Source organism: Pseudomonas sp. 21LCFQ010, from assembly GCF_024129905.1.
Taxonomy (GTDB): Bacteria; Pseudomonadota; Gammaproteobacteria; order Pseudomonadales; family Pseudomonadaceae; genus Aquipseudomonas.
In genome coordinates, this window is the sequence record NZ_JAMYDZ010000023.1 from 54,334 (window position 1) to 108,726 (window position 54,393).

The window sequence follows — 54,393 nt, forward strand, 5'->3', positions numbered from 1 at the left end:
CTTCGTCGCGGCCTTCGCGGCTCAGCCGGTGGCCCGGTTTGGCATGAGGTTGTATGCCGGTAACGGGCAGCTGTTGTTCGACTCCGGGACGCCCTGCGCGGTGTTCACCCGGTCGTTTCAGAACTGGGCGTACTCGCACAGCGACCGAAGCGAAACAGGGGCCTACCGTAACTACTACACGATCCCGTTTCACTTCCCCGAGAACGAGTATCTGCTGATCAACTCGTTCGGCATGAATCTGCTCTCGGGTGACAACGTCGGCAGGATCCTCTCCAGTGGGTGGGACTTCCCGGCCCGGCGGATGCTGGCAATCACTGAGTCGTTCAGTAACCCGTACGACTTCCATCTGCCGGCTGTGTTTGCCCGGATGCATCACTGAGTCATAACCCGTCATCAGCCCGCCCTGTGCGGGCTTTTTCATGAGCAGGAAAAACCATGCCTCAACAACTTATCGAGCTGGGCGCGCTGCCTGGCGGCATCGGTGGCGACACCATTCGCAGTGCCAATGTGAAGTGCAACGCGAACTTCACCGAGCTTTACAGGGGGCAGGGCGCTCTGGGGACCGCGTCACTGCGCAATACCGGCACATCGGGCGCGGTCGTCCCGCTTTTAAACGCCTCAAACTCGTTCCAGGGCACCCAACGGTTCACCGTGGGTGCAACCCCCACCAGCCTTTCATGGTCGGCAGAGTTCGTCATGTCTTCGTCGATCATGAACGCGGGACGGGTCGTTTTTCACCAGGGCGCGACCTACGGTCTTTGTGTTTCGGCGACCTCCACCGGTTCGACTTCCGGGTTCTTCAACTTTCAAGTCGTCGACCTGGCCAGCGGCGCGCTGCACAGAGCGCCCTTGACGATGAACGTCGATGGCACGCTGATTATCGGTGGCCACGTCAACCCCATCGGCGACAACACCTACAACATGGGCAGTGCAAGCCGTCGTATCAAGGAGGTATTTGCCGGCTCAGGCATCATCAACACCTCGGATGCCCGTGAGAAGACGATTGTTCGGCCCTTGTCCACGCAGGAACTGGCCGCCGCACGGGATCTGTCGAAAGAGATTGGCGCTTTCAAGTTTTTATCAGCGCTTGCAGAAAAGGGCGAGTCGGCCAGACAACACATCGGCATGACCGTACAACGCGCGATCGAGGTGATGAAGAGCCATAACCTTGACCCGTTCAGCTACTCGTTTATCTGTTACGACGCTTGGGAAGAAACAACCGTAACGCATCCCGCCGAGTACGCCGCTATCAAGATCCCGGCCGAGTGCGATGAAGCGGGGAACGAGATCATCCCGTGCAGCGTCGAGAACGGCGAACTGATAAAGGAAGCCTGCACCGAAGTGCTCATCCGCGCCGGAGACCGCTATGCGTTTCGTATGGATGAGCTTTTGGCCTTCATCGCAGCAGGGTTCGAAGCACGGTTGAGCGCACTTGAAGCTGGCTGATTTCAAGAGCCGGGCGTGGGCTCAATGACAGAGTCCGAAGCGGGCAACGGATAACGCTCTGCTTCGTACTTTTCGATCAGAGTGGCAAGCATTTCCAGCTCATCACCCTCGGGCGTATGGCTGGGCGCGCCCCACAGAGCATCGACACGGGCGAGTGCAGCACTGAGGTCGTCGTCGTTGTGAATCGGGTTGATGTCCATTAAACGGTCTCCGCGTCAGTCGATATCAAGTATGCCCCCGATGCTTGTTGCCTGCGATGTTGAATACCACGCGGCCGCGCTTTCTTTCTACATGAGTGACCACAAGTCCCAGTTGTAACCGGCATCACATGACAGCCGCCTGCGGGCGGTTTTTTTTCGTCTGGAGAATAACCCATGTCCATTACCCAGCAGCGACTGCTGCAGATCCTGCCCAACGCCCGCCCAGTCGCGGGCGTTTTTGTGCCTGTGCTAAATGCGGCCATGGGGCACTACCAGATTGTCACACGCCTGAGGATCGCAGCCTTCATCGCCCAGATCGGCCACGAGTCTGGCCAACTGCTTTTCTTGCGCGAACGGGGCGGTCCCAGCTACCTGGCCAAGTACGACACCGGCCGCCTTGCTGCGCGGCTCGGCAACACCCCAGAGGCCGATGGCGACGGCCAGCGCTATGCCGGCCGGGGCCTGATTCACCTCACCGGGCTGCGCAACTACCGCCTTTGCTCAGAGGCGCTGGGGATCGACTTCGTGAGCCAGCCGCAGCTGCTGGAACAACCGAACCACGCGGCCATGTCGGCCGCCTGGTACTGGGCCGTCAATGGCCTGAATACCCTGGCCGACCACCGCGAGTTCGAAACCATCACCCGACGCATCAACGGCGGCCTGAACGGCCAGACCGAACGACTGGCCTATTACGAACGCGCCCTTGAGGTGCTGCCTTGACCCTGCCAGCCACGGCCTACGCCGTGGCCATCACCCTCATCATCACCGCCTCAGCCACCGCGACCTGGCAGATCCAGGACTGGCGCTATGGCCAGCAACTGCAAACCATCGCTCGCCGCCAGGCCGACACACTGGCCAAGCAGGCGAATACCGCCTTGGATCAGCAGCGCAAAAGCCAGCAGCAACGCCTGCAACTGGAGCGGCAGATCCAAGCCCAGGACGACATCCACTACAAGGAACTGACCGATGCAAACACTCGCCAAGCCCGGCTGCGTGATCGCCTGGCTACTGCTGACCTGCGGCTGTCAGTCCTACTCAATACCACCCCCAACCAACCCACCGGTGTGCCCGCTACCTCCCGCACCCCCGAGCTGGTTCATGCAGCCCCAAGAGCCGAACTTGACCCCGCGCATGCTCAACGAATTATCGGCATCACCGAGGAGGGTGACCGAGGATTGAGGGCGTTGGCGGCTTGTCAGGCTTATGTGAGGGCGGTTGGTGGTGGGGGATAAGAGCGCGGGATGGATCGGTCAGGGGAGGTCACTGGCTCGATGGTGACTCAGATCTTCTGGGTCAGAACCCGTTTCGTCAGGTGGCGACTGAAATCCATTCGGGTGCCGATCAGCATGCGGATATAGACAATCCTGTCATCAAACTCATAAATCACTTTCGTCTGCCTTACCAGCCTGAACTTGATATTGGTCACGCCGAATTGCTTCAGCTCGTCAATGTCCGCGCCGTGTTCAGGGTTGGCCTGAATGTTCCGGAACGCTTCCTTGTACTCCGCATTCACCGTCTCCCAAACGCCCTTGCCAAACTGGTCGTTCACGTACCTTTTCACATCCCTGAAGTCGTCCTTGGCACTGTCAAGGATGACGATTTCTCTCGCCATGTTCAGTCGTCCATCTCATCCAGAAAAGCATGCGCGTCACTGAACTTGCCTTCCTTGATTTCCTTGCTGCCCAACGCAAGCAGCTTCAGCAGAGCCAGCGTCTCTTGCTGGCTCTCGTACTCGTTGATGTCCATGACCACCATCTTGGCTTCGCCATTCTGAGTAATGATGATCGGCTCAGGATTGACGGCGAACTCCTTGACGATCTCGGCGGCACTGGTCTTCAAATAGGTGATGGGTCTGATGTGGCTGGCCAGGGACATGATCGATTCCGCCTGCTGCGAGAGGGTTTAGGACAGAATGCGGTCTGAATTCTGTCCTGTCAAATGGGCCGTGCGTGCCGGGGGCCAAAGCGGGAGTGCGGTGGGGCTGGCTGCTTAGGCCTGGTGCGGCGCCAGACTTTCGCGGTTGAATTTTGACGGGCGTGGGTTCACATTCACCTGATTCCATCAGCGTGTAAGGACGACCATGACTATTCCAGCCCAGAAGAGCAGCCACGCGCGGATCAGCCCGGTGATCGCTGATCTTGACGCCCGTATAAACGCCAAGGAATCGTTTGCATCCAGCATTGGGCTATTTCCGTTTGTAGCGGGTGTGTTGGTCGCCCTTTTGATGTTGGTTGTTGGGCAACTGATACTTGTGTAGCTGTCCGTTGTTAGAGGGTGGATATCTGCCGATTCTGTTGAAAAAGTCGGCCTTGGTTTCTACGGCAGAAAAGTACGCGTCTGAGATTGAAATCTGTGTTCTGCGCAGAAGGTTCAGGGCTCAGATTTGACATAGCAGCGTGCAAAAAAGCGTTTTCACCGCTCAATGTATGGGTACTCAGGCCGGGTCGACTTTTTCAACACAATCGACCCGAAGCGGACATCGATGCGCAGCACGTGTTTGTTCGCTTCGGGTCGAATACGGCCGGCGGCCTGACGGCTGTGACCAGTCATTTGCAGTGATACGTAGGAGACACTCTGCGGCCATTCGAGCCTTGCATCCTAGTTACGATAAAAAATGGCTCCATGCGGAGCCATTTGATTACCAAAGATTGCTGCTGATGAAGCGGAGCTGATTCTTGATTTTGTCGACCGACGGATTCACGTCGGTCTTGATCCGGTTGATCCGCGTCGAGTCGCCGGGATTCATCAAATCAATCGGCTTAGACAACGCCGACGAAACGCGTCCCGATCCAAGGAAGTCATCCGAGAGAACGATGTGTTTGTCCGGATCGTTGGTCGTGAAATGACCAATGTTCCTCGCAACGATATCCCGCACTTCTTCAAGGAACACCTTCGTTTGCTGATTAGGCTCGTTCCGCGCCCCTGCACGAGTGGTCCAACCACAGCCCGTTAGAACGATCATCTGAATCTTGGGGGCGTGCTGATCCGACGGCATATTCCGGCGAAACTCGCTCGACGGATTGCTCAACGTACGCAGTAAAAGCTGTAGAGAGTTTACCGATTGCTTATCGGTGCGAACGGGAATGATGAGCGCGTCGACGGCATGCCATGCGAGGTGCGTACATCCCGAGAAGAAAGGAGATGTATCAATCAGTACCTTGTTGGCGCCCGTCTCGATCACCTCACGCTCGATTTCCGTTTTTAGCGAGTACAGGAGCGAATCCGTTACGGTGACCTTTTGCGGCCCCGACAATTGATTCGCACTAGCGAGCGCATTAGCCATCTGCGAAGGCAACGTGTACAACTCAGCCGAAGACGGCATGAAGTAGTTTTTTTTGGTCGAAAAATGGGGATTTGTCGCACCGATGAATTGCGCGACACGACTGGCCTTGCCAAGCCCCGGGAAGAAGTACGGCAACAAGACGTCATTCACGGTAGTCGAGACGTTCTGGTAGTAGCCGTTGTCGTAAAAGTACGAGAGATTACCCTGCGGGCAGGTGTCGACCGCAAGCAGGTTGTCCGCAAGATATGAAAGATTGAACGCCAAAGACGTCTTGCCAATACCACCGCGAAGATTGCAGATCGCGTAGCGGTCGAATGTCGGCAGAGCTAGCGGGGTGCCAACCCCTCGTGAGATAGCGTCCTGCCGCGAGATGATTGCATCGGATAGAAAACGAGCCATAAGCCCTCCATTACGTTAATCCACCAACGATATCACAAAATAGTGAAAAATAAACATAAATGGAGGAACTAAATTTAAAATTGGTGGAACTAATTTGGCGAGGCGGTAAAATTCGCTACGGTAGTGATGCTTCAAATGTCGAAGCGCTGTGCAAAAATACAGTTGTATGCGGTAACGGGCGCATCAATGTGGCGCGAGCATGTCCGCTTCTGGCCGTTCTCTGTCTGTCGCCCTTGAGAACTATGACTCGAAACCTGCAGGTCCTACTACCAAGTTCGCCGCTCAATACCGGGAAACGACAGGCCAAGCCGAACGCAGACCTGTAGCCCAGCCAATAGCATCACTTGGGCGCTGCCCAGCCTCTAAAAGCCGCCAGCATTCCGCCCCATCACCGCCGCACTGATTTGCATCACCTGCGCATCGCTAGCCCCATCACGATCCCTTATCCATCTCAATAGATGATCCAGATTGAACACCATGCTGTCGCTCGGGACCGGCGTGAGAACCGGTGTGCCGTCTCCACTCAGGTTTAGCAGCCACCGCCGATGCTGAATAACCGCTGAGGCGACCTTGTCGGCAATCTGGTTGGCCATCGAGACATCAAACTCCACCGGCTTGGCTTGCGCTTCGACCAGCGACCGTCTGCAGCGTGAGACGTAGTTCTGAACCAGCTCGCGGCATTCTTCCCGGACGTAGACGGTCAGGCCCGGTTCATTGATCTGGCTGTCCAGGTCGCTCAGCCAGGCGCTTAACGCCGTTGCATTTTTGGCGGGTGCGATCAGGCAGAGCCGCAGGATATCTGCCGAATTGATTGCCTGGTAATCACGCTTGCCGAACCGCAGGGTTAGCCTGGATCGTGTATTGAGCAGGCCCAGCATCGAGCGAGTATTCCTGAAGTCCAGCGCCCGAGCTACGTCGATGGCCACGTACCACTTGGTCGCGCCGATCTGCTTGAATCTGAAGCTGCTACCGGCATAGCTCAGGTGCATGTCGTAACTTGACCGTCTGGTCTCGGCGTATTCGCCCCAGGTACTCCAGAGCCGTGGGATAGCTTCAGTCCTGAGCCTTTTAAAATGAGCGCGTGTGGTTCGGTGTTTGCACGCTGGCTTCAAATGTTCAAGCCATTGCCCAAACTGTGCCAGTGGCAAGCACGGTTCGGCGCTGGTGTCGTCTGTCAGCAGGTTTGAAACGCAAGGGCGCAAGGCAGCGCTGATATAGGCGTCGCACCAGACCAACCCCAACGCACTGGCGACAGCAGGCAATGATAGGTAGGGCGCGTTTTGGTGATCGATCAGCGCCAATCTGGAGAACTGGCAGTCAATGTCCGTTGGAATTATTTTGCACCGTCCTGGCATATTCATGACGTCCTTTCAGATGGGGCGGGCGTTTTTATGTTGGCTTTGTCATCACCTGGACCCGACTCTAATCCGTGCGCTTGAGTCGTTAAAGATGCCGTGACGGCGGGTCAGACTTCGTTTGGATTCTCCAGCCCCAAAAAACCGCAGCAGTGGTCGCGTCTTAATGGCTTGATTCGCCGGGATATTTTCAAACGTCTTATGAACAGGACCGATAAATCCGAATAGGCTGTGAGAAAATTCAACTCGGCATGCATGAATAAACCTGCGCATTTATCAGGCTGCTCTGACGGCTGTTGTAGTCGATGCTGAAGGCTTCGAACGACGCTATAGATGACGTGGAGCGGCAAAATATACCTTGCAATCCGTACCCAAAAGGTACAATATGTCTCTCAAGGGCGGCACAGAAGGTGCAACCCGTAACCCGAAAGGAGGCTGAATGCAGAGCGAGAAGGAGGAGCTGGAGCTTGAGAAACTTCAAGCCGAAGTTCACAAGTTGGCAGCTGAGACGCGAAAGCTGATCGCAGAGGCCAACAAGCTGAAGCGGGAGACATTGTTTTACCCGTTCGTGGCGGCAGGAGGGATAGTTACCGTGATCGTTACCGCCGCCGCCTTCATCCATAAGATCTAAGCACCGGCCCCGAGCAATCGGGGCCACCGCCTGGCGGGGCTTGAGATTTTAGCGGTTTGCAGCGAAAGTATATGCACAGGGTCATGCAGCAGGCACGACCCGCCACCCAGTGAGGAAGACCATGAGCCACGATCAAGTCATCAAGCAGATGCGCGCAGATCTTGAGCAGTTGGGCAATGAAGTCCGCAACGGCACCCAGCATCAGACCCGCAATATGCTGATTTCAGCCGGCTCCGGCGCAGTGTTCGCGCTGGCCGTATTCTGGATCGCGACCCGATTCATCGCCTGACCGCCCAGCCCCGGTTCGTGCCGGGGCTTTCGGATATTCTCATGAAACGTATAAAGCATTACGACCCGCCGTCTGCGGGTGATTTGGCGCGCCTGAAAGACGATCTTGGTTTTACCAGCCCTCAGATGGCTGACCTTTCCGGGCTGGCTCAAGGCGCGCAATGGCGCAAGTACACAGGCGGTGCTGAGCCCCGCGCGCTAGGCATGCACATGCACTTCTACATGGCGGCGCTGCTGACCCTGGATGAAGCCAGCCTGGCGCGCGTGGTTGAGTGCATGCGTGAGCAGGGTGCCGAGGTTGATTTGGGGCCGCTGCCCGCTGGCCCGCAGTAGTGGCTTGGCCTGCCAGTCACAAACCCGCAAGGCTCCTGTTGCCCATCCATACCGTTGCCTTCCCTTTAAATACAAGCCTATAGCAGCTAGAGACTCGGTAAATGGCTCTTACTCCCTTCATTTCTCAAGATTCAGCTCCAGGCGATCTGCAGGACGCAGTGATCGAGCTCTTGCGTCTTGACTCTGCGCTGAACGTCAATATTCCTCAGCCGCTGCGGCTGCCAATGATTCATCTGTTGCGCCAGGTGAACTCGTTCTACAGCAACAGAATTGAAGGGAACCCAACGCTGCCTGCAGACGTTTTGCGTGCTCAGGAAATCCCGGCGGGGGAGACGCCTGCTGAGGATCTCCTGGAGATTAAACGTCACATTGAAGCCCAGCTTCGACTGGCCAGTGATCCAATTGATGTGGTTGCAATCTGTACCCGTGAGTCGATCACTCGGATGCACAGCGAGTTTTACGTGGGTATGCCCGATGAGCACATGAATATTAAGCTCAACGACCAAGGTGAGACCGTTCGCCTTGTGCCGGGCGAGTTTCGCACCCGTGGCGTGAGGGTGGGAGAGCACGTCCCGCCGTCCGCTGAGGACATGGGGGGGTATCTGAGTTGGTTCGAGCGTGCATACCGGCTCGATTGGCTGCATGGATTGAATCGGGTTTTGGCTGCTGCAGGTGCTCATCACCGGTTGATGTGGATCCATCCATTTATGGACGGCAACGGCCGCACCGGCCGCCTGTTCACCGATCAATACCTGCGTGCCGCTGGTTTGGGTGGTTATGGCCTCTGGACGATCAGCCGTGGTTTTGGCCGGGACGTCGAGTCTTACTATGCCGCGCTTAAAGCCGCTGACCACATCCGCAAAGGTGATCTTGACGGCCGTGGTGAACTTTCTGACGGTGGTTTGCTTACGTTCACCAGGTACTTCGTTAATACGGCGCTGGAGCAGGTGCGTTATTTCAGCTCGCTCCTGGAACCCCGGATGCTCAGCAAGCGAATAGACTACTACTTCGAAATGCGTATGCGCGGTGCGTTTCCGACAGCCAATGGTGAAGACTTACCCATTCTGCGCATTGAGGCTCGGGACGTTTATCGCGACCTGCTGTACAACGGCCCGATGCACCGTTCGGATATCCAGGCCAAGTTAGGCATGAGCGAGCGAACCACACGTAATTTGCTTAGCCAGATGGCGTCTGAGGGGTTGATCAGCCTGGACGGGCGTAAGCCAGTAGCACTGAAACTCTCCAGGCACTCCATCGAGTTCCTGTTCCCGGCGCTGTTCTGACATACATAAACTTTCAGCAGCCTCATCATTCAAATGGCAGCTCGAAGGCAGCCATTTCAGCTCAAAAAAGCGTTCCAGAACCGCGAATCAGCCCCCCGTATCCATTGGGTTTCGAGGTTGCCGTGCCTACCCCGGTTCGGGAACCCAAGCACGCTGGGAAGCCCGGAAATCAAGGGTTCACATCGAGGATTGCAAATCCGTTAACGCCGGTTCGATTCCGACCTCGGCCTCCACATTCGAAAGCCCCGTAGATTAACGTCTACGGGGCTTTTTTGTTCGTCTACCGGATTTTTAAAATCGTGCATTTGGGGCAAATTTGGGACGCCGCAAAAAATTGCATGTCCCAGTGCCCACGGCAAAATCCGGTGCATGGCTACTTTCGAACAGCGCCCTAATGGCGTTCGCGCCCTGAGCGCTGGCGACGGGCTCGACTACCGCAAACTCACCACCGAACTGATCACCCAGGCCCGCCTCGACGCCGGGCTGGCGCTGCTGGCCGACGACGATGACGATGATTCACCGCTGCCCGTCGGCTTCTCGGCCGCCGCACTCCACGCCTTCGTCCTGATCCGCATCCTACCTACACAATGCACCGAGATGATCGCTTATCGACGTTGCGCCTTATTGTCTTCAACAGTTGAAGTCATCCGTCGTAATGCCCGTACCCGCGGGCCTTTTTCCGTCCGGGCATGCCCACACGCGAGCTCAGCAGGGTGTTACTTGAAGACTTGAAGCTGCTTGCTCAAAACGGCGGTGACTCAGAGTAAGTCTGTTTTGTGAATGCCTCATCGAAGTGATTTTGGGTGGCTTGTTCAATTTCAAAATCCATGGGGTTATTGAGGGTTGAGTCGATGGTTGAGTTGTGACTGGCAAACCACTTGTATGCGATGGGTATGGCTGACCAATTTGTCGTAGAGAAAAATTTTTTCCGGGCATCAATGGCTTGATCTTTGAGCGCTCTGTTGATGTCCCGAGTAAATTCTGCCACTTCACGCTCGAGCTCTACGAGCAAGGTGGGTTGAAGGATGGATATACCTTTTTTGTAGTTTTCGGCAGCCTCGGCCAAAGTGTTATGAACTGTTTTTTTCTTTAAGGCAAATGTGTCAAGCATACTTTTCGCAGTATCACAGTAAAGCGTTATGTTCGCTGAGGTTATGCATGGAGTATTTGATGTGTTTGAAAACGTATGGTGGTGCATGTTTCGATGCACTTGGTCAATGACTTTATCAGGGCCAAGGTTGATGGGCTGTGGTAGCCAACGAGTGTCCCGACAAAAACTAACGCATCTTGAGTACAGCTCATTCATGATTGGGTCGTATGTGCCGAGTCTCTCGCACGTACTGGTGAAACCCTTGGCGAGACCTAAATTGTTCATGTGGGCGGCATCCATGCTGTCCCACCCTGTCGCGCTTAAATCGTCTGGCTGAACCGAGTCTTTCTCAAATGGGTTGCCAGTCTTCAGCCGGGCACCCGTATCAACCTGATGGGTGGCGTGATCTACGATGGCTGAATTAGGATCGATGAATTCGCCGTGAACCTCTGCCAGATAATCACAGGCAATTTTGATATGAAAGCAGAACATAAAATAATAACGCATGCGGTCTGCAGAGTGTCTTAGCAGAAGCATGTTCAGCGCGCCGCTTTCCATAGGAGCCGTAGGTGAACGATCTGACATCTGTCGCATATTTTTCTTCCGCTGAATGAGCATGGATATGAGCGCGTGCCTTCAGCAAGGCTATGTCAGCCGCTATTGGAGCGTCAATTTTTCTCCAAGGGTTCGTTGTGCTGGCGCTTTACAGCTCTGGCAGCGCTGGCTCAAGTCGGCATCGCCGGGTCTGGCGACACAAAATTGCTCCGTAACCACACTCAGTATCAGAAGCGTACACTGAGGAATTTAGTCAAACGTTTGTCCAGCTCATTTATCAAAGGTCGTTGTGCCTATGCCATAACAGCTTTACGATTTTCTAACCTGTCCCGCGTTTATTTTATCTGCTCTCAACTTGTCGAGAGGCAGCCAATAACCGCAGAAACGCGTTCCCATCAAAAGTTTTCGGATATCTAGCATCCTGCGGACGGAAGATCGGCTATCGAACAAACTTTTCTTGCGCAGGGTAAAGACGTACGGCGATGTGCAGTACGCCAGCGGGCTTTGGAAAAGCATAAGAAAGGCAGGCAATGTTCAGGGAGAATTTCAGTTTTTGGTCACGCCGGACGAATCGATATTTGAAGGCTCTTTTATCGGTTCGTCCTACGTACATGTGATGCTGCACACCTCTAATCCGCCGCTTCAATCTTTCCCTGATGCCTCATCAGGCCAAAGAGGTCCTAGGACTACTGCCTCTGAGACTAGGCTTGAGGCTTTCCAGTCGAGGATCGCACGGGCACGACAAGGGGGCTGGCAGAGTTGGCGACCAATCCCTCTTGGGATTTGCCATGGGCATACGACAAAATAACTAGCCGGGGGCAAGCGAAGTGCCGCTTCGGCAGGACCCCGGAAATGGGCTGCGTATCGATTCCGACCTCGGCCTCCACATTCGAAAGCCCCGTAGACTAACGTTTACGGGGCTGTCTGGTTATCCAGTCGAACAGGCGTCGGGGCTGTTGGTGAAATACCCCGTGTATTGCTTAAAAATCTCCAGCCGTTGTGCAGATTCTTCTTCCTCTAGAACGCCATGGCGCAAGATCGCATCGACACGCTTAACGCAAGACCCTGTCAATTTGCCGCATCAACCCGCTGCAACTTTTTCTCATCCAGTGATAAAGTCGCCGCCATGAAAATGACCCGCACAGACCGAACCCTGATTGCATGGATGCTTTACGCCAGCGTTCTGTTCAGTCTGTTCGCCTGCAGCATCCACCACGGCCAGATGGCCGGGTTGGCGCTGAGTGGTTTGAGCGGTGGTTACTGCGCTATGGACGCCAGCGGCGGCATGGGGCAGGGCAGTGACGATGCAGGCCAGATGCAGAATGCTGCGGCGCAGTTTTCCTGCCCGCTGTGTTCTACCTCCGGCATGGCCCTGGCGATCAGTTCCATGGGCTGGCAAGTTCCGGTCATGGCGCAAGGAGCGCTGTCGCCGGTCGTACTGCGCAGTTGGGCCCAGCCACCGCCGCGCTATCTATGGCCCTCACTCAACCCCCGCGCTTCCCCCTCTTTTTTCCCCGCAGTGAATCCAACCGTCTGATTCCGTCAGGCTGCGCGCTTTTGCAGTCGGAATCGGCTTCACTTGTTCGCGTGGAAACCGTTGCACATGAAAATTCGAAACACCTCACTGGTGCTGCTGTTGGGCACCTGCAATTTGTCTTGGGCGCAGGATGCGGCGCTGCAAATCGACCCCCTGACGATCCAGGCCGATCAGGAGCCGCCATCCGGTCTGAGCCTCGACCAGCCGATCAAGACCGCAAGCCAGCTTGGCCTGAGCGCGCGCGAAACGCCCGCCTCGGTGAGCGTGGCCGACCGGCAGGTCATAGAGGCTCGTGGTGCCAGGGACACTCAGGACATCATCAACGGCATGACCGGTGTAAACGCCTCGGCTAACCCCGGCTATGGCGGCTTTGTGGCTTATCGGGGCTTTACCCAGAATCAGGTCACGCAGCTCTACAACGGCATCAATCTGGGTTACAGCAGCGCGACACGCCCGGTGGATGCCTGGTTGGTCGACCGGGTGGAACTGATCGGCGGCCCTTCGAGTTTCCTGTCGGGGGCCGGCGCCGTTGGCGGATCGATCAACACCATCAGCAAACTGGCCAGCCGCGATGCGCAGTTGTTTGAAGGCCGGTTGCGTTACGGCAGCTTCGATGAGTCGGAAGTCGCGCTGGGCTTCAATCAGGCATTGGGGCGGCCGGGCGCTGATGCCGGGCACTATCTGCGCATGGACTTCAGCCGCGGTGGCAGTAATGGCTATATCGATCGCAATAAACGCGAAACCAATAGTTTTGCGCTGTCCCTGCTCAGTGATCTGAGCCCCGACCTCAGCCATACCCTGGCGCTTGAGTACCTCCAAGACCAGGAAGACAGTCCTTACTGGGGCTCACCGATTCTCAACCCGGTTGGCAGCACCATGAAGATCGACAAGCGCCGCCGTTTCGAGAATTACAACTCGGCCGATGGCCGTTATGAGCAACGGGTGCGTTGGCTGCGCTCGATCCTCGACTACCGGCTGACAGCAGACACCAGCCTGCAGAACACGCTGTATCACTACGACGCGCAACGCGACTACCGCAACCTGGAGAACTACCGCTACAACGCCAGCAATACCCAGGTCATTCGGTCGGCTCCCTACCTGCAGCGCCATGAGCAACAGGTCTTGGGTAACCGCCTGCAATTGCGCCACGACCAGGCGTTGCTCGGCCTGCCGAGCCAGTGGGCAATGGGCCTGGATTATTCGGTGATGCGTCAGGATGTCTACCCTACCAGCGGCTCAGCCTCCGATAGCGTCGATCCGGATCAGTTCGATGCCGGCAGTTTCTACGCGATTGCAGGCATGGGCGCAGGGCTCAAGAAGCAGCGCAAACACGAAATCAGTACGCGATCGCTGTTTGTCGAAAACCGCCTCGAACTGACCGAAAAACTGGCGCTGCTCACTGGCCTGCGCTACGACCATCTGGACATGGAGGTCACCAACTATGGCGCCGTCTCGGCCACCAGCCCGGCCTGGTTCGAGCGTCGCTGGGAACCGCTCAGCGGCCGGGTAGGGCTGTTATATGCCTTCAGTCCCAGCGCCAATGTGTACCTGCAATACAGCACCAGCGCTGACTTGCCGGCCGGATCACTGGCCGCCGCCACCTATTCCAATGTCGGCTTGTTCGACCTGTCAAAGGGCGAGCAATGGGAGTTGGGCAGCAAGTTTGATTTCCTCGACGGGCGAGGCTCGGCAACGGCGGCGTTGTATCAGATCGTGCGCCGGGATTTTGCCGTGCGCGACTCGGTCAACCCCAACCTGACCGTACAGGCCGGACAGCAAACCTCACGCGGTATCGAACTGGCAGGCAAGCTGCAAATCACGCCGCAGTTGCTGGCAGAAGCCAATTACACCTACGTGGATGCCAAATACGATGAATTCAACGAAGCGGCAGGTGGCGTTTCGGTTTCCCGCAAGGGCAATAACCCGATCAATGTCCCGGACAGCGTTGCCAACCTGTGGCTGACCTGGAGCCTTGATGAAGACTGGCAGGTCGGTGCCGACAGTCGCTATGTAGCCTCGGTGTATGCCGATAACGCCAATACCCTCAAGGCTCCGGCCTACACGCTGTTCGGCGCGTTTGTGCGTTATCGGCTGGACCGGCAGACCAGCGTCACCGCACGGCTGCGCAACCTGACTGACGAGGTCTACGCCAAGCAGGCTTATTCAAGCCAGTACTACATGGGCGCGCCACGAACCTTCGATGTGACCCTGGACGTACGTTTCTGATCGCCTGCCGCCCGGCAGGTGTCGGGTTGGCTACAGCTGCATTTCTCAAGGACTTTACAATGCCTGTCTACGCTTCTGAATACACGCTCAACACCCGCTTGCGTCTGTTTGATGTGCGCAGTCGCCCGCTGCTGATATCCGCTCTGTTCGCCCTGTCACCCTTGAATCAGGCGCTGGCTGATGCCTCGACTGCCGGCGCGTCACTGGTCACCCTCGGCGCCGTGACGGTGACCGGTGATCAGGCCGGCCCGCTGGCCAGTCGCAGCATCCTCAGCTCGGTGGATGTGGTCGGTGCCGACCTTCTGGAAAAGCAACCCGTGCAATACAGCTGGGAGCTGTTCAACAAGGTGCCGGGGGTGATGCTCACTCAATTCAACCAGGGCACGACATCAGGCAAATTGTCGTTCCGTGGTTTCAATGGTGAGGGCGAGGTCAACGCGGTCAAGCTGTTGATCGACGGCATCCCGAGCAACACCAACGACGGCAATATGCCGTTTATCGACATGATTTTTCCGCTGGAAATCGACAGTATCGAAGTGGTGCGCGGCACCAACGACCCGCGCTACGGCCTGCACAACATTGCCGGCAACGCCACGATCAACACCCGCCAGGGCGGCAACGACGGCAAGTTGCGTGTGCGCTACGGCAGTTTCGACACCCGTGAGCTGCAACTGGTAAAGGGCATCGAGTCCGGTAATTGGAGCCAGAACTACGCCATCAGCTATCAGGGCAGTAATGGCTATCGCAGCCATGCCGATGCCGAACGCATGAGCTTTGCCGGCAAGTGGTTTTACACCGCTGATGACGGTGCCTGGCGTGCGGGCCTGATTGCCCGGCATTACAAGGTCGATGCCGACGAGGCCGGTTACCTGAGCAGGGCCGACAGCCGCGACCGGCCGCGCCAGTCCTATGCCAATAACGCCACCGACACCGGCAAGCGGGAAATGAACCAGCTCAGCCTGCACCTGGATGCCAGCCTCACAGAAGACCTGAGCTGGGCAACCAAGGCCTATGTAAACACCTTCGAAGACCGCCGCTGGACGCAGTACTGGCGCACCAGTGCGCAGCAAGAGCGTTATAGCGATGAAACCCAGTACGGCGCCTTGAGCAGCCTGACCTGGCGGCCCCAGGTCGATGTGCTGCACGGCTTTGCCCTGGAAGGCGGGGCCGAGGTGCAGCGCCAGGAAAACCAAAGCCTGCGCTACCGCACCTTGCTGCGCAGCCGCACAGCGCAGACCCGTGATCAGCAGTTCGATCTCAACATTTATGCCGCTTATGTACAGGCGGTGATCGAGCCGATCGAATCACTGAAGATCATTCCGGCCTATCGGGTCGACAAACTCTACGGTGGCTACGTCAACGGCCTGAGCGGCGAGCATGCTGATGTCAACGACTATGGCTTGATTCGTCAGCCCAAGATCAGCGTGGTCTGGTCGCCGTGGGAGCAGGCCAGCCTGTACGCCAACTGGGGGCGCAGCTATCAGGTGGGCGTCGGTTCTGCGGCTTATCGTCTGGCGACTCAGGCCGATGACCTCAAGCCCTCGATCAACGACGGCTGGGAAACCGGCATCAAATTCCGCCCGGCGGCCTGGATCGACGGGCGTATTGCTTACTGGGAGCAGAAGGCCTCTGACGAAGTGCAGCGCAAACTCAACGACGCAGTAGGCGATGCCGAGAACGTCGGCCAGACCCTGCGTAAAGGCTGGGATGTGCAGGTCAATCTGTATCCCACCGAGACCACCAGCCTGTGGCTGGCGTACTCGCGGCAGTTCTCCGAGATCCTCAAGCCCAACCCGAACCTGCCGGCCAGCAAGGGGCAGGAAATGGACCATGTGCCGCATCATCTGTACTCCGCCGGCTCGACCTGGCAGGTCACCCCGCAACTGCAACTGTCGGCCTGGGCCAACGGCCAGAGTGATTACTACCTGGAGCGTACCAACAGCACCGGCACGTTCGGCGCCTACACCTTGTTCAACCTGGGCGCGAGCTACCAGATCACGCCAACTCTGAGTGTTGACCTGCAAGCCAAGAACATCACTGATCGCTACTACGAATACGCTTGGTACGACGACAGTGCTGGCGTTCGGCAGTCGCTGCACGCCCCGGGTGATGGTCGTTCGCTCTATGCCGGCCTGACGCTGGATTTCTGAACCTGTATGTCCACCGCGCGCTGCGCGGTGGACGACCATGATTCAGATGGCCGTAAACTTCATCTGTCAGACATCGGCACTCGCCATCACTGGGCCGCAAGGTAATCGTCCACAGATTTGACCCTGGCGTAACCGAACTCAAAGGCCGCCATCATTGCCGCGTGGGTTTGTGCTGCTGGCACGGTTACACCGCCAAAGGTCAGGTCCAGCGTGGCGCAGGCATCATGCAGCACGGTCACCGGATACCCCATGTCGGCGGCTGCGCGCACCACAGCATCGATGCACATGTGACTCATCGCACCGATGACCAGCACTTCCTGCACGTTGGCGGCGTCCAGTTGCTGTTTGAGATCCGTCTCTCTGAAGGCGTTGATGTGGTGTTTGACAATGACCGGTTCATCGCCTTCAGGGGCGACCGCCGACTGGATCTGCACGCCATTGGAGCCCTTGGCGAAGATGGGAGAGGCCTCATCCTTGGACTCGTGCCTTACGTGAAAAATCGCAATGCCGATATCACGTGCATGGCTGATGACCCGCCCGGCATTGGCGACAGCGGCTTCTATACCGGTCAAAGGCAACTTGCCGGTGGGCAGGTATTCGTTTTGCAGATCAACGACTATAAGGCCTTTTTTCATGAGCTGGCTCCGGCAGGATGGTCAGGGCGACGCTGTTGTCAGTGGCATCATTGTTGATCAGCCCCTTGGCGGTGCCCAGTGGCCTGAATGACATTAATCGATATAATCGGGCCAATCTGTCACCCGGCACGCCTGTGTAGAAGCGGCTTTAGCCGCAATACATTCACTTAGGTGCTTTATGCCTCGGTGGGAGCGCGCTTGCTCGCGAAGAGGCCGGTAAGGTCACAGCATCTGCTGCCAAGCATCGATGAGAGGAAAACATGCAATCGATCCGTGTTGCCGTTCTGGCATTTGATGGCGTGAGCCTGTTCCATCTCTCAGTGCCGGGAATCGTGCTGGGCACCGCTCAAAGTGCCGTGGGTGAAGCTGGCTACGAGGTCCGTTACTGCGCAGAGAAGCCAGGCATGGTGAATACCGATCAAGGCGTTGGCCTGGCGGTCGCTCATGGTCTGGAGCTGATGGAGACTTCTGAGGTCATTGTGATTCCGGCATGGAGCGATCAAGCGGTCGCAGCCTCGGCGGCGCTTGTCAGCGCGCTGCAACGTGCCGATACCGAAGGCAAGCTCATCATCGGACTCTGTCTTGGCGCCTTCCTGCTCGCAGAAGCCGGCCTGCTCGATGGCAAAGAAGCAACCACTCACTGGGCGTGGCGCGACGAGTTTGCGCGGCGTTTTCCTGAGGTTCGGTTCAGGCCCGAAGTGCTATATGTCAGTGCCGACAACATCCTGACCTCCGCAGGAACCGTGGCTGCAATTGACTGCTGCCTGCATTTGATCCGCCAGCGTCTGGGGGCCGATGTGGCTAACCGCACCGCGAAAATGCTGGTCACGCCGCCACACAGGCAGGGCGGCCAGGCGCAGTACGTTGAGCATCCTGTGCCGCAACTGCCCAGCGAGACTCATTTGTCTGACGTATTGGCCTGGGCGCGAACGAACCTGAGCAGTGATCTGTCACTCGATGCGTTGGCCGGGCGGGCGAGAATGAGCCGGCGCACCTTTACTCGCAAGTTCAGGGAGGCGACTGGCAGGACCGTTTCTAAATGGCTGAACGCCGAGCGGGTTGCCAGAGCGCAAGAGCTGCTGGAAACCACTGACTTGTCTATTGAGTGCGTGGCCGGTGACTCTGGCTTTGGAACGCCGTTATCACTGCGGCAGCAATTCGCTATTCATCTCGGTACGTCGCCTTCTGAGTATCGGCGTGCGTTTTTTCGCGAAATGCATCCGGGACGTGAGGTTAACGCCGGTTAGTCAGTAAACGGTTAGCGGGCGCTGGCCTTGACGAACGAGGCACGAATTTCAGGCAAAGAAAAGCCCGCGATGGGGGAGCGGGCTTAAAAGAACACACTTGGATTCGCAGTTACTGTAACCGGGGGGTTGTGAAAAACCTGTGAACGCGATGAGGCACTGAGCGATTATTTGGAGCAACGAGCTGGAAGATAGAGATTGGCAGAACGCCAGAGGGAGGGGGGTACTTCAGGAATTGCGGACCACTGCTGTTTTTGCGGACCAGAATCGGGAGGCTTGAAAAGCATCTAACCGGCCTGAAACCCTTGTGTTATCTATGGTGCCCCGAGCCGGGGTCGAACCGGCACGTCCAAAGAACGAGGGATTTTAAGTCCCTTGCGTCTACCAATTTCGCCATCGGGGCATAACGACAAGAGCAGGGAATATATACATCAAGGCCCTGCGAAGCAAGCCTGTCGGGTGCCGAGATGGCACAAGATGTTGCATTTCAGGCAAATTAAAAAATCTCGACAAATCATGGGCCTACAAAACAACGCTGAAATACGGCTTTAGCGTTCGGACGGTCTCACAGGCGTCTGAACGTGATCACCCACACCAGCGGGTTATCGCTCCAGGATTGCTCTCGGTGTGAAACCTGCCACCAACTGGCAAAGGCGATCACCGGCGTGGGACTGAGACCGGTGTGCGGGGCGGGCAAATGATTGGCGAAGTACACCTGAGTGCTGTCATTAACAGGGTAAAAACCTTCAGCCTGGGCCTGCTCATCGGTGATGTCGTGCAGTTGCTCGGTGCTGATACTGATGACTTCTACCAGGCCGCGTGAAGCTTGGCGGGGCATCGAGTGGCTGGGGCGGTGCCACCAGGCGGGATGGTCGGCGGGCGCTGCTGCGCTATTGAACGCCTCGGGAGGTGTGTGCTGATAGCTCTGCCCGGATTGCAGGGTCATGTCCACGAAGTGTTTGAGTTGACGATGCCTTGTCAGGCTGTATCTCGATTCCCAGAGGCCATAGGCGTAACAATCCTCTTTGAGCCACAAGCGTGTGCCGGGCGGCCCGTAGGGGCAGGCCGGTGGGGAGCGGGCGGTGATCGTGCGACGGGTGACCGTCTTTCTGTCTGCCAGAATGGCATCGACCATTGTTGTGCTGAATAAAATAGAGCGTTCCATGACAGTTAGCCTCACTGAATCGAATGTTCACCTCATTACAACACAGCCCAAGGCCAAGGCGAGGCCTGTCAATGAGCTTCAAGTACCTAACCGATGAAGCGTCGTCAGGAACGGCTCCGGCATTCAGTAAAGACAGCCGCAGCCCCGAATTATCGAGGCTGCGGCAATCATTTAGAACGAGTAGTTGGCCGACAGAATGGCGGCGCGCGAATCACCGTATTCGATGGCTGACGAACGCGCAGCAGTACCGTTCTGCTGACGCACGCGCTCTACATAATCTTCGTCGAACAGGTTGTTGACGTTGAGTTGCAGGTCGAAGTTCTTGTTGACCTGATAGGCCAGCATTGCGTTATGCACCCAGTAATCGTCCAGTTTGGCTGTAGTGCTGGAGCTGACGTTACGCTCGCTGACGTAGCGGGCACCGTAGCCGACAGTGAAGCCTGCTGGCAGTTTGTAGGTGGTCCACAGGTTGAGCGAGCGTGGCGGGGTGTTGCCCAGCGCCTGGCCTTCACGGGCGATACCGGCAGCGGTGTCGGCGGCCTTGAGGGTTTCGCTGCTGAGGATGGTGTAGTTGGCGAACACATCCCACTCTTTGCTGATGTGGCCAGTCACGCCGAACTCGATACCGTCTACACGCTGCTCGCCAGCCAGTTGCGTCGAGCCATCAGCCATGGTTTCCCGGGCGTTGCTCTTCTCGACGCGGAAAATGGCGGCATCGAGTTGCAGGCGCTTGTCGAGCAGTTCCCACTTGGTGCCCAGTTCCCAGGTTTCGTTCTTTTCCGGGTCCAGATTCTCGGTGGTGGCGCTCAGGCCGCCGCCGCTGGAGGCCAGGCTTTCAGCCGACGGGTTGAAAGAGTTTCCCCAGGCCAGGTAAATGCGACCGTTTTCGACGGGTTTGTAGACCAGGCCTGCACGGCTGCTGACTTTGTCGTCGCTCGATTTGAAGCGGCTGGTGCGGACCTTGGCGGGCGAGAAACCGTCGGCTTCGCCTTCAAAGTGATCGTAGCGCACGCCCAGGTTCAGGTCCCACTGCTCGTGCAGCGCGATGGTGTCGAAGGCATACAGCGCGTGGTTGGTCAGCTCGGTTTCGGTGTAGGCCGTAGTGGCCTTGGCGGTTGGGCCGGCCCAGTAGCCCGGCGGGTTGCTCAGCGAGTAACCGGCGGCCGGGTAGTTGCCAATGCCGTAGTTGTAGGTCTTCAGATCCAGCGTCTCGCGAGAGATCTCGGCACCGGTCACCAGGTCGTGGCGCATGCCCAGCAGGTTGAAGTTGCTGATCAGGTTGGTCTGGTTGATCCACATTTCGGTGCTGGCGTGGCGGCCATAGGCTTGCGGGCCGGCTGGCAGGTAGCGACCGGCAGGCAGCCCGGCAGTGTTGACGTGGGACGCCGAGACGGTGGTGTCACGGGTGATGTGACTGAACCGGGTCAGGTTCTGCAGGCGCAGATTGTCGTTGAAGTCGTGCTCGAAATTGGCGGTGAAGGCGTTCTGCTCGATCTTCTCTTTATCGAGGTTTCTCCAGCCGAAATAATCTTCACGGCTGACCCCGGCCAGCTTCTTGCCATCAAGCGCCGGCACGCCGTAGTCCGGGGTGTTGTCGTCGGTCTGGTGGAACGCGCTGAGGGTCAGGCGCGTGGAGTCGCTCAGGCCCAGGCGTAGCGACGGCGCGATGCCCCAGCGTTCACGCTCGATCACGTCGCGGCCGGCCACGTCATTCTTGTGGCCCATCAGGTTCAGGCGAAACGCGCTGTCGGTGCCCACCCCTTCCAGCGGCTGGTTGGTGTCGACAGTGGCGCGGTAGTAGCTGTCGGTGCCAAGACTGCCGCCCAGACGGGTGAAGGCACGATCCATTGGCTGCTTGCTGATGATGTTGATGCTGCCACCGGTGGTGCCGGCGCCGCCGAATACTGAGTTCGGGCCTTTGATGACCTCGACCTGATCGATGTTGAACGTATCGGTACGGCTGGTCTGGGCGCTGTCACGCAGGCCGTCGATCTGGATGTTGCTGTTGGCCGAGAAGCCGCGAATGTTGATGCTGTCGCCGGAACCGCCGCCGCCTTCACCGGCGTTGAAGGTGATGCCGGACACGTTGGACAGCACCTGGCGCAGGCTGAGGGCTTGCTGCTCCTGGATCACCTGGGCGGGAACCACGGTGATGGTCTGTGGGGTGTCGACCAGTTGCGTGGTGATCTTGCTGGACGCCGAACGTTCGGTCTTGTAAGCGCCTTCGCCGGCAGCATCGACATTGATGTTGTCCAGTTGGACAGCCTTGTCGCGGGGTTGCTCGGCCAGCGCGTGTCCGGCGCAGGAAGCAACAGCCAGGCCAAGGGCGGAGAGCATCAGCGGGTTGGCTGAGCGGGTAGGGGTAAGCTTGCTAGTCATGAACAACGCTACCTTTGAGAATCCAAGTCGTGTTTTTTTGATAGTTATTTGCATTTCTGCGGCCGCGAATATTGCTGATAATCATTGTTATTTACAATAGTTTGTAATGAAATGTTTTCTGTGTAAGCTTTTCATTACAAATGAGCGGTTTTCCCGGCGCCGATCTGGCAAAGCAGAACGGACAGTTTCGGCAATCCCGCGGAGGGAGGCAGTCAAGCCCAGGCTCCGCGATGGCCAGAGCCTGACGACAAAATGTGCAGGAAAAGGCCGTCAGGCCAGTACGGCGACGCTCTTGATCTGCGCCCACAGCGGCTGACCGGGCTGCAGTTGCAGCAGGTCGCGGGAGTAGCGGGTGATCCGCGCCAGCAGCAAGGTGCCACCGGCATCAAGCTGGACCATGACATGCGCCGGGTGGTCCGCCGTGACCTCTTTGATCACCACCACCGGCAGGCGGTTGAGGATGCTGCTGTGTTCGTCGGGTTGCCGGGTCAGGCTCACGTCGCGGGCCTGCACCTTGAACCGCAGGCGGCTGCCGATCGCCTGCGGGGCATGGGCGATGCGCATTGTCTGGTTGCTGCCGGGCAGGTTCAGGGTCAGCAACTGGTAGTCAGAGTCATAACCGCTAGTTACGCCCTCAATCACTACCCCGGCATCCGCTTGCATGGCGATGGGCAAGTCAAGACGCGCCAGCGTTTGCTGCAACGGCCCGCTGGCGATGGCCTGGCCTTCGCTCATCAGTACCAGGTGGTCAGCCAGCCGCGCGACTTCGTCTTGAGAGTGGCTGACGTACAGCATCGGGATGCGCAGTTCGCTGTGCAGGCGCTCCAGATACGGCAGGATCTCCGCCTTGCGCTTGCCATCGAGCGCCGCCAGTGGCTCATCGAGCAGTAACAAGCGCGGGCTGGTCAACAGGGCGCGGGTAATCCCCACCCTTTGTCGTTCACCCCCAGACAGTTTGTCCGGTTGCCGATCCAGTAAGTGACCGATGCCCATCAGTTCGACTGCCTGGTCCATCTGCACGACGCGCTGCGTGGTCGCCACGCGTTTCTGGCCAAACTCCAGATTGCCGCGCACGCTCAAATGAGCGAACAGGCTGGCCTCCTGAAACACATAACCCAGCGCGCGTTTGTAGGTGGGCACGAAAGTGCGCCGTGCCGTGTCGTGCCAGACCTCGCCATTGACCTGGATGAACGCGCTGGCGGCCTGTTCCAGGCCGGCCACGCAACGCAGGCAGGTGGTCTTGCCCGAGCCTGAATGCCCGAACAGTGCGGTAACGCCCTGGCCAGGCAGGTCGAGGTCTACATCCAGGGCGAAGTTGCTAAACGCCAGCTTCAGGCGAATCTGCAAGCCGTCGCTCATCAATCAACTCCAGACGCTTTTGTTCTTGCCGCTGGAGTAAAGCGCCAACAGAACCAGGAAAGAAAACACCAGCATGATACCCGCCAGCCAGTGGGCCTGTTCATAAGCCATCGACTCGACATGATCGAAAATCTGTACCGACACGACACGGGTCTTGTCCGGAATATTACCGCCGATCATTAATACCACCCCGAACTCTCCGACCGTATGCGCGAATCCTAAAATTGCGCCCGTCAGGTAACCAGGTTTGGCCAGTGGCAGGATAACGTGAAAGAACGTGTCCCACGGCCCGGCGCGCAGCGTCGCGGCCACTTCCAGAGGGCGTTTGCCCATGGCTGAAAACGCATTCTGTAGCGGTTGCACGACAAAGGGCAGCGAATACACCACCGAGCCGGCCAGCAGACCGGCGAAACTGAAGGTCAGGGTGCCAAGCCCCAGGCTTTGGGTCAGTTGCCCGACATAGCCGTGCGGGCCCATCAGCAACAGCAGATAAAAGCCGATCACCGTGGGTGGCAGCACCAGAGGCAGGGCCACCACAGCACCGATCGGCCCCTTGAGCCACGAGCGGGTATGCGTCAGCCACAGTGCGATGGGCGTGCCGACCACCAGAAGAATCAGGGTGGTCAGCGAGGCCAGCTTGAAGGTCAGCCAGATCGCGCCCAGATCGCTGCTGTCTAATGGCATTTACAGCTCATATCCGAACGATTTGATCACCGCAGCGGCTTTCGGGCCTTTGAGGTACTCGACCAGTGCCTTGGCGGCGGCGTTGTCCCGGCCTTTGGTGAGGATCACCGCATCCTGTTTGATCGGCTCATGCAGGTTGGCCGGTACGATCCATGCCGAGCCGCTGCTCAGCTTGCCATCCTTGTAGATCTGCGACAGCGCGACGAAACCGATCTCGGCATTGCCGGTGGAAACGAACTGATAAGCCTGGGTGATGTTCTGGCCTTCGACCAGTTTGGCTTTGGTCGATTCGCTCAGGTCCAGCTTGGCCAGGACCTGGGTGGCCGCCAGGCCATAAGGAGCCGTTTTCGGGTTGGCGATGGACAGGTGTTGCCAGCTATTGGCCTTGAGAATATCGCCCTTGGCATCGACGTAACCTTCCTTGGCCGACCACAGTGCCAGGGTGCCGATTGCATAGGTGAAGCGCGAGCCTGTGACGATGTCGCCTTCTCGCTCAAGTTTTGCCGGGGTGCTGTCGTCGGCGGCCAGGAACACCTCGAACGGCGCGCCGTTTTTGATTTGGGTGTAGAACTGGCCGGTGGAACCGAAGGCCGCAACCAGCTTGTGCCCGGTGTCTTTTTCGAAATCCTTGGCGATCGCCTGGATCGGAGCGGTGAAGTTGGCGGCGATCGCTACCTGGACTTCATCGGCGTAGGCCGGCATCGCGCCCCAGACTACAGCGGCCACAGCAAAGGACTTGAACGCGACGCGCAACGCAAATGCACTCATCAAACAGCTCCGGCAAAAAGTAGTGTGGGTGTGGCTCGAATCAGTTCAGGGTTTTCGCTATAAGCAGAAATATATAGCGATAACTCATAGGCAGGGAAGTGCTGATTTCAAAGTGACAGCTCAGCAAATGCTCTCGAAACAACCTGATTGACTTTTAAAACGCTCAGTCTAATATCTATTCTCATGAATGAACCCATCATCAAGCCCCGGCGTCCGGGGCGTCCGCCCAAGCTCGATCGCGATAATCTCGAAACCCGCGAGGTCTTGATCCGTCGCGGTCTTGAGGTGCTCACCGAGCAGGGCTTTACCGCCACGGGGCTGGACTTTCTGCTCAAGCAGGTCGCCATTCCCAAGGGCTCTTTCTATAACTACTTCCCCAGCAAGGAAGCGTTTGTCCTCGTGGTGCTTGAACACTACGCCGACTATTTCGCCCACCTGCTCGATCAGCACTTGCTCAACGATGCCTTGTCACCCCTGGAGCGGCTGGTCAGTTTTGTCCAGGCCGCCAAGGCCGGCATGGCGCGTCACGATTACCGGCGAGGCTGCATGGTCGGTAACCTCGGTCAGGAAATCAGCGTGCTGCCCGAGAGCTTCCGGCCGCTGCTGGAACAGATTCAACTGGATTGGCAGGCTCGCCTTGCGACGTGCCTGCGCAGTGCACAAACGGCCGGTGAGTTGCCGCGCAGTGCCAATTGCGACGAGCTGGCGGCGTTTTTCTGGATCGGCTGGGAAGGTGCGGTGCTGCGCGCCCGGCTGGTAAAAGGCGACGCACCCTTGAACACCTTCATTGCCGGGTTCCTGCGCGGCTTGCCGCAGTGACCCTTCGACGTATTTAAAACGTTCGGTCTAATTCGGAGGCGACATGGCAGATGAATCATTCAAAGGCATCCTGATCGACAAGGATGACACCGGCTACCACGTCAGCCTCCGCGAGCTGCATGAGCAGGCGTTGCCTGAGGGGGATGTGACGCTGCAGGTCTCCCATAGCACCCTGAACTATAAAGACGCCCTGGCCCTGACCGGCAGCAGTCCGATCATCAAGCGTTTCCCGATGGTGCCGGGTGTAGACCTTGCCGGTAGCGTGATTGCCAGCGACAGCCCGGACTTCAAGCCGGGCGACAAGGTGCTGCTCAATGGCTGGGGCGTCGGTGAAAGCCATTGGGGCGGTCTGGCTCAGCGTGCGCGGCTCAAGGGTGACTGGCTGATTGCATTGCCTGAGGCCTTCACCTGCGCTCAGGCGATGGCGATCGGTACCGCCGGCTATACCGCGATGCTCAGTGTGATTGCCCTGGAGAAACACGGCGTTAAACCCGCCGATGGTGAAGTGCTGGTCACCGGCGCCAACGGTGGCGTGGGCAGTTTCGCGGTGGCGCTGCTGGCCCGGCTGGGCTATCAGGTGGTGGCCTCCACAGGGCGGCCGCAAGAAAGCGACTATCTCCAGCAACTGGGCGCCGCCGCGATCATCGACCGCAACGAACTCAATCAGCCCGGGCTGCCGCTGCTCAAAGAGCGCTGGGCGGCGGTGATTGACTCGTTGGGCAGCCATACCCTGGTCAACGCCTGCGCCGCGACCCGTTATCGCGGCATCGTCGCGGCATGTGGTTTGGCCCAAGGCATGGATTTTCCCGGCAGCGTCGCACCGTTCATCTTGCGCGGCGTCACCCTGGCCGGTATCGACAGCGTCAATCGCCCCAAACAAGACCGGATCGAAGCCTGGTCACGGCTGGCCCGCGACCTGGACCCGGCGCTGCTGCCGCTGATCAGTCATGAAGTGGGCCTGAGCGAAGTCATCGACCTGGCGCCGCGGCTGATCGCCGGTGAAGTGCGTGGTCGGGTGGTGGTCGATGTGAATCGTTGAAAGTGCTAAACCCTTTTCCAGTGGGCGATCGCCCGCCGCCTCGGCGCCGCGCTGTCGCGCAGCAAACACGGAACCCCGTAGGACCGGCTTCAGCCGGGAAGCCTTCGCGGCTGAAGCCGCTCCTACGGTGTACTCCTTGCAAATCAAAAGGTTGTGGTCTTGTTTGACGAGCGTTGGCTTGCCAACGAATGCAGGCAAAGCAGCTTCCGTGACCTTGCAGGTGAGCGACATCCACCAGAAAACCATTGTGAAATAAAAGAAGACTTCAGCCGTGACCGACCAGCCTGCTACCTCCCTTGCGCTGCCTGACATCAGCAATCCGCTGCGTCTGTACATGGCACGCCTGGCTCCGTCGAGCCGGCAAACCATGCGCTACGTGCTGCAGGACGCTGCTGACCGGCTGGGGCTGACCGACGCCGACATCTTCGAAGTGCCCTGGCACACCTTGCAGCCAGGGCACATCACCGCCCTGGTAGCGACCCTGCGTGACGATGACTACGCGCCCAATACCACCTCGCTATACGTCAATGCCATTCGCGGGGTGATGAACGAAGCCTGGCGCCAGGACTTGATCAGCCATGATCAGTTGCTGAAAATCCGCTCGGTCAAACCCATGGCCGGCAGCCGCCTGAGCCGCGGCAGCAACATCCGCCGTAATCTGATTCGCGAGTTGATGGACGTCTGCGCCGCCGACCCGCGCCCGCAAGGTCGGCGCGATGCGGCGATTATCGCCATTTTGTACGGTTCCGGGATGCGCAAGTCAGAGTCGGTGAACATCGATCTTAACCAAGTGGACTTTGAGCAGCGTTGCCTGCGCGTGCAAGGCAAAGGCAACAAGCAACTGATCAAGTACGCCCCGGCCTGGGCCTTCGAGGCGCTGCAAGGCTGGCTGGCACTGCGCCGCGAGCAACTGCCGGCCGGCCAGGCAGACGACGCCTTTCTGTTCAACCGCATCCGCCGTGGCAGCCACATCACCCGCGAGCGCATCACCAAGCACGCCATTTACTTCATCGCCCGCCAGCGCGGTCGGCAGGTGGGCGTGAACATCATGCCCCACGACTTCCGGCGCTCGTTCATCACCCGGGTCATCGAAGAGTTCGACCTGTCCATCGCCCAGAAACTCGCCCACCACACCCACATCGCGACCACCGCCAGCTACGACATGCGCAGCGATAACGAGCGGCGGCGGGTGGTGGATCATCTGGAGCTGTAGTCTGGTTTTTTGCAGGCAAAAAAAAGACCACCGCACTCAAGGTGAGGTGGCCGAACAGATCTAACCAAAGGATGATGAATGGAGCACGCGCCCGCCGCCGGAGCTGGCGACGGGCCGTAAATCATCGGGACGCACGGTAGCATCCTCACGCGCGAAAGCATCATCGCTATTATCAATAGTGACTATCGTTACGCATTGTTTGGCACCACAGGTGTCTGTCGACGCGACGTTCAGCGCGGCAGTTGCTGGCAGTGGTCCCGAATCGCATCGGCAAGCCTGATCAGTGCGGGTGCATAACGCTCGACAATTTCTTCAGGGCTGGACGTGGTCGCCAGACTGATATTCAACACATGTCCCCGGTAAGCAGGCAGGTTCAGAGGTGTGGCGATGGCGACCACCTCGGGTTGCCAGGAGGCGACGCAATAGCCGTGAGTCTGCACACTGCGAACGGCCTCGTCGATCTGCAGTTGCAACTGTGCCGCGCGTGATTCACAGCGGCGGGATTTGAACAGCTCAACCAGCCGCTTGCGCTGATCCTCTTCGAGTGTTGACAGGTACGCCCTGCCCAGTGAGGTGATATCCATGGGCAGGCGCTGGCCGTTCATGACGTTGCGTGGGGATTTGCGGGTGCCGAACCGGATCGACTCCAGATAGATCATCTCGTCCCCATCGGCCGCTGCGAGACTGACGTTGACCTGTTCGCTGCGCGCCACCTCTGTCATCAGCGGGTTAGCCATCTGTAGCAACGAGCTGCCGTGGTACATCGAGTGCGCCAGTCCGAGCAGTGATACCGAGAGTCGGTAGGCGCCATTACTCACGTCGTAGTCTAGAAATCCTGTACGCACCAGCGTCTTGGTCAGCCGGCTGACGGTGGATTTCGACAGCCCGGTGGCCTCGCTCAGATCTCCGTTGGTCAAGTGTTCGGTACCCGGCCGAAAGGCGCGAAGCAAGCCCAGCCCGCGTTCCAGCGAACGGTTGGGAGTGGCCTTGCCATGCCCCGGCACAGCAGCGCGTGCGGAGTTCTCGTGTTCCATCTGATGGAATAGGTGCGTTGTCATGCTGCGGGCTCTCCATAAGACTGAAGTCCAGCCGGCCAGTCCCGGATGGATGTTCAACGAATAATAAAGAGAGTAACCGCATGACGATTTCTCAGGAAATTTCCGCTTCCATTGATCTGGCCGTCGTCGACGGCATCGCCACCCTGACCCTCAATCGCCCTGAGGCGCGTAACGCCATCAGCGATGATATGCGCACCTTGTTGATCGAGCATCTGGAACAGGTCGCGGCAGACCCGGCGCTCAAGGCGCTAGTGGTCACGGGCGCTGGCAAGGGCTTTTGTGCAGGTGGTGACATCAAAGGCATGCAGGCGCGCATGAGCGCCCCGGCCGGCTCCGTCGCCTTCAATGGCTGGAAGCGCCAGCAGCGTGTCCATCATGCGGTTTCGTTGTTGCACAATATGCCTAAACCCACCATCGCAGCGGTCAATGGCGCAGCCACCGGACTGGGCTGCGATATGGCGCTGAGCTGCGATTTCATCGTCGCCTCGGAGCAGGCGTCCTTCGCCATGAGTTATATCGCCCGTGGCTTGATTCCTGACGGTGGCGGCCTGTACTTCCTGCCTCGCCGGGTTGGCCTGCCGAAGGCCAAAGAGCTGATTTTCAGCGGCCGAATGGTAGCCCCGCCGGAAGCCCATCAGATCGGCATGATCGACCGGGTGGTTGCGCACGACGAACTGCTGACGGCGGCTCATGAGTGGGCGCTGGAGCTCTCTGCCGGCTCGGCCACAGCGCTTGCACTGAGCAAATCTATTCTCAACAACAGTTTCGAGCTGACCCAGAGCCAGATTTGCGCAATGGGCAGTCAGGCGCAGGGCATCTGCTACACCTCCAGCGAACATCAGCAATCGGTTGCCGCCTTTCTGGCGCGCAAGGCGCAAAGGAACTGAGTCATGAACCAGATCACTCGCCTTCTCAGCCCATCCAGCGTCGCCGTGATCGGTGCCTCCGGTGATGCCCGCAAGACCTCGGGGCGACCTATTGCTTTCCTGCGCAAGCACGGTTTTCAGGGGCGCCTGTATCCCGTCAATCCGCGTTACGAAGAAATCGATGGCATGCGCTGTTATGCCTCGGTGGCCGAGCTTCCCGAGGTGCCGGATGTCGCGCTGATCCTTCTTGCCCCGGAACGGGCCAACCAGGCTGTGGCCGAGTTGGCTGCGCGCGGCTGTGCGGCCGCTATCGTGCTGGCCGGCGGTTATGGTGAAACCGGAGAAGCCGGTCTGCAGCGTCAGCAGGAGCTGGATGCTGCGCGCGGCTCAATGCGTATACTCGGCCCCAATACCATTGGCCTGGTCAACCTGACCGAGCGCATCACCCTGTCGGCCAGCGGTGCGCTGGACATGGACGAATTGCTCGCGGGGCGAATCGCCGTGGTCTCGCAGAGCGGCGGTATTCTGGGCGCGCTACTTTCGCGCGGCGTTTCGGCCGGGATTGGATTCTCCAAGCTGATCTCCACCAGTAACGAGGTGGATCTTGATGTCGCTGATTTTGTTGATTGCCTCGCCGAGGATCCGGCAACTTCGGTGATCGCGCTGTATCTGGAAGGGCTTCGCGACAGCGAAAAGTTCACCCATGCGGCGCTTAAGGCGCGCGCCGCTGGCAAGCCGATAGTGGTCTATAAGGTCGGCCGCTCGGAGGCGGGCGCCCACGCGGCCAATTCGCACACCGGCGCGTTGGCCGGTGCCGACAACCTCTATTCGGCGTACTTCCGGCAACTGGGTGTGATCCGTGCCGAAACCTTTGCAGACTTGCTCGATATTCCTTTTGCCCTTGCCAGTGGGCGCGTCATGCGCGGTCAGCGGGTGGCCATTCTTACGTCCACGGGCGGAGCTGGTACGCTGATCGCCGACAATCTGGGTGTCGCAGGGTTTGAAACGCCTACACCGGGCGCCGAGACAGCAGAAAAATTGCGCGCACTCGATATTGGTGATCAGGCTGTATTGGATCGTAACCCCATCGACCTGACCTTGGCCGGTCTGCAACCGGAGCTGATGCGCAAGGCCATCAGCATTCTGCTCGACAGCCCGGATTTCGATGCAGTGATCAGCGTGGTCGGCTCCTCGGGGGTGGCGCAGCCGCACCTGATGGCCGATGCGATTCGCGACAGCCTGGCAGGCTCCGACAAACCGGTACTGGCCTATATCAGCCCCCACGCACCGTCTGCCGCACAGCGCATAAACGGCTCTGGCGGCGTGGCGTTCAGTGCCCCGGAAAGCTGTGCCAGTGCCTTGAGCGCTCTGGCAGCCTGCGCTGCGCTGCAGGCCGAGCCGTTTTCGCCAACGGCAAAGTCACCCTCCAGCGCGGTGTTCAGCGAGCCACTGCCTGCCGGTCAACTCGATGAGGAGCGCAGCAAGCGCCTGTACGCCAGCTTCGGTATTCCGGTAACCCGTGAACGGGTCGTGCGCGATGCCGAGCAGGCTGCACTGGCCGCACGAGAGCTGGGTGGCAAAGTCGTCCTGAAGGTGCTCTCCGAGCGCATTGCCCACAAGAGTGAGGTCGGCGGCGTTGCTTTGGCGGTGGAAGCCGAAGTGATCGGTGAGCGTCTTGAGCGAATGCGTGACGAAGTGGGTGGCCATGTGGGGTTTACCCCCGAGAGCTTCCTGGTTCAGGAAATGGTCGTGGGCGGGCAGGAACTGATCCTCGGCTTTCACCGCGACCCCCAGCTTGGCCCAGCGTTGTTGCTGGGCATGGGAGGGGTGACAGCCGAACTGTTCCAGGACACCACGCTGCGTTTGCTACCGGTCAATCGCGAGCAGTCCCGGCAGATGTTGTGCGAACTGCGCACTTTCCCGCTGCTGGACGGTTTCCGTGGCAGGCCCAAGGCCGACCTCGACGCGGCCATCGAGTGCATCGTGGCGTTCTCGGACATGGCCATGCAGCTGGGTGACCGCCTGGTGGAAGCGGAAATCAATCCGCTGCTGGTGCGCCCGGCAGGGCGTGGGGTCGTGGCGCTGGATGGGCTGACCGTCATTGCCTGAGTGAAAGACGCCTTTCCATTAGGTGGAACAGCGCCGTTGCCCCCAGAACTCAGGCTCGCATAATCAAATACAGCTTCATTTCAGACTCATAAAAACAAGTAGGTCGCTATGAACCATTACGCCCACACCATGCCGTGGTGGCAGTCCGCTTCGACCCGTCCTGCTGCTGAGCGCGTGAATCACGCACTTGGTAGCCAAACCTCGAATTTGGAGTAATTGCCATGACTGCCGTGCTAAAAAATCCCGCCAACCTCGAGGCGGTTGGTGCCAAAGCCACCGCACCCACCGTTATTTCCTTTCGCGACGTATCCAAGTCCTTCACGGTGAAGGGCGTTACCAAACAGGCCTCACACAGCATTAACATCGATATCCAGCAAGGCCAGGTGGTGACCATCATCGGCCCGTCCGGGTGCGGTAAGTCCACGCTGCTGAACATGGTCGCCGGGCTTTTTTCGCCGACCACTGGTGAGGTGGTTTATCGCGGTGAAAAGGTCAGCGGCATCAATGGCCGCACCGGCTACATGACCCAGAGCGATCACCTGCTGCCATGGCGTGATGTGGCTAGCAACATCGCCACGCCGCTGGAAATTCAGGGCGTACCCAAAGCGCAGCGTCAGGAGCGCATTCTGGAGTTGATGGCGCTGGTCGGGCTGACCGGCAACGAGAAGGCCTACCCGAGCCAGTTGTCTGGCGGCATGCGCAAGCGCGCCGCGCTGGCCCGACTGCTTGCCTATGACCCCGAAACCCTGCTGATGGACGAGCCGTTCGCAGCGCTCGACGCGCAGCTGCGCCTGCGCATGCAGACCGAGCTGTTCAAGCTCAGCCGGCAGTTGAAAAAGACAGTGCTGTTCGTCACCCATGACCTGGATGAGGCCGTCGCCCTGGGCGACCGTTGCCTGATCTTCTCCGGTCGCCCCGGCACCATCGTGCGTGATGTGCCGATTCCGCTGGGTGATGATCGCAACATCCTCCAACTGCGCAAGGACCCGCGCTACCACGAACTGTGCGGCGAGCTCTGGGAATTCATCTCCCCTGATCACGACGCCTGACGCTCACTCTGGAGGAATTGACATGAATATTTTTCTTGGTCGTATCGCCATTCTGGCGACGATTCTGATTGGCTGGCAGCTTGCTTCAGGGCCGCTGATCGACCCGTTTTTCATCAGTTCACCTGCCGAGATCGGCAAACGCTTCGCTGATCTGGTCAGCAGTGGCCGGTTGTTCTCCCATGGCTGGATCACCGTGGTGGAAACCCTGGTGGGCTTCTTCTTCGGCGCATGCGCCGGGATCACCGTGGGCCTGGTCCTGGGCCGCAACGAGTTGCTGGCCAAACTGCTCGATCCTCTGCTGATTGCCATCTACAGCTTGCCGAAGATTGCCTTGGCGCCGCTGTTCATCATGTGGTTCGGGATCGGCATCGAGATGAAGATCATCCTCACCGCCACGATCGTGTTCTTTCTGGTGTTCCTCAATACCTACAGCGGTGTGCGTGCCGTGGAGCGCGAGCAGTTGGAAATTCTTCGCCTGATGGGCGCCAGGGAGCATCACCTGATCACCAAAGTGGTGCTGCCGTCGGCCATCCAGTGGGTGTTCACTGGCCTGAAGCTGTCAGTGCCGTACGCACTGATCGGTGCCATCGTCGGCGAGATCATGGCGGCCAATCGCGGCCTGGGTTATTTGCTGCAGGACGCCGCCGGGCAACTGGACACTGCCGGGGTGTTCGCTGCGCTGATCGCCATCATTGCGCTGGCGCTACTGCTCCAGGCTGCGGTGCGCAAGCTGGAACAGGTGCTGATGCCCTGGAAACGCGATCAGCAAGAGCGTGAGCTGTCGGTTTGAAATCACCCCATTGAAAAAAACAAGAAACACGAGGTTCAATTCATGTCGATCAAACGTCTGGTAACTGCGCTGGGCCTCGCCGCCCTGTTGGGTATGGCATCGCTTCAGGCCATGGCTGCCAAGGAGATTAAAGTCGCGCTGGGCACTGATGGTTTTGTGCACATGCCACTGTTCGTTGCGCTGGATGGCGGCTTTTTCAAGAAGCACGGCCTGGATGTCGAACTGGTCAAGTTCAAGGGCGGCGGCGCAGCGGCTTCCGGGTTGGCCAGCCGTTCGGTGGAGTTCTGCTCCTGCGCCATACAAAACGCGATCAATGCCAAGGTGAAAGGCGCAGATATCACGCTGCTGGGCCGTATGGTCGGTCAGTACGCCAGTAACGTGGTGATCCGTCAGGAAGTCGCGGACAAACTGGGCATCACCGATGCCACGCCGATCCAGCAACGCCTGGCCGCGTTCAAGGGGCTGCGTCTGGCGGTTAGTGGTTCTGGTGGTAGCGCCGATTTCCTGGTGCGCTTCCTCGGGTTGGAAGGCGGACTGCAGTCGGAGAAGGACTTCACACTGCTGTACCTCAACAACGGTGGTGCGATGTTGGCGGCGTTCGCCCAAGGTAATATCGATGGCTTTGCGCTGTCTTCGCCAACGTCGGAAAGCGCGGTCATCGACCAGAAGGGCTTCACGCTTCTGGACATGTCCAAAGGCGAAGTCGAGGCGCTCAATGGTTATCCGTCCATCGCGCTTAGCGCCCGCCGCCAGTGGGCCGAGGAGAACCAGGAGACAGTCAAGGCGTTCCTCGCGGCGCTCAGCGATGCCACAGCGCAGATCAACAACCAGCCGCAAGAGGCCATGAAGCAGGTGCGCAAGCGCTTCGACGGGGTCAATGATCGGATCTATGCCGCCGCCTGGGAAAACAACCGCGAGTCGTTCCCGAAAACGCCTTACCTCGAAGAGGTCGATGTGGAGCGGGCAATCAAGTTCCTGAGCCGAGTCCAGAACGTGACAATTCCCGGCAAGGCTGCGGACTACCTCACTCAGATCCGCTGATCGGCCTCGCTCTACAGGTTTGACCGGCGCCTGCCCCACGCAGCAGGTGCCGGTTCTTTTCTTCGGTACCAGACCATGAACATGACCAAACACATGCCGTTTTTTGCGGTAGGGGTAAGCCTTGCCAGTTACCTCCCTTGCGCCAGCGCCGAGGGCTTTTTCGCAGACAGCAAGGCGTCAATGGAACTGCGCAACTTCTACATGAACAGGGACTTTCGCGAGGGCACCGCGCAATCCAGGCGAGAGGAGTGGGCGCAGGGCTTCATCCTGCGCTACGAGTCTGGCTACACGCCCGGTGCAGTCGGCGTAGGTGTCGATGCCATCGGCATGCTCGGTGTCAAACTGGACTCGGGGCGCGGGCGCAGTGGCACGGGCCTGCTGCCCGTTCAGGATGACGGTGGCGTCGATGACGAATTTTCCAAGGCCGGTGCCACGCTCAAACTCAAGGTGTCGAACAGCGTGCTGCGCGTCGGCACTCTGTTGCCCAAATGGCCAACACTGGCGGCGAATAACGGGCGCTTGTTGCCGCAGACGTTTGAAGGCGCGCAGTTGCAGATTGGTGAGTTCAAACCGCTCCAACTGGTCGGCGCGCATATCAGCGATACCGTGTATCGCGACCAGTCCGGGTCCGAAGGACTGAGGCTCAACAACAAAAATCGCCGTTTCAGCGGGACGCTTGATGGCGGCAACTTCGACATGCTGGGTGCCACGTATCGCCTCGGTGAAGCGAGCGACCTTACCGCGCAGTACGCCGTACTCGGGGATCTCTATAGGCAGCAGTTCTACGGTTTCACCGACCGGCGCGAGGGCAACTGGGGCGCGTTTCTCAGCGATGCACGGCTGTTCGTGACTGACGACGAAGGCGCAGCGCGGGGTGGCGCCATCGACAACCGTGCGTTCAGTGCGATGGCCACCTACAAGGCCGCCGGGCATTCGTTTGGCCTAGGTTATCAGCGTATGTCTGGCGACTCGGCGTTTCCCTACGTCAATGGCACCGATCCGTTCCTGGTCAACTTCGTTCAGGTCGGTGACTTCGCCGAAAAAGACCAACGCTCCTGGCAGGTTCGCTACGACTACGACCTGGCCAGGCTCGGCATCCCCGGGCTGACCTTCATGACCCGCTACGTCAAGGGCAGTGGCGCCGATGTGCCCGGTGCCGCTGCAGGGGGGGAGCGCGAGTTCGATGTGGAACTGCAATACGTGGTGCAAAACGGTTCGCTACGCGGGTTGGCAGCGCGGCTGCGTAGCGCCACCTACCGTTCGGATTTCTCTCGTGATGCCGACGATGTGCGGGTGATCGTCAGCTATCCGCTTTCACTTCTGTAGCCTGCTGGAGGCATTTATGAATTCGACCGTGGTTTTACAGCGCGACGGCGAGATTGCGCTGCTACTCATCGACAACCCGCCCGTCAATGCGTTGTCTCGTCAAGTGCGCGAGCAACTGCTTGAATGCCTGCACCAAGCGCTGGGCGACAAGACTGTGACAGCGCTGGTGATCGCCAGCGAAGGCAATACCTTCGTCGCCGGGGCGGATATCAAGGAGTTCGACCTGCCGTTGCAGGCGCCGCATTTGCCGGATTTGCTGGCGATGATCGAAAACGCCACCAAGCCGGTGATTGCCGCCCTGCATGGCTCGGTTTTTGGCGGTGGCCTTGAACTGGCATTGGCCTGTCACTATCGCCTGGCTGAGGGCAATGCCCGGTTTGCCTTGCCGGAAGTCAGCCTGGGATTGATACCGGGCGCCGGTGGCACCCAGCGCCTGCCAAGGCTATGCGGCGCACTGGCGGCACTGGAGATGGTGGTGGGCGGTGAGCGAATCGACACCGCCCGCGCGCTGCAGATCGGGCTGATCGACAAGGTAGTGGCAACTGAACTGCGCTCCAGCGCCATCAGTTGGGCATATGAAGTTGCTCAACGGCCGCCGCGCCGTGTGCGTGAGCAACCGATACCGGCATACGACGCCGCCGTTTTTAACGAGCGCGCCGCGCAACTGCTGAGCAAACTGTCTGGCCAGGAGGCGCCGCCTCTGGCACTTGAGGCGCTGCAACAGGCGTCCCGGTTGCCGTTCGAGGCCGGTATGGCGCATGAGCGCGAGATATTCATTGCTCGCCGTCAGAGCCCCCAGGCCCATGCGCTGCGTCATGTGTTCTTCGCCGAGCGCGAGCTTGCCGCGCGCGTTCGAGCGCATGCCCGGAGTGCGCCAACCCGGTCGATTGAAACCGTCGCGGTGATCGGCGCCGGTCTGATGGGCAGCGGTATCGCCTTGTGCCTGGCCAATACAGGCATCCCGACGCTGCTCGTTGATACGCAGGAGCAAGCACTGGAGCGGGGCCGCTTGGTGGTCGAACGTTACTACCAAGGCTCGCTGGAGAAAGGCAAGCTCAACGCCGATGAAGCATCGCGTCGTACCTCGCTGATTCGCTACGCGACCACGCTGAGCAGCGTCGCCGATGCCGACCTGATCATTGAGGCGGTGTTCGAGGATTTGGCGATCAAGCAAGAGGTTTTCCGCCAGCTGGACCAGTTCGCCAAGCCAGGGGCCATTCTCGCCACCAATACCTCGTACCTCGACGTCACCGCGATCGCCAGTGCCACCTCCCGGCCAGGTGATGTGATCGGCATGCACTTCTTCAGCCCGGCCCAGGTCATGAGACTACTGGAGGTGGTGCGAACCCCGCAGGTGCTGCCCGAGGTACTGGCCAGTGTGCTGCAGCTCGGCGCGCGGCTGGGCAAGACGGCCATCGCGGTCGGCAACTGCTACGGGTTCGCAGGCAATCGGCTGTTGGCGGTGCGCGAGCGCGAGGCTGGTTTTCTCCTCGAAGAGGGTGCCAGCCCGCAGGATGTGGATCGGGTGATTCGCGGCTTTGGCTTCCCCATGGGGCCTTTCGAACTGCGCGACCTGTCGGGGGTGGACATCGCCTGGCGCAATCGCCAAGGCCGTGCCGGGCACCTGTCCGAGGCCGAGCGACGCTGCGACCTGATTGAGCAACTGCATGCCGCAGGGCGTCTGGGGCAGAAGTCCGGTGCGGGTTATTACCGTTACGAACAAGGTCAGCGTCGTGGTGTGGCGGATGAGTTCGTCAGCCAAATGCTGGTCGAGCACCGTCGCCGTCGCGGTATCACTCCACGACCAATTGGCGATGATGAAATTCTCGCTCGCTGCCTGTTCGTGATGATCAACGAGGCCGCGCACTTGCTTGAACAAGGCATCGTCGACAGCGTCAATGACATTGATCTGGTGTGGCTGCATGGCTACGGCTTCCCGCGCTACAAGGGCGGCCTGCTGTATTACGCCGATCAAGTGGGGCTCGCCACTGTCGCCACGGCGCTTAGCAACTGGGCACGAGCCTTTGCTGAGCGTGGGATTGAGGTTTCCGGGATGTTGCAGCGTATGGCTGAAGAAGGTCGCAGCTTTACACATGGCTAGCGGCGGGACCTGAATTGAGTCGACCGATCTTGAACGCCGCCCGATCGGAAGCGGTATAGGCGGCAGGTAACGGCCAACAGTTTGGAGAGAAGTTGATGATTCACGATGTGTTTATCTGCGATGCGGTACGTACCCCGATTGGGCGCTTGAACGGCGCGCTTTCAGCCGTACGTGCGGACGACCTGGCGGCAATTGCGCTCAAGGCGCTGGTTGAACGCAACCCGCAAGTCGATTGGTCGGCCGTTGATGAAGTGTTCATGGGCTGCGCCAACCAGTCCGGTGAGGACAACCGCAACGTTGCGCGCATGGCGTTGCTGCTGGCGGGGTTGCCGCAAAGCGTGCCGGGCGTGACCCTGAACCGTCTCTGTGCTTCGGGCCTGGAAGCGGTGGGGGCTGCCTTTCGTGCTATCGCTTCAGGCGAAATGCAGCTGGCTATTGCGGCCGGTGTCGAGTCGATGACCCGAGCGCCTTATGTAATGGGTAAGGCCGACAGCGCTTTCGGGCGTGGCCAGGTGCTGGAAGACACCACCTTGGGCTGGGGCTTCGTTAACCCACTGATGAAAGCGCAGTACGGCGTCGACCCGATGCCCGTCACGGGCGATTACGTTGCCGAGGACTACGGCATCAGTCGCGCTGACCAGGATGCCTTCAGCCTGCGCAGCCAGCAACGTGCCGCAGCGGCCCAGCAAGCCGGTTACTACGCCGAGGAAATCGTCCCGGTGCAGATCAAGACCCGAAAGGGCGAAACCGTCGTCGACCGTGACGAGCATCCACGTGCCGACACCAGCGCTGAAGGCCTAGCCACGCTCAAACCGGTCAACGGGCCGGACAAAACCGTCACCGCTGGTAACGCCTCGGGTCTGAACGACGGCGCTTCGGCAATGATTCTGGCCTCAGCAGAGGCTGTTGCGAAGTACGGCCTCAAGGCTCGCGCCAAAGTTTTGGGTATGGCCAGTGGCGGCGTCGCGCCACGCATCATGGGCGTTGGTCCGTTGCCTGCGGTGCGCAAACTGCTGAACCGGCTGCAACTGGATATCGACGCTTTCGACGTGATCGAACTGAACGAGGCGTTTGCGGCTCAGGGGTTGGCGGTTATGCGTGAGCTCGGTCTGCCGGACGACAGTACCAAGGTCAACCCGAACGGCGGTGCCATTGCCCTCGGCCATCCACTGGGCATGAGCGGCAACCGCCTGGTGCTGACGGCAGTTCATCACCTGGAAAAGACCGGCGGCAAACTCGGTCTGGTGACCATGTGCGTGGGCGTAGGGCAGGGCCTGGCGCTGGCTTTGGAGTGCGTTGAGGTGTGATCAAACCGATAGAGGGTGGAAAGCGAAATTCGCCCTCTAAGCGCACAGATACGGGCTGGCGGGTGCTGCAGCCTCTATTGGGCTCATGATGCTTGACCCTGAAGTAGCTACAGCCTTTACTCTGATCGCTATTGGGCTCTATCAGGAAGTGATCATGGACAATCGAATTCCCCCACCGCTGGTTGCTACCCTGTTCGGCCTGCTGGCGTGGTTAGCTTCGCGATACTTGCCGGGCACTCTGAGTCTGGCTGTCGAGTGGCGTATTGGCGTTGCGCTGGTGGTGGCGCTGGTAGGCGTGGCGATTTGTCTGGCGGGTGTGTTTTCCTTCCGCTGCGCACGCACCACGGTTAATCCACTAAAGCCGGAAACAGCTTCAGCGCTGGTCAGTTCGGGCGTCTACCGATACACACGCAACCCCATGTACCTAGGTTTTGCCACAGTCCTGCTGGCCTGGTCGATCTTTCTTGCCTGGCCGCCAGCCTTGCTGGGTGTGCCGGGTTTCGTGATCTACATGACCCTCTTCCAGATCGGGCCGGAGGAGCGAGCCTTGAGCCGCCTTTTCGGGACAGAGTTCACGCAATATTGCAACCGGGTCAGGCGGTGGTTGTAGCAAATCGACTGCCAGTAAACCGACGAGTTCGGTGCAAGCTTCAGTACAAGGCGGCAAGCCGTACTTGAACCGCCTTCACGGATCGGCAAACGCGCACGGCCTCAACCATGCGACGAGCAGGTCTCACTCAAGCGTTTGTAGTGCAACTCATGCTCCACACCCTGGCTGTCCATGTAAACCATGCTCGCCACCACTGGCTCACACAGGTCGGACTCGGGTGCCTCAATGCTCACGACTTTCTTGATATCCAGATTCTGGCCATAGCCATATTGCTGAACAACCGGCTGCTCGACAGCAGCAGTCTGGTCATTGGCTGAGGCCATCAGGCTGGCCAGCGACAGGGCGGCAAACAGAACGTATTTCATGACAATCTCCACACTCATCAGGTTGCAAAGTCGCGAATGCGCTTTGCCTATGGCCATCATTTTAAGGAGGCCCCCTGATTCCCGGAAATGGTGGCTGTCGATACACAGAATCAACGAAACCGATGGCGTTCAGTGCCGGCGACCGAAGGTTATCGATCAAATTCATTGATGCGTCGCCCCTGAGCTATCCGGCGATCCGATAGCGGCCTTGCGCCAGCAATTTCATGCTTGACCCACTTCAAACAGGCGGGTCAGCGCATGGAAACCTTCGACATTTACCGGAAAACCCGATTTGACGCCCTCGTGCACGAATACGGCCTGGACGGCAGCCGGTTGCTGCCCTGGGCAGGCTATCCGATGCCGTTTGGCGGCGGCTGGTGCGTGGTGCGCCCCGGCACCACTACGCAAACCCACACGCAAATCGATCAGGAGCTGTTCATCGCCATCGAGGGCAGCGCCCGGCTGGTGATCGGTGACCAGCAGATGCCGTTCAGCAAGGGCGACATCGCGGCCATCCCGAAACACACCCACCACTACGTAATCAACGACTCGGCCGAGGACTTTCATTTCTACGTGATCTGGTGGGACCTGAATCACGTAAACAACTTCCTTGCCCAGCACAACGACACCACCGGGTGCCTGGCATGAGCCGCTTCATCGTCACCATCACCCCGCCAACGCCCAATGGCGACCTGCACATCGGCCATATCGCCGGCCCATTTCTGGGCGCCGACGTGTTCACTCGGGTCCAGCGCCAGCGCGGTCATGATTGTGTGCTGCTGTCTTATTCCGACGACTACCAGTCCTACATGCTGCGCAAGGGCCTGGAGCAGGGCGTCGACCCCGTGGAACTGGCGCGGCGCAACAGCGACCGTATCGAGGCGTCGCTGGCGGCAGTGAATATCCAGCCGGATAGCTGGATGCGTCCGTATGACAATCGGTTTTTCAGGCAGGCGGTCAGCGAGGTATTTGCCAAGCTGCAACAGGCCGGCGCCATCGAATTTCGTGATAGCCAGGAGGCGTACTGCCCCGACTGCGACAAATGGGGCTATGAAGCCTTCGCCCGTGGCCTGTGCAATTACTGCGGCCATGACTCGGACCCCAGTCAGTGCGAGCAGTGTGCCCAGGCGCCGGATGCCGCACTGATGAGCGGGCTGTACTGCAAGCTGTGCCACAAGGCGCCGCAGTTCAGGAGCACCCACCGGGCGTTTCTCAAACTGGCCGAATTCAAGGCGCCGCTGCGTGACAGCCTGCTGGGCCGACAGTGGCGTGCGCCGCTCAACGCCTGGCTGCGCGACACCCTTGAACACTTGCACGACTGGGGCGTGACCCGGCCCCACGACGCCGGGCTGGACCTGGCCGCCGACGGCTCATGCCGGGTGCACACCTGGTTCATGGGCCTGGCCGGCTACATCGCGGCGTTTCGCGAGTATGCCGAGCGCATTGGCCAGCCGGAGCTGTTCAACCAGTACTGGCGTTCGGGGCAGGGCACGCTGGTGAATTTTCTAGGCTTCGACTGTGTCTTCAGCCATTGCATCGTTTACCCGGTGCAACTGGCGGTGCATGACGAGTTGCGGGTCCGTCAGCATTTCATGCCCAACCAGTTTCTCAAGCTCGACGGGCTCAACCTGTCCACCAGCCGCAACCACGCGATCTGGGTCGGCGATCTGGCGCGCCAGGCCTGTGCCGACAGTGTGCGCTTGTACCTCGCCAGCGTCGCGCCGGAGCAGAGCGAAGGCGACTTTCGCCTGCAGCACTTTCAGCGCTGGCGCCAGGATGTGTTCCTGGACTTTGTCCCGGCGCTGCTGCAAGCCGGTCCCGATCAGCGTGAGCACGGCTGGAACGGCTTTAACGGCGCCGATGCCGGGCTGCTCGAAGCGCTGCGCCTGCAATGGTGCAAGGCCACCGAGCTCAAGCAGTTTTCGATCCGTGGCATGGCTCAGGTGCTACTCGACACCATCGCGATTACCCGTACGCGGCTGGAGGCGGGCCGCCCGGTCAGTCACTTCGCCGCGCTGATCGCGGTGTTCGGCAAGGCACTGATCCCGCAAACCGCCGCCGACATCGTAAATGCCTACGCACTGCCCGAAGCACGGCTGAACGCTGTCGTGTTCGGCGGTCCGGCCCCTGACTATTCGATCTGAGCGGCCAGCGCATGAGCATGGATTATCAAGTCGCGGTGATCGGTGCCGGCATTGTCGGCGCGAGTATCGCCGCCCGCTTGCTGCACCTGGGCCTGAGCGTGGTGCTGCTGGAGCAGGGCAGCGTCGCCAGCCGCGGTGCCAGCGCCTGTTCCGGTGGGTTGCTGCGTTTGTACGACGCCGACCCGCTATTGATGCAACTGACTGCGCATTCGCTACGGGTCATGGCTGAGGCGCCGTTTGCCGACACCTACACCCGAGCGCTGCGGCGCTGCGGCGTGCTGTATCGCGCCGATACCGCGCATGAGAGTGCACTGGAGGCGGCGATAGAGCGCTACGCCAGCGCGGAGTATCCGCTGCGCAGAGTCCAGGGTTTCGGTCCCTGGTCGGCGCGTGCGGATCGCGCTGACCTCTACGAACCGCATGCCTGCGTCGGCGATGTGCGTGCGGCCACTGCGCGGCTGTGCCAGCGCGTGCGCCGCGACGGGCTGCTGCTTGAGCATTGCCGGGTCGAGGCCATCGACTGGCAGGCCAGTGGTTCGGCCCACATTCAACTGGGAGAGGCGCGCCTGGATTGCCAGACCGTGGTGCTGGCCAGCGGCGCGTGGACGCATCGGTTGTTACCGGAGCTGGCGCTGCAAAGCCGCGCGATTCCGTTGGCCAGGGTCCAGACCGAGGCCGCCTGGCCGCTGCCGTTGATCGACGCGGTTAGCGGCAGTTATGCCATCCCGCTGGGGCCACATCTCGTGCAGAGCGGTTGCGGGCTGCGTGACCGGGCGCTGCTGCCGGAGCAACTGGCGCGGCCGGATGCCCGGCATATCGAGGATGCCCGGCAACGGGTCGGCCAACTGGCCGGCGGCGGGCGGGTCAGGGTGCTGGATGTGGTGCCGGGCTTTGACAGCTACAGCGCCGATGGCCGGCCACTGCTGGGCTTTGTGGATGAGCCGCGCGGTTTGTACGTGGCTTGTGGGCTGTCCGGGGTGGGCTTCAAATTCGCGCCGGGTATTGCCGACCTTGCCGCCCGGCAGATTCAAGGCTACTTGCATGACGGGCAGCGGTCGGTTGACCCGCATTGGGCCGGGCTGGACGCGCGACGGGGTATGCCGTCATGACGCCAACCGCCATGAAAGTCGGGATCAGCGCGGTGTTCGACCCGGCTGTCACTCCCCATGCACGGACCTTTCTGCGCGCGTTGGCAGCAGGCCGCAACCTGATACCGGGGCTGGCTGGCGTGCAGTGGCACTGGCTCGACGACGGGGCCGACCCCCGGCAGGCCGCCATGGTGGCGCAACAGATGGTCGAGTGGGGCGCCGATCTGGTGCTGGGCCATTTTTCGTCCGACGCCGCGCTGGCCGCCGCGCCCCTGTATGCCCGCCACCAGATTGCGCTGCTGACACCGGCGGCTACGCTGCAAGACTTGACCCGATTCCCCAACGTGCTGCGCGGTTGCCCGTCGGATCGGCAACTGGCCGGCGAGCTGTTGGCCTGGGCCATCAGCCGCTTGTGGCAACGCCTGTATGTGCAGGCTGATGACAGCGCACACGGCCAGGCACTGGCGGCGGCGATCCGGCACAGTGCGCTGGCCCATGGTCTGCAACCGGTAACCGACCGCGAGCAAGCCGACGCCGAGGTGTTTGCCGGGCGCCTGAAATCCAGCTGCGCCTACCTGCAGGCTCGACGCCGGGCCGGTTGCAGCCGACCGCTGATATTTACCGATGACGCCGTTTCGCCGTTTTTCGGCACTGGCCAGCCGGTTGGCGACCAACCGCAAGCCACTTGGGTCATCGGCTTTCACCCAGGCCCCGAGGATTGCCCGGCGGCCCGCCAGCACCGGCAGTGGTTCGCCAGCCCGGCGCAGACCTATTACCGAGAGAGCCTGCGCCTGCTGCATGGCATTGGCGTGCTGGCACGGCGCAATCTGCCCGATCGCCGCGCCTTGCTCGACGCCTTGTGCAACGAGGTGTTGGCCACCCCGCTGGGGCCGCTGGCTTTCTTGCAGAACGAAATACGCGATGCCTCCACCCAGCTCTGGCACCTCGGGCCGCAAGGCCTGCAACCGGTCACCCCGACCTTTTAACCCCCTATTCAATCAAGGACAGATTCCTGATGAGTCTTGCAACCACCACCGTCGATGCGCTGTGCATCGGTTTCGGCCCTGCCGGGATTGCCCTGGCCTGCGCTTTCGAAGATGCCCGCGAACAGGGTCTGCCATTGGGCCGCGTAGACATGCGCTTTGTCGAGGCAGCCGCCGACAGTCAATGGCACCCTGAGCTGTTGCTGGCCGGCACCGACATCAATCACCACGTGTTCCGTGATCTGGTGACGCCGCGCAACCCGCGCAGCCGTTTCTCGTTCGCCATGTACCTCAAGGACAAGGGGCGGTTGTTTGATTTCGGCTTGCTCGGGCGTCCGGCCAGCCGTCATGAGTGGTCCGATTACCTGGGCTGGGTCTCACGCCAGGTCGATGCACGCACCTGCTTCGATACGCGTATTGACGAGGTGCTACCGGTGATTCGTCATGGCCGGTTGTGTGAGCTGCGGGTCGAGACGGCGCACGGCGCGTTCGAAACCCGCAACCTGGTGCTGTCCAGCGGTAGCGCCGCGTACATACCGGAACTGTTCCAGCCTCTGCTGGGGCCGAAGGTGTTTCATACCTCAGGCTTTGTCAGCCATATGCAAGCCTTCGCCAGTGAGCGGCCCAAGCGCTGGCTGGTGCTCGGCTCCGGGCAAAGCGCCAGTGAGTCGGTGCTGGAACTGATCGGCCGCGATCGGCAGGTCGAGATTCACTCGGTGCACCGCACCGCCGGCTTCAAACTCACTCAATTGGGGCAATTCCCCAACCGGGTCTTCGGCCCCGAGCATGTCGATTACTTCCACAGCCTGGACGCTGGCGCCCGCCAGCAGTTTCTCGCCTACAGCCGCGCCACCAACTATGCCGGCATCGACCCGGATGAAAGCCAGAAGCTGTTCTCGCTGATCTACGAAGACACCGTTGCCGGTCGTCAGCAGCTGCACACCCATCACTACCAGCACGTCACTGGCGTGCAGCTGTGTGGTGATGCGTATCAGGTCACCCTGACCGACCGTTTCAGCCAGCAGACCCGGCAACTGGAGGTGGACGGCATCGTCCTGGCCACCGGCTATCAGCAGTACCGCGTGCCGCCGCTGCTCGCCGGCCTGCAGCCATGGCTGGCCGCCGATGAGCAAGGCGCGCTGGTGGTCGATCGCGATTACCGCATCCACACCCAGGGCGCCTGCGACGTGCAGCTATGGAGCAACGGCTTGTCCGAACGCAGCCATGGCATCAGCGACAGCCAGTCGTTCTCGATGCTGGCCCTGCGCGCCGGGCGGATAGCCAGCGCCTTGCACCAGGCATCGACCCGCCCGGTCACAGCTGCCGGCTGCAAAACTACCCTGGCCTTGAGCGAGTGACCGGTATGTATGACAGCATCGGCGACATCGTCCATGACCAGACCTTCCTCAAAATCAGCGGCCTGGGCGCGGACTTTCATCTGAAAATGGAGTCGTTCAACCCGGCCGGTTCGATCAAGCTCAAGACCGCCAGCGGGCTGGTCGACGACCTGCAGGCGCGGGGGCTGATCCAGCCCGACTCGATCCTCATCGAGTCGTCATCCGGCAATCTTGGCGTAGCCTTGGCCATGCTCTGCGCCGCCCGCGGCCTGCGCTTTACCTGCGTGGTCGACCCCAACACTGCCAGCCATAACCTGCGCCTGATGCGCAGCTATGGCGCTGAGGTCATTCAGGTCGAAAAAACCGACGCCAATGGCGGCTTTCTCGGCACCCGAATCGAGTTGATCCGACAGTTGCAGGCCAGCGACCCGCGTTACCTGTGGCTTAACCAGTACGCCAATGCCGCCAACCCCAAGGCCCACGCGCGGACCACGGCCCGCGCCATCGCCGGGCACTTTGCCCAGGTCGATTATCTGTTCGTCGGGGCCGGGACCACTGGCACCCTGATGGGCTGCGTTGAGTATTTTCGCCAGCACAGCCCGCACACCAGAATCATCGCCGTCGACAGCGTGGGGTCGGTGACCTTCGGCACACCCGCCAGCCGGCGTTTCATTCCAGGTCTGGGCACCAGCCAGCGTCCGCCGATCTTCGACGCCGCCGGCATTCATGCGCTGGAAATGGTCCCTGAGGCCCACACGGTGGTCATGGCTCGGCTGCTGGCGCGCAGCCGCGGGCTGCTGGTGGGCGGCTCGACGGCCACGGTGATCAGCGCCGTGCATGCCTGGCGCGAGCGTATCGAACCTGGAGCGGTGGTGGTGGCGGTGTCGCCGGACTGGGGCGAGCGTTACCTCGACACCCTGTATGACGATACGTGGGTTGAGCAGCGCTTTGGTCGCGAGGTGCTGGCGATGAACTTGGCAGACCTGGGGCGCGAGCCTGCACGCACCACCTGGCTGCCCACACCACAGGCGGATTTTCATGTGCTCGACGGGCAATGTGTGGCGCAGATTCTGGCGGCTGATCCGCTGGCCTGTATCGATGACGTGCGCCAGGCCTATCTGGATCACGAAGCCGGGCGCAGCATCAACCCGGACAGCTATTTCCTGCGTTTTCCCCGGCAGCCGGCTAACCGCATCATTGCCTTGCCGGCCAGCCTGGAGGGCGAGCAGCCGGTCACCGGGATCAAGTGGATTTCCAGTTTTCCGGCCAATATCGACAACGGCCTGCAACGGGCTTCGGCGGTATTGCTGCTCAACCGGCCCGACACAGGCTATGCCTATGCCTGCCTGGAAGCCTCTCGGATCAGCGCCATGCGCACCGCGGCCTCGGCGGTGCTGGGCGCCTGGTGGAGCAATGGCCAGCGCCGCGCCGCCGACCATCTGGCACTGGTGGGGGCGGGGTTTATTGCCCGCAGCATCGTTGATCTGTTGATTGCCGATGGCTGGCGGTTCCAGCGCATCACGGTGCATGACCCGCATGCGCCGTCGGCCGCCGCCTTGATCGGCCATCTGGCCGAACAGCACGCGCTGCAAGCCGAGCAGGTTGAGCTGGCGGCCAGTCTGAGCGCCGACCTATTGGTGTTCGCCACCACCGCGCCGACGCCTTACGTGCATGAGCCGCTGCTGCGTGCCGGTCAGGTGGTGCTGAATATCTCGCTGCGCGATCTGGGGCCAGCAGTGATCGCCCAGGCCAACAACCTGTTCGATGACGTCGAGCACTGCCTGAAGGCCGGCACCTCGCCGCAACTGGCGGTCGAGCACTATCAGCAGCGCGCGTTCATCAGCGGCAGCCTGGCGCAATTGATGCTCGGCCAGATCAGCCTTGATCCGGCCAAACCGACCATCTTCTCGCCATTTGGCCTCGGCGTGCTGGACCTGGCGGTAGGGCAGCGCGTGTATCGCCGGGCGCTGGAGCAGGGCCGGGCCTTGCCGGTGCCGAATTTTTTCTTTGAATCCAGCCGCTGGTGACGACCATGTACACAATCGCCATTGTCGGTATGGGCTCGCGCGGGCTGAGCCTGCTGGAGCAGTTCATTGCCCTGAGCCGCGCCAACCCGCATCTGCCGCTGCAACTGGACCTGTTCGATCCCGCTACTCCGGGCAGTGGCCTGCACCTGAGTGACCAGCCCGATTACCTGATGCTAAACACCATGGCCGGGCAGATCTCTGCGTTCTGCACCGCCCACCCGGCCACCCAACCGCCGGGGCCGAGCTTCCTGCAGTGGTGCCAAGCGCGAGATCTGCGCCTCGACGCCCGCGGCCATGTCGACCCCAGCGGGCAGGGCCGGCCGCTGGCCTTCGCTGACTTCGTGCCGCGTCGTTTGCTGGGGCTGTACTTGCAAGACAGCTACCGCTGGCTGCTGGGGCATTGCCCGGCACAGTTGCAGGTGCGTCACTACCCGCAGCGGGTGAGCCGTGCCCTGCCTGCGGCCGGTGGTTCGGGCTGGCAACTGACCACCCAAGAGGGCACTTGTCATCACTACCACGGATTGTTCATCACCAGCGGCCATGCGCCGGCCACGCCGCTGCCGGCCGAACCCGGCGCACGGGTGGCGATCGAGGGCCTGGGCCTGAGCGCCATGGATTGCATCGCCGAACTGACCCAAGGCCGTGGCGGCCGCTACGTGGCTGATAACGGCCTGGCCGGTTGGCGCTACCTGCCCAGCGGCCGCGAGCCGCAAATCTACCTGTATTCACGCAGTGGCTTGCCGTTTCATGCCCGGCCAAGCGGTTTTGACGCGCCGTGCCAGCCCTGGCCACGGCTGTTCTTCACCGCCGAGGCCATCGAACGGCTGCGCGCAGAGTCTGGTTGCGCGCGGCTGGACTTCGCCCGCGATCTGCTGCCGTTGATCACCGATGAAATGCGCGCGGTGTTCTATCAGGCCAGCGTCAGCCTGGCCGAGCCGCAAGGGTTGCCCGCAGTCCAGCAGGCCTTGCGCGAGACGGCGCAGCGCGATGAGTTGTTTGCGCAACTGGCCCGACAGTGGGGGGCTTTCGAGCCGCTGCACTGGATGCCGATGCAGCCGTGGACGGGCGACGATTACCCGCAGTGGCTGCGCCGCTGGCTTGAGCAAGACCTGATTCGCAGCCGCCTGGGCCGCCGCGCCAGCCCACTGACCCAGGCCCTGGAAGTCTGGCGTGACTACCGCGACCTGCTGCGCCTGGCGGTTGACCACGACGGCCTGCTGGCGCACTCACGGGTGGATTTTTACCGCCGTTTTGCCGGGCTCTCCAACCGTCTGGTCGGCGGCCCGCAGCAAGAGCGCTACGAAGACCTGCTGGCGTTGCTCGACGCCGGCGTGGTGCACCTGCTGGCCCCAGGTCAGGTGCCTGCGCAACTGGACTGCATCGTTCGGGCACGCAATGCCCACAGCGGCCTGAGCCTCAATGCCAGCGGTTTGCTCGGCGACCTGCAACGTCAGGGCCTGATCCGAGCCGCTCAGGCGTTTCCCGCTGACGGCGTGTTGGTCAACGACCAACACCGTGCGATCCGCGCTGATGGCTGCGCACATTCGCGGCTATGGCTGCTGGGGCCAGTGGTGGAAGGCAGCACCTTTTACAACCACTACGTACCGACCCCCGACCCGCATTGCCTGGCGCCGCTCCAGGCGCGCCGGGCGGTGCAGGACTGCCTGGGCGCATTGGCCTCGCCGTGCGCCGTGGCCTGTTGACCCCGTTTTCTCACTGACAAGGACCGACCCCATGTACTCGATACCCTACGAACTGACCCTGCTCACCGCGCTGGCCGGCGCCTTTATCGTGCTGATCATCAGCCCGGGACCGAATTTTCTGGTCATCACCCAATTGTCCTGCAGCCAGTCGCGCCAGCAAGGCATCTGTGCCGGTCTTGGCGTGGCCTCGGGCAGTATCATCTGGGCGCTGCTGGCCGTCACCGGCTTGGGCCTGATGTTCCAGCAGTTGCCCTGGCTGCAGCCGGCCCTGCAACTGCTTGGCGGCGTTTACCTGAGCTGGCTGGGAATCAAAAGCCTGCGCAGCGCCGGCAACCCGCCGGCCCCTCGCGATATCAACGCACTGGGCATTGCCAGCCTGAGCCGCGCCTACCGCTTCGGCCTGCTCACCAACCTGACCAACCCCAAGGCGTTGGCGTTCTATACCAGCGTGTTCACCACCGTCGCTGCACCGGGCCTGCCCATCTGGGTGCGCAGCGCCGGGGTATCGATCATCGCGGTGTTGGCCATCTCTTGGTTCGTACTGCTCGCCACCCTGTTCTCGATCCCGGCCATCCAGGCCCGCTACCAGCGCATGAAAAAAGCCATCGACATCATCACCGGGCTGTTCATGGTCGGTTTTGGCCTGCGTTTGCTGGTGGGACTGATCTGATTCACCACCGGTAAGAAAGATTAATGACTGAATTGGCTCATCGCTTGCCGTTGCCGTTGCCGTTGCCGTCGCAGTTGCCGTTGATTTTGATCTTCGAGCCGAGATCGTACAGACGACGCGAATCGCGACTTGGGTGCAGGCCGAGGGTAGGCATCGATTTGGGGGAGAAACCGACAGGGAAGTCGGTTTCAGGTGCGCTGGGCAGGGACGCCCATCGCGCCGGCCCCCGAATCGATGCCGTACGGAGGGAAGTTCGCCCGCAGGGCGGACCCAAGCCAGGAGCAATGCCTTTGCCTACTTTGGGCAAAACCAAAGTAGGTCGCCCGTCGGGGCGAAACCCGCAGCCCAGACGACCGCGCCAATGATCTTTGCCCCGCATTAAGCCGTTCACACACCAGCCGCGCCTATGCAAAACACCCACCCACTTGCAGAGACCGTTCAATGCACACCAACAACTGGCATTACCCCACCTCCATCCGCGTTGGCGCCGGGCGCGTCCGCGAGCTTGCCGATGCCTGCCGCAGCGCCGGCATCCAGCGTCCGCTGTTGATCACCGACCGCGACCTGGGCAGCCAGCCGATGATCCAGCAAGCCCTGGACGACTGCCGCCGCGAACTCGGCCAGTGCGCACTGTTCGATCAGGTCAAGGGCAACCCCACCGGCAGCAACGTCGCCGCAGGCCTTGAGCGCTACAAAGCCGGCCAGCACGACGGGGTGATCGCCTTTGGTGGCGGCTCGGCACTGGACGCCGCCAAGGCCGTGGCTCTGATGTCCGGCCAGCACCGCCCGCTGTGGGATTTTGAAGACATCGGCACCAACCACCTGCGTGCCGACCCCGACGGCATTGCGCCGCTTATCGCTGTGCCGACCACCGCCGGCACCGGTTCGGAAGTCGGTCGCGCCGCGGTCATCACCGACGAAGCGGCACGGGTCAAACGCACCATCCTGCACCTGCGGATGATGCCCAAAGTGGCGATTCTCGATGCCAGGCTGACCCTCAGCCTGCCACCGGCACTGACCGCCGCCACCGGCATGGACGCGCTGACCCACTGCATCGAAGCCTGGTGCTCGCCGGTCTGGCACCCGATGGCCGAAGCCGTGGCGGTCAAGGGCCTGCAGATGATCCGCCAGCACCTGCCACGGGTGGTGCGCGACGGCCAGGACCTTGAGGCCCGCGAGCAAATGCTGGTCGCCTCCAGCCTCGGCGCAGCGGCGTTTCAGCGCGGGCTGGGTGGCGTACATGCCATTGCCCAGTCGCTGGGCGCGCTCTACGACCATCACCACGGGCTGCTCAACGCGATCGTGTTGCCCTATGTGCTGCTGGCCAACGAGGCGGCGCTGCATCAACCCATGAACGAGCTGGCCCATGACCTGCGTTTGCCCAAACCGGGCTTCAATGGGGTCATGGACTGGTTACTGCAATTGCGCCACGACTGCGGCATCCCGCACACACTGACGGCATTGGCTATTGATGAGCGTGATGCCGAATTGATCGGCCAGATGGCCTTCAAGGATGGCTGCTCGCACACCAACCCGGTGCGTCACGGTGCCGAGGGCTATCAACGGATTTTCAGCCATGCCGTGCAGGGGATGTGACGGTGCAGCAGCTCAATGACTTCTGGCTGCGGCAGGTCGACAGCGGGCGGATTGTCGGTGGGGTGTTGTTGCTGGCCGAGGCCGGTGAACTGCGCTATGCCAGTGCTTGTGGCTGGGCTGACCGCGAGGCGCAACGACCCATGCAGCGCGACACCGCCATGCGCCTGGCGTCGCTGAGCAAATTGCTGACTTCGGTCGCCGTGCTGCATCTGTGCGAAACGGGCGTACTGGACCTGAAAGGCCCTGTCAGTGACTGGCTGGGGTATTTTCGCCCACGCCTCACCGATGGTCGCGAGGCAGTGATAACCCTGCGCCAGTTGCTGTGCCATACGGCGGGGCTGGGCTACGGTTTTGAATTAGCGCCGGGCAACGCCTACCAACGGGCCGGGGTGTCTGACGGGTTGGATGACCCAAGCCACAGCCTGCAAGACAACCTGCGGCGTCTGGCACAGCTGCCGCTGTTGTTCGAGCCGGGTACGGCGTGGCGCTACTCGCTGGGCACTGATGTGCTGGGGGCGGTCATCGAGGTGGCCTGCGGTCTGGATCTGGCTGAGGCGATCAACCGCTATGTCACAGGTCCGCTGCAGATGCGCAGCACCGGCTTTACTGCCTGCGACTCTCTGGCCCGCGCCTACAAGGACGCCCCGACGCTGCCACAACCGATCAGCGATCATGATCGTCTGCCGCTGGATGGCGGGGTGGCACTGCTCAGTGCCCGCCGGGCGTTCAACCGCCAGGCTTACGCCTCAGCCGGCGCCGGGTTGGTCGGCACCGCCGATGATTACCTGCGCTTGCTTGAGTGCTTGCGCCTGGGCGGTGCGCCGCTGCTCAGCCCGGTCAGTTGCGCGTTACTGACCGCCAACGCGTTGGGCGAGCTGCCCATGACCAGTCGCGGCGCTGGCTGGGGCTTTGGCCTGGGGCCGGCGGTGCTGCTTGACCCTGTGGCTGCCGGCCAGCCGCAAGGGGCGGGTAGCTGGGGCTGGTGCGGGTTGTATGGTTGCCACTATTGGGTCGACCCGCAGGCCCAGCGCAGCCTGGTGGTGCTGACCAATACCGCAGTGGCCGGCGCTTGGGGCGAGCTGGCAGACGGTATCGTGCAGCACATCTATTGATGAGCGGCCACAGGGTATGGCTAATGAACGCGGCGGTTCTGGCTAGCGTTGGCGTTTGTTTGCCGGTTTGCTGCGTACCGGTTGCGACGGCATCGGCGCAAAGATCGCCCTGATGCCCCTGCATTGCGGATAGTCCGCACAGCCCCAGAAGTTGTCGCCAGCCTTGGCGCCGCTACGCGCCACTTTCATGACCATGGTCTTGCGGCAATGCGGGCAGGCCGGGGCATTTGTCTTCGCATCGGGCGGCGGGGCGGCAGGCTTGGCTTCTCTGGCCTTGGGCCGGGCGGTTGTGGTTTTGCCGGTCGGCGCGGGCCGCGCCTCTTGGGCCATCGGCGGTGCGGTGTCTGGCAGGCTTTCGGGGGCTGCCAGTCGCTTGCGCTCGGCAAATGCCGTGACAAGCCTGCTGATAAAAGGCAGCTTTCTGGCGAGCCTGAGCAGCAGGGAAGGCGATTGGTGTGTCATGGGGGCTGTCGTAAAAGTGAACCGTGTGGGCGCCATGCAGGTGGCGGCCGGAGTCTGATGTTAGCGCAACCCTAGCGTGGTGATTGACAGGTGTCAGGCTGCTGGGCAGTCTGATGGCCTTACGACATTTGGGATGAGGGGCATCATGGACAACGAAGCACTCAGAAACAAGCTCAACGTCATGATTGCCGAGCAACTGGGCATTTCAGAGCAGGAGGTCAGGCGCGGCTACGGCGGTTACGGCCACACCCTGGAAAATCTGGGTGCCGATGAGTACGACATCATCAGCCTGTTGATGGCGCTGTCTGGCGAGTTCGGCATCAGCATCTCGGATGAAGACGCACAGACCCTGGATACGCCGAAGGCGATTTACGAGTACATACTCAAGCAGACTCAGGGCTGACCTGAATATTGTTCATTTAGGTAATGTATACCCCCCCGGTGGGAGCCAACTGTCTTTCATCATCCCCCGATGAATGGGCATTTTATAATGCCATCGCGGATAGATTCCGCGATGGCGGGCAAAGCCCGCCCCCCATTCAAACCACGTGATCACGCCATGGTGTTC

Annotated in this window: 51 protein-coding genes, 1 tRNA gene and 1 pseudogene (1 of these 53 only partly in view); 37 read left to right on the forward strand and 16 right to left on the reverse strand. The window is 60.3% G+C overall.

The genetic code is table 11. The annotated features are described in order from the left end of the window. Together NJC38_RS22190 and NJC38_RS22195 are read left to right on the forward strand one after the other, a co-directional pair. Nucleotides 1–379, forward strand: partial view of a hypothetical protein gene (locus tag NJC38_RS22190; protein ID WP_253117123.1) — the 3' portion only. The gene continues 302 nt to the left of window position 1, outside the view; only the last 379 of its 681 coding nucleotides appear in the window; the start codon falls outside the window, past its left edge; it ends in the stop codon at nucleotides 377–379. Nucleotides 380–435: 56 nt separating this feature from the next. Beyond that, the gene (locus NJC38_RS22195) at nucleotides 436–1,446 is read left to right on the forward strand and encodes a tail fiber domain-containing protein (protein ID WP_253117124.1); all 1,011 of its coding nucleotides are present in this window, start codon (nucleotides 436–438) and stop codon (nucleotides 1,444–1,446) included. A gap of 26 nt (nucleotides 1,447–1,472) precedes the next feature. Here NJC38_RS22195 and NJC38_RS22200 read toward each other — a convergent pair. Further along, nucleotides 1,473–1,646, reverse strand: a pseudogene (locus tag NJC38_RS22200) (transcriptional regulator); the annotation flags it as partial. 174 nt (nucleotides 1,647–1,820) lie between these two features. Here NJC38_RS22200 and NJC38_RS22205 point away from each other — a divergent pair. Together NJC38_RS22205 and NJC38_RS22210 are read left to right on the forward strand one after the other, a co-directional pair. Next, on the forward strand, nucleotides 1,821–2,366 hold the full coding sequence (locus tag NJC38_RS22205) for a glycoside hydrolase family 19 protein (protein ID WP_253117125.1): 546 nt from the start codon (nucleotides 1,821–1,823) through the stop codon (nucleotides 2,364–2,366). After that, the gene (locus NJC38_RS22210) at nucleotides 2,363–2,878 is read left to right on the forward strand and encodes a lysis system i-spanin subunit Rz (protein WP_253117126.1); all 516 of its coding nucleotides are present in this window, start codon (nucleotides 2,363–2,365) and stop codon (nucleotides 2,876–2,878) included. Before NJC38_RS22205 ends, NJC38_RS22210 begins: the two co-directional genes overlap by 4 nt. Nucleotides 2,879–2,925: 47 nt before the next feature. Here the strand turns inward: NJC38_RS22210 and NJC38_RS22215 are convergent, their stop codons facing one another. Both NJC38_RS22215 and NJC38_RS22220 read right to left on the reverse strand, forming a co-directional pair. After that, nucleotides 2,926–3,258, reverse strand: coding sequence for a type II toxin-antitoxin system RelE/ParE family toxin (locus NJC38_RS22215; RefSeq protein ID WP_253117127.1), 333 nt, complete (start codon nucleotides 3,256–3,258; stop codon nucleotides 2,926–2,928). Between the two features lie 2 nt (nucleotides 3,259–3,260). After that, nucleotides 3,261–3,521, reverse strand: coding sequence for a type II toxin-antitoxin system Phd/YefM family antitoxin (locus tag NJC38_RS22220; protein WP_045490591.1), 261 nt, complete (start codon nucleotides 3,519–3,521; stop codon nucleotides 3,261–3,263). Between the two features lie 205 nt (nucleotides 3,522–3,726). Between NJC38_RS22220 and NJC38_RS22225 the strand changes: the two genes are divergently transcribed. Next, entirely contained in the window at nucleotides 3,727–3,903 is a 177-nt protein-coding gene (locus NJC38_RS22225) for a hypothetical protein (protein ID WP_253117128.1), read from the forward strand. Between the two features lie 381 nt (nucleotides 3,904–4,284). On the opposite strand, the gene NJC38_RS22230 is transcribed toward NJC38_RS22225, so the two are convergent. Then, nucleotides 4,285–5,328, reverse strand: a complete 1,044-nt coding sequence (locus NJC38_RS22230) for a ParA family protein (protein ID WP_253117129.1) — start codon at nucleotides 5,326–5,328, stop codon at nucleotides 4,285–4,287. A 362-nt stretch (nucleotides 5,329–5,690) separates the two neighbouring features. Beyond that, entirely contained in the window at nucleotides 5,691–6,689 is a 999-nt protein-coding gene (locus NJC38_RS22235; RefSeq protein WP_253117130.1) for a hypothetical protein, read from the reverse strand. 433 nt (nucleotides 6,690–7,122) lie between these two features. Between NJC38_RS22235 and NJC38_RS22240 the strand changes: the two genes are divergently transcribed. From NJC38_RS22240 to NJC38_RS22260, 5 genes are all read left to right on the forward strand, one after another. Then, the gene (locus NJC38_RS22240; RefSeq protein WP_253117131.1) at nucleotides 7,123–7,314 is read left to right on the forward strand and encodes a hypothetical protein; all 192 of its coding nucleotides are present in this window, start codon (nucleotides 7,123–7,125) and stop codon (nucleotides 7,312–7,314) included. Nucleotides 7,315–7,435: 121 nt separating this feature from the next. After that, complete coding sequence (locus NJC38_RS22245) at nucleotides 7,436–7,603, forward strand: hypothetical protein (RefSeq protein ID WP_253110438.1); 168 nt, start codon at nucleotides 7,436–7,438, stop codon at nucleotides 7,601–7,603. Nucleotides 7,604–7,644: 41 nt separating this feature from the next. Further along, complete coding sequence (locus tag NJC38_RS22250; RefSeq protein ID WP_253117132.1) at nucleotides 7,645–7,935, forward strand: XRE family transcriptional regulator; 291 nt, start codon at nucleotides 7,645–7,647, stop codon at nucleotides 7,933–7,935. A 101-nt stretch (nucleotides 7,936–8,036) separates the two neighbouring features. Further along, nucleotides 8,037–9,218: a Fic family protein gene (locus NJC38_RS22255; protein WP_253117133.1), complete on the forward strand. Its 1,182-nt coding sequence runs from the start codon at nucleotides 8,037–8,039 to the stop codon at nucleotides 9,216–9,218. A 369-nt stretch (nucleotides 9,219–9,587) separates the two neighbouring features. Then, complete coding sequence (locus NJC38_RS22260) at nucleotides 9,588–9,950, forward strand: hypothetical protein (RefSeq protein ID WP_253117134.1); 363 nt, start codon at nucleotides 9,588–9,590, stop codon at nucleotides 9,948–9,950. Between the two features lie 10 nt (nucleotides 9,951–9,960). On the opposite strand, the gene NJC38_RS22265 is transcribed toward NJC38_RS22260, so the two are convergent. Beyond that, complete coding sequence (locus NJC38_RS22265; RefSeq protein ID WP_253117135.1) at nucleotides 9,961–10,902, reverse strand: hypothetical protein; 942 nt, start codon at nucleotides 10,900–10,902, stop codon at nucleotides 9,961–9,963. Between the two features lie 1,087 nt (nucleotides 10,903–11,989). Between NJC38_RS22265 and NJC38_RS22270 the strand changes: the two genes are divergently transcribed. The 3 genes from NJC38_RS22270 (at nucleotide 11,990) to NJC38_RS22280 (ending at nucleotide 16,776) form a co-directional block, all read left to right on the forward strand. Further along, nucleotides 11,990–12,400: a DUF2946 domain-containing protein gene (locus NJC38_RS22270; RefSeq protein WP_253117136.1), complete on the forward strand. Its 411-nt coding sequence runs from the start codon at nucleotides 11,990–11,992 to the stop codon at nucleotides 12,398–12,400. 66 nt (nucleotides 12,401–12,466) lie between these two features. Next, nucleotides 12,467–14,626 (forward strand): TonB-dependent receptor, encoded by a 2,160-nt coding sequence (locus NJC38_RS22275; RefSeq protein WP_253117137.1) that lies wholly within the window; start codon nucleotides 12,467–12,469, stop codon nucleotides 14,624–14,626. 59 nt (nucleotides 14,627–14,685) lie between these two features. Then, nucleotides 14,686–16,776, forward strand: a complete 2,091-nt coding sequence (locus NJC38_RS22280) for a TonB-dependent receptor (protein WP_253117138.1) — start codon at nucleotides 14,686–14,688, stop codon at nucleotides 16,774–16,776. Nucleotides 16,777–16,862: 86 nt separating this feature from the next. On the opposite strand, the gene NJC38_RS22285 is transcribed toward NJC38_RS22280, so the two are convergent. Next, entirely contained in the window at nucleotides 16,863–17,411 is a 549-nt protein-coding gene (locus tag NJC38_RS22285) for a cysteine hydrolase family protein (protein WP_253117139.1), read from the reverse strand. Between the two features lie 260 nt (nucleotides 17,412–17,671). Between NJC38_RS22285 and NJC38_RS22290 the strand changes: the two genes are divergently transcribed. Continuing rightward, nucleotides 17,672–18,658 carry a helix-turn-helix domain-containing protein gene (locus NJC38_RS22290; protein ID WP_253117140.1) on the forward strand — a complete coding sequence of 329 codons (987 nt, stop codon included), beginning with the start codon at nucleotides 17,672–17,674 and terminating at the stop codon, nucleotides 18,656–18,658. Between the two features lie 314 nt (nucleotides 18,659–18,972). On the opposite strand, the gene NJC38_RS22295 is transcribed toward NJC38_RS22290, so the two are convergent. The 6 genes from NJC38_RS22295 to modA form a co-directional block, all read right to left on the reverse strand. Continuing rightward, nucleotides 18,973–19,058, reverse strand: a tRNA-Leu gene (locus NJC38_RS22295). Nucleotides 19,059–19,220: 162 nt separating this feature from the next. After that, nucleotides 19,221–19,820 carry a hypothetical protein gene (locus NJC38_RS22300; protein ID WP_253117141.1) on the reverse strand — a complete coding sequence of 200 codons (600 nt, stop codon included), beginning with the start codon at nucleotides 19,818–19,820 and terminating at the stop codon, nucleotides 19,221–19,223. Nucleotides 19,821–19,991: 171 nt separating this feature from the next. Beyond that, nucleotides 19,992–22,199, reverse strand: coding sequence for a TonB-dependent siderophore receptor (locus NJC38_RS22305; RefSeq protein ID WP_253117142.1), 2,208 nt, complete (start codon nucleotides 22,197–22,199; stop codon nucleotides 19,992–19,994). Between the two features lie 270 nt (nucleotides 22,200–22,469). Then, nucleotides 22,470–23,558: a molybdenum ABC transporter ATP-binding protein gene (gene modC / locus NJC38_RS22310; RefSeq protein ID WP_253117143.1), complete on the reverse strand. Its 1,089-nt coding sequence runs from the start codon at nucleotides 23,556–23,558 to the stop codon at nucleotides 22,470–22,472. 3 nt (nucleotides 23,559–23,561) lie between these two features. Continuing rightward, complete coding sequence (modB, locus tag NJC38_RS22315; RefSeq protein WP_253117144.1) at nucleotides 23,562–24,242, reverse strand: molybdate ABC transporter permease subunit; 681 nt, start codon at nucleotides 24,240–24,242, stop codon at nucleotides 23,562–23,564. Next, on the reverse strand, nucleotides 24,243–24,944 hold the full coding sequence (gene modA, locus NJC38_RS22320) for a molybdate ABC transporter substrate-binding protein (protein WP_253117167.1): 702 nt from the start codon (nucleotides 24,942–24,944) through the stop codon (nucleotides 24,243–24,245). Nucleotides 24,945–25,193: 249 nt separating this feature from the next. On the opposite strand from modA, the gene NJC38_RS22325 reads away from it, so the two are divergent. From NJC38_RS22325 to NJC38_RS22335, 3 genes are all read left to right on the forward strand, one after another. Further along, the gene (locus NJC38_RS22325; RefSeq protein ID WP_045490658.1) at nucleotides 25,194–25,829 is read left to right on the forward strand and encodes a TetR/AcrR family transcriptional regulator; all 636 of its coding nucleotides are present in this window, start codon (nucleotides 25,194–25,196) and stop codon (nucleotides 25,827–25,829) included. A gap of 43 nt (nucleotides 25,830–25,872) precedes the next feature. Next, complete coding sequence (locus NJC38_RS22330) at nucleotides 25,873–26,868, forward strand: MDR family oxidoreductase (RefSeq protein WP_253117145.1); 996 nt, start codon at nucleotides 25,873–25,875, stop codon at nucleotides 26,866–26,868. 334 nt (nucleotides 26,869–27,202) lie between these two features. Next, nucleotides 27,203–28,081, forward strand: coding sequence for a tyrosine-type recombinase/integrase (locus tag NJC38_RS22335; RefSeq protein WP_084710255.1), 879 nt, complete (start codon nucleotides 27,203–27,205; stop codon nucleotides 28,079–28,081). Between the two features lie 230 nt (nucleotides 28,082–28,311). Here NJC38_RS22335 and NJC38_RS22340 read toward each other — a convergent pair whose 3' ends face one another. Then, entirely contained in the window at nucleotides 28,312–29,139 is an 828-nt protein-coding gene (locus NJC38_RS22340) for an IclR family transcriptional regulator (protein WP_253117146.1), read from the reverse strand. An 80-nt stretch (nucleotides 29,140–29,219) separates the two neighbouring features. On the opposite strand from NJC38_RS22340, the gene NJC38_RS22345 reads away from it, so the two are divergent. From NJC38_RS22345 to NJC38_RS22385, 9 genes are all read left to right on the forward strand, one after another. Then, nucleotides 29,220–30,026, forward strand: coding sequence for an enoyl-CoA hydratase/isomerase family protein (locus tag NJC38_RS22345; protein WP_253117147.1), 807 nt, complete (start codon nucleotides 29,220–29,222; stop codon nucleotides 30,024–30,026). A 3-nt stretch (nucleotides 30,027–30,029) separates the two neighbouring features. Further along, nucleotides 30,030–32,114 carry an acetate--CoA ligase family protein gene (locus tag NJC38_RS22350; protein WP_253117148.1) on the forward strand — a complete coding sequence of 695 codons (2,085 nt, stop codon included), beginning with the start codon at nucleotides 30,030–30,032 and terminating at the stop codon, nucleotides 32,112–32,114. Nucleotides 32,115–32,335: 221 nt separating this feature from the next. Then, nucleotides 32,336–33,163, forward strand: a complete 828-nt coding sequence (locus tag NJC38_RS22355) for an ABC transporter ATP-binding protein (RefSeq protein ID WP_253117149.1) — start codon at nucleotides 32,336–32,338, stop codon at nucleotides 33,161–33,163. A 22-nt stretch (nucleotides 33,164–33,185) separates the two neighbouring features. Next, nucleotides 33,186–33,953 carry an ABC transporter permease gene (locus NJC38_RS22360; RefSeq protein WP_253117150.1) on the forward strand — a complete coding sequence of 256 codons (768 nt, stop codon included), beginning with the start codon at nucleotides 33,186–33,188 and terminating at the stop codon, nucleotides 33,951–33,953. Nucleotides 33,954–33,995: 42 nt separating this feature from the next. After that, nucleotides 33,996–34,994, forward strand: coding sequence for an ABC transporter substrate-binding protein (locus NJC38_RS22365; RefSeq protein WP_253117151.1), 999 nt, complete (start codon nucleotides 33,996–33,998; stop codon nucleotides 34,992–34,994). A 75-nt stretch (nucleotides 34,995–35,069) separates the two neighbouring features. Further along, on the forward strand, nucleotides 35,070–36,320 hold the full coding sequence (locus NJC38_RS22370; protein ID WP_253117152.1) for an OprD family porin: 1,251 nt from the start codon (nucleotides 35,070–35,072) through the stop codon (nucleotides 36,318–36,320). 16 nt (nucleotides 36,321–36,336) lie between these two features. Then, complete coding sequence (locus tag NJC38_RS22375; protein ID WP_253117153.1) at nucleotides 36,337–38,421, forward strand: 3-hydroxyacyl-CoA dehydrogenase NAD-binding domain-containing protein; 2,085 nt, start codon at nucleotides 36,337–36,339, stop codon at nucleotides 38,419–38,421. 95 nt (nucleotides 38,422–38,516) lie between these two features. Continuing rightward, nucleotides 38,517–39,728, forward strand: a complete 1,212-nt coding sequence (pcaF, locus tag NJC38_RS22380; protein WP_253117154.1) for a 3-oxoadipyl-CoA thiolase — start codon at nucleotides 38,517–38,519, stop codon at nucleotides 39,726–39,728. A gap of 154 nt (nucleotides 39,729–39,882) precedes the next feature. Next, nucleotides 39,883–40,338, forward strand: coding sequence for an isoprenylcysteine carboxylmethyltransferase family protein (locus NJC38_RS22385; RefSeq protein WP_253117155.1), 456 nt, complete (start codon nucleotides 39,883–39,885; stop codon nucleotides 40,336–40,338). 101 nt (nucleotides 40,339–40,439) lie between these two features. Here NJC38_RS22385 and NJC38_RS22390 read toward each other — a convergent pair whose 3' ends face one another. Then, nucleotides 40,440–40,703, reverse strand: coding sequence for a DUF2790 domain-containing protein (locus NJC38_RS22390; protein WP_045490686.1), 264 nt, complete (start codon nucleotides 40,701–40,703; stop codon nucleotides 40,440–40,442). Nucleotides 40,704–40,961: 258 nt separating this feature from the next. Here NJC38_RS22390 and NJC38_RS22395 point away from each other — a divergent pair, with 258 nt between their 5' ends. From NJC38_RS22395 to NJC38_RS22440, 10 genes are all read left to right on the forward strand, one after another. Continuing rightward, entirely contained in the window at nucleotides 40,962–41,351 is a 390-nt protein-coding gene (locus NJC38_RS22395; RefSeq protein WP_253117168.1) for a cupin domain-containing protein, read from the forward strand. Beyond that, nucleotides 41,348–42,847 (forward strand): methionine--tRNA ligase, encoded by a 1,500-nt coding sequence (locus NJC38_RS22400; RefSeq protein WP_253117156.1) that lies wholly within the window; start codon nucleotides 41,348–41,350, stop codon nucleotides 42,845–42,847. Before NJC38_RS22395 ends, NJC38_RS22400 begins: the two co-directional genes overlap by 4 nt. A 17-nt stretch (nucleotides 42,848–42,864) precedes the next feature. Next, the gene (locus tag NJC38_RS22405; protein WP_253117157.1) at nucleotides 42,865–43,956 is read left to right on the forward strand and encodes an FAD-binding oxidoreductase; all 1,092 of its coding nucleotides are present in this window, start codon (nucleotides 42,865–42,867) and stop codon (nucleotides 43,954–43,956) included. After that, nucleotides 43,953–44,921: an ABC transporter substrate-binding protein gene (locus NJC38_RS22410; protein ID WP_253117158.1), complete on the forward strand. Its 969-nt coding sequence runs from the start codon at nucleotides 43,953–43,955 to the stop codon at nucleotides 44,919–44,921. Before NJC38_RS22405 ends, NJC38_RS22410 begins: the two co-directional genes overlap by 4 nt. Nucleotides 44,922–44,950: 29 nt before the next feature. Beyond that, nucleotides 44,951–46,276: a SidA/IucD/PvdA family monooxygenase gene (locus NJC38_RS22415; protein WP_045490696.1), complete on the forward strand. Its 1,326-nt coding sequence runs from the start codon at nucleotides 44,951–44,953 to the stop codon at nucleotides 46,274–46,276. 5 nt (nucleotides 46,277–46,281) lie between these two features. Further along, nucleotides 46,282–48,282 carry a 2,3-diaminopropionate biosynthesis protein SbnA gene (gene sbnA / locus NJC38_RS22420; protein ID WP_253117159.1) on the forward strand — a complete coding sequence of 667 codons (2,001 nt, stop codon included), beginning with the start codon at nucleotides 46,282–46,284 and terminating at the stop codon, nucleotides 48,280–48,282. A 5-nt stretch (nucleotides 48,283–48,287) separates the two neighbouring features. After that, nucleotides 48,288–49,985 carry an FAD/NAD(P)-binding protein gene (locus tag NJC38_RS22425; RefSeq protein WP_253117160.1) on the forward strand — a complete coding sequence of 566 codons (1,698 nt, stop codon included), beginning with the start codon at nucleotides 48,288–48,290 and terminating at the stop codon, nucleotides 49,983–49,985. Between the two features lie 31 nt (nucleotides 49,986–50,016). Continuing rightward, entirely contained in the window at nucleotides 50,017–50,655 is a 639-nt protein-coding gene (locus tag NJC38_RS22430; RefSeq protein ID WP_253117161.1) for a LysE family transporter, read from the forward strand. A 441-nt stretch (nucleotides 50,656–51,096) separates the two neighbouring features. Continuing rightward, on the forward strand, nucleotides 51,097–52,251 hold the full coding sequence (locus NJC38_RS22435) for an iron-containing alcohol dehydrogenase (RefSeq protein ID WP_253117162.1): 1,155 nt from the start codon (nucleotides 51,097–51,099) through the stop codon (nucleotides 52,249–52,251). Nucleotides 52,252–52,253: 2 nt separating this feature from the next. Further along, nucleotides 52,254–53,363: a serine hydrolase domain-containing protein gene (locus tag NJC38_RS22440; RefSeq protein ID WP_253117163.1), complete on the forward strand. Its 1,110-nt coding sequence runs from the start codon at nucleotides 52,254–52,256 to the stop codon at nucleotides 53,361–53,363. Between the two features lie 42 nt (nucleotides 53,364–53,405). On the opposite strand, the gene NJC38_RS22445 is transcribed toward NJC38_RS22440, so the two are convergent. Then, a complete protein-coding gene (locus NJC38_RS22445; protein ID WP_253117164.1) occupies nucleotides 53,406–53,825 on the reverse strand; it encodes a topoisomerase in 420 nt (139 codons plus the stop codon). Between the two features lie 145 nt (nucleotides 53,826–53,970). Between NJC38_RS22445 and NJC38_RS22450 the strand changes: the two genes are divergently transcribed. Next, complete coding sequence (locus NJC38_RS22450; protein ID WP_253117165.1) at nucleotides 53,971–54,228, forward strand: acyl carrier protein; 258 nt, start codon at nucleotides 53,971–53,973, stop codon at nucleotides 54,226–54,228. Nucleotides 54,229–54,393 lie beyond the last annotated feature (165 nt).

Excerpts from the sequence above, each read along its gene's own strand:
- NJC38_RS22430 (WP_253117161.1), top strand. The coding sequence starts at position 50,017 with ATGTACTCGATACCCTACGAACTGACCCTGCTCACCGCGCTGGCCGGC.
- NJC38_RS22355 (WP_253117149.1), top strand. The coding sequence starts at position 32,336 with ATGACTGCCGTGCTAAAAAATCCCGCCAACCTCGAGGCGGTTGGTGCC.
- NJC38_RS22425 (WP_253117160.1), top strand. The coding sequence starts at position 48,288 with ATGTACACAATCGCCATTGTCGGTATGGGCTCGCGCGGGCTGAGCCTG.
- NJC38_RS22325 (WP_045490658.1), top strand. The coding sequence starts at position 25,194 with ATGAATGAACCCATCATCAAGCCCCGGCGTCCGGGGCGTCCGCCCAAG.
- NJC38_RS22300 (WP_253117141.1), bottom strand. The coding sequence starts at position 19,820 with ATGGAACGCTCTATTTTATTCAGCACAACAATGGTCGATGCCATTCTG.
- NJC38_RS22450 (WP_253117165.1), top strand. The coding sequence starts at position 53,971 with ATGGACAACGAAGCACTCAGAAACAAGCTCAACGTCATGATTGCCGAG.
- pcaF (WP_253117154.1), top strand. The coding sequence starts at position 38,517 with ATGATTCACGATGTGTTTATCTGCGATGCGGTACGTACCCCGATTGGG.
- NJC38_RS22290 (WP_253117140.1), top strand. The coding sequence starts at position 17,672 with ATGCAATCGATCCGTGTTGCCGTTCTGGCATTTGATGGCGTGAGCCTG.
- NJC38_RS22270 (WP_253117136.1), top strand. The coding sequence starts at position 11,990 with ATGAAAATGACCCGCACAGACCGAACCCTGATTGCATGGATGCTTTAC.
- NJC38_RS22350 (WP_253117148.1), top strand. The coding sequence starts at position 30,030 with ATGAACCAGATCACTCGCCTTCTCAGCCCATCCAGCGTCGCCGTGATC.
- NJC38_RS22285 (WP_253117139.1), bottom strand. The coding sequence starts at position 17,411 with ATGAAAAAAGGCCTTATAGTCGTTGATCTGCAAAACGAATACCTGCCC.
- NJC38_RS22275 (WP_253117137.1), top strand. The coding sequence starts at position 12,467 with ATGAAAATTCGAAACACCTCACTGGTGCTGCTGTTGGGCACCTGCAAT.
- NJC38_RS22360 (WP_253117150.1), top strand. The coding sequence starts at position 33,186 with ATGAATATTTTTCTTGGTCGTATCGCCATTCTGGCGACGATTCTGATT.
- sbnA (WP_253117159.1), top strand. The coding sequence starts at position 46,282 with ATGTATGACAGCATCGGCGACATCGTCCATGACCAGACCTTCCTCAAA.
- NJC38_RS22395 (WP_253117168.1), top strand. The coding sequence starts at position 40,962 with ATGGAAACCTTCGACATTTACCGGAAAACCCGATTTGACGCCCTCGTG.
- NJC38_RS22245 (WP_253110438.1), top strand. The coding sequence starts at position 7,436 with ATGAGCCACGATCAAGTCATCAAGCAGATGCGCGCAGATCTTGAGCAG.
- NJC38_RS22345 (WP_253117147.1), top strand. The coding sequence starts at position 29,220 with ATGACGATTTCTCAGGAAATTTCCGCTTCCATTGATCTGGCCGTCGTC.
- NJC38_RS22340 (WP_253117146.1), bottom strand. The coding sequence starts at position 29,139 with ATGACAACGCACCTATTCCATCAGATGGAACACGAGAACTCCGCACGC.
- NJC38_RS22390 (WP_045490686.1), bottom strand. The coding sequence starts at position 40,703 with ATGAAATACGTTCTGTTTGCCGCCCTGTCGCTGGCCAGCCTGATGGCC.
- NJC38_RS22235 (WP_253117130.1), bottom strand. The coding sequence starts at position 6,689 with ATGAATATGCCAGGACGGTGCAAAATAATTCCAACGGACATTGACTGC.
- modC (WP_253117143.1), bottom strand. The coding sequence starts at position 23,558 with ATGAGCGACGGCTTGCAGATTCGCCTGAAGCTGGCGTTTAGCAACTTC.
- NJC38_RS22280 (WP_253117138.1), top strand. The coding sequence starts at position 14,686 with ATGCCTGTCTACGCTTCTGAATACACGCTCAACACCCGCTTGCGTCTG.
- NJC38_RS22255 (WP_253117133.1), top strand. The coding sequence starts at position 8,037 with ATGGCTCTTACTCCCTTCATTTCTCAAGATTCAGCTCCAGGCGATCTG.
- NJC38_RS22195 (WP_253117124.1), top strand. The coding sequence starts at position 436 with ATGCCTCAACAACTTATCGAGCTGGGCGCGCTGCCTGGCGGCATCGGT.
- NJC38_RS22265 (WP_253117135.1), bottom strand. The coding sequence starts at position 10,902 with ATGCGACAGATGTCAGATCGTTCACCTACGGCTCCTATGGAAAGCGGC.
- modA (WP_253117167.1), bottom strand. The coding sequence starts at position 24,944 with ATGCCGGCCTACGCCGATGAAGTCCAGGTAGCGATCGCCGCCAACTTC.
- NJC38_RS22385 (WP_253117155.1), top strand. The coding sequence starts at position 39,883 with ATGGACAATCGAATTCCCCCACCGCTGGTTGCTACCCTGTTCGGCCTG.
- NJC38_RS22370 (WP_253117152.1), top strand. The coding sequence starts at position 35,070 with ATGAACATGACCAAACACATGCCGTTTTTTGCGGTAGGGGTAAGCCTT.
- NJC38_RS22305 (WP_253117142.1), bottom strand. The coding sequence starts at position 22,199 with ATGACTAGCAAGCTTACCCCTACCCGCTCAGCCAACCCGCTGATGCTC.
- NJC38_RS22400 (WP_253117156.1), top strand. The coding sequence starts at position 41,348 with ATGAGCCGCTTCATCGTCACCATCACCCCGCCAACGCCCAATGGCGAC.
- modB (WP_253117144.1), bottom strand. The coding sequence starts at position 24,242 with ATGCCATTAGACAGCAGCGATCTGGGCGCGATCTGGCTGACCTTCAAG.
- NJC38_RS22220 (WP_045490591.1), bottom strand. The coding sequence starts at position 3,521 with ATGTCCCTGGCCAGCCACATCAGACCCATCACCTATTTGAAGACCAGT.
- NJC38_RS22240 (WP_253117131.1), top strand. The coding sequence starts at position 7,123 with ATGCAGAGCGAGAAGGAGGAGCTGGAGCTTGAGAAACTTCAAGCCGAA.
- NJC38_RS22215 (WP_253117127.1), bottom strand. The coding sequence starts at position 3,258 with ATGGCGAGAGAAATCGTCATCCTTGACAGTGCCAAGGACGACTTCAGG.
- NJC38_RS22205 (WP_253117125.1), top strand. The coding sequence starts at position 1,821 with ATGTCCATTACCCAGCAGCGACTGCTGCAGATCCTGCCCAACGCCCGC.
- NJC38_RS22405 (WP_253117157.1), top strand. The coding sequence starts at position 42,865 with ATGGATTATCAAGTCGCGGTGATCGGTGCCGGCATTGTCGGCGCGAGT.
- NJC38_RS22415 (WP_045490696.1), top strand. The coding sequence starts at position 44,951 with ATGAGTCTTGCAACCACCACCGTCGATGCGCTGTGCATCGGTTTCGGC.
- NJC38_RS22225 (WP_253117128.1), top strand. The coding sequence starts at position 3,727 with ATGACTATTCCAGCCCAGAAGAGCAGCCACGCGCGGATCAGCCCGGTG.
- NJC38_RS22365 (WP_253117151.1), top strand. The coding sequence starts at position 33,996 with ATGTCGATCAAACGTCTGGTAACTGCGCTGGGCCTCGCCGCCCTGTTG.
- NJC38_RS22435 (WP_253117162.1), top strand. The coding sequence starts at position 51,097 with ATGCACACCAACAACTGGCATTACCCCACCTCCATCCGCGTTGGCGCC.
- NJC38_RS22330 (WP_253117145.1), top strand. The coding sequence starts at position 25,873 with ATGGCAGATGAATCATTCAAAGGCATCCTGATCGACAAGGATGACACC.
- NJC38_RS22230 (WP_253117129.1), bottom strand. The coding sequence starts at position 5,328 with ATGGCTCGTTTTCTATCCGATGCAATCATCTCGCGGCAGGACGCTATC.
- NJC38_RS22335 (WP_084710255.1), top strand. The coding sequence starts at position 27,203 with ATGGCACGCCTGGCTCCGTCGAGCCGGCAAACCATGCGCTACGTGCTG.
- NJC38_RS22445 (WP_253117164.1), bottom strand. The coding sequence starts at position 53,825 with ATGACACACCAATCGCCTTCCCTGCTGCTCAGGCTCGCCAGAAAGCTG.
- NJC38_RS22410 (WP_253117158.1), top strand. The coding sequence starts at position 43,953 with ATGACGCCAACCGCCATGAAAGTCGGGATCAGCGCGGTGTTCGACCCG.
- NJC38_RS22260 (WP_253117134.1), top strand. The coding sequence starts at position 9,588 with ATGGCTACTTTCGAACAGCGCCCTAATGGCGTTCGCGCCCTGAGCGCT.
- NJC38_RS22250 (WP_253117132.1), top strand. The coding sequence starts at position 7,645 with ATGAAACGTATAAAGCATTACGACCCGCCGTCTGCGGGTGATTTGGCG.
- NJC38_RS22375 (WP_253117153.1), top strand. The coding sequence starts at position 36,337 with ATGAATTCGACCGTGGTTTTACAGCGCGACGGCGAGATTGCGCTGCTA.